43 protein-coding genes, 3 pseudogenes and 1 riboswitch are annotated in these 56450 nt (G+C 48.7%); of the genes and pseudogenes, 32 read left to right on the plus strand and 14 right to left on the minus strand.

From position 1 onward, the window contains the following. The first annotated feature begins 57 nt into the window (after window positions 1–57). Entirely contained in the window at window positions 58–1527 is a 1470-nt protein-coding gene (locus Tanf_RS01310) for an aminoacyl-histidine dipeptidase (RefSeq protein ID WP_046824612.1), read from the plus strand. Between the two features lie 69 nt (window positions 1528–1596). After that, window positions 1597–4413 carry an excinuclease ABC subunit UvrA gene (gene uvrA, locus Tanf_RS01315; RefSeq protein WP_080948518.1) on the plus strand — a complete coding sequence of 939 codons (2817 nt, stop codon included), beginning with the start codon at window positions 1597–1599 and terminating at the stop codon, window positions 4411–4413. Window positions 4414–4444: 31 nt separating this feature from the next. On the opposite strand, the gene Tanf_RS01320 is transcribed toward uvrA, so the two are convergent. After that, window positions 4445–5371, minus strand: coding sequence for a carbohydrate kinase family protein (locus tag Tanf_RS01320; RefSeq protein ID WP_046824613.1), 927 nt, complete (start codon window positions 5369–5371; stop codon window positions 4445–4447). Beyond that, the gene (locus tag Tanf_RS01325) at window positions 5359–5991 is read right to left on the minus strand and encodes an SIS domain-containing protein (RefSeq protein WP_041590674.1); all 633 of its coding nucleotides are present in this window, start codon (window positions 5989–5991) and stop codon (window positions 5359–5361) included. The genes Tanf_RS01320 and Tanf_RS01325 overlap by 13 nt, the downstream gene beginning before the upstream one ends. Window positions 5992–6085: 94 nt before the next feature. On the opposite strand from Tanf_RS01325, the gene Tanf_RS01330 reads away from it, so the two are divergent. The 10 genes from Tanf_RS01330 to Tanf_RS01375 all read left to right on the plus strand — a co-directional run bounded on the left by Tanf_RS01330 (window position 6086) and on the right by Tanf_RS01375 (window position 21040). Continuing rightward, window positions 6086–7246 (plus strand): TlpA disulfide reductase family protein, encoded by a 1161-nt coding sequence (locus tag Tanf_RS01330; protein WP_046824650.1) that lies wholly within the window; start codon window positions 6086–6088, stop codon window positions 7244–7246. A 191-nt stretch (window positions 7247–7437) separates the two neighbouring features. Beyond that, window positions 7438–7908 carry a transcription elongation factor GreA gene (gene greA / locus Tanf_RS01335; RefSeq protein ID WP_041590673.1) on the plus strand — a complete coding sequence of 157 codons (471 nt, stop codon included), beginning with the start codon at window positions 7438–7440 and terminating at the stop codon, window positions 7906–7908. A 13-nt stretch (window positions 7909–7921) separates the two neighbouring features. After that, complete coding sequence (locus Tanf_RS01340; protein WP_014224448.1) at window positions 7922–8323, plus strand: HIT family protein; 402 nt, start codon at window positions 7922–7924, stop codon at window positions 8321–8323. A gap of 147 nt (window positions 8324–8470) precedes the next feature. Further along, a riboswitch (cobalamin riboswitch) is annotated at window positions 8471–8676 on the plus strand. Between the two features lie 75 nt (window positions 8677–8751). Continuing rightward, a complete protein-coding gene (gene nrdD / locus Tanf_RS01345; protein WP_046824614.1) occupies window positions 8752–10887 on the plus strand; it encodes an anaerobic ribonucleoside-triphosphate reductase in 2136 nt (711 codons plus the stop codon). After that, complete coding sequence (gene nrdG / locus Tanf_RS01350) at window positions 10881–11339, plus strand: anaerobic ribonucleoside-triphosphate reductase activating protein (protein WP_046824615.1); 459 nt, start codon at window positions 10881–10883, stop codon at window positions 11337–11339. Before nrdD ends, nrdG begins: the two co-directional genes overlap by 7 nt. Before the next feature lie 528 nt (window positions 11340–11867). Next, entirely contained in the window at window positions 11868–12977 is a 1110-nt protein-coding gene (locus Tanf_RS01355; protein WP_046824616.1) for a DUF4434 domain-containing protein, read from the plus strand. A gap of 3 nt (window positions 12978–12980) precedes the next feature. Continuing rightward, window positions 12981–14384, plus strand: coding sequence for a sugar porter family MFS transporter (locus Tanf_RS01360; protein ID WP_046824617.1), 1404 nt, complete (start codon window positions 12981–12983; stop codon window positions 14382–14384). A 13-nt stretch (window positions 14385–14397) separates the two neighbouring features. Beyond that, entirely contained in the window at window positions 14398–16116 is a 1719-nt protein-coding gene (locus tag Tanf_RS01365; RefSeq protein ID WP_046824618.1) for an FAD-dependent oxidoreductase, read from the plus strand. 137 nt (window positions 16117–16253) lie between these two features. Next, on the plus strand, window positions 16254–19376 hold the full coding sequence (locus tag Tanf_RS01370) for a SusC/RagA family TonB-linked outer membrane protein (protein ID WP_046824619.1): 3123 nt from the start codon (window positions 16254–16256) through the stop codon (window positions 19374–19376). Between the two features lie 14 nt (window positions 19377–19390). Beyond that, complete coding sequence (locus tag Tanf_RS01375) at window positions 19391–21040, plus strand: SusD/RagB family nutrient-binding outer membrane lipoprotein (RefSeq protein ID WP_046824651.1); 1650 nt, start codon at window positions 19391–19393, stop codon at window positions 21038–21040. A gap of 295 nt (window positions 21041–21335) precedes the next feature. On the opposite strand, the pseudogene Tanf_RS16610 reads toward Tanf_RS01375, so the two are convergent. Next, window positions 21336–21416: pseudogene (locus Tanf_RS16610) on the minus strand (YjbQ family protein); the annotation flags it as partial. A gap of 183 nt (window positions 21417–21599) precedes the next feature. Between Tanf_RS16610 and Tanf_RS14030 the strand changes: the two are divergent. The 5 genes from Tanf_RS14030 to Tanf_RS01395 all read left to right on the plus strand — a co-directional run bounded on the left by Tanf_RS14030 (window position 21600) and on the right by Tanf_RS01395 (window position 24988). Beyond that, on the plus strand, window positions 21600–21914 hold the full coding sequence (locus tag Tanf_RS14030; RefSeq protein ID WP_074449656.1) for an NVEALA domain-containing protein: 315 nt from the start codon (window positions 21600–21602) through the stop codon (window positions 21912–21914). A 113-nt stretch (window positions 21915–22027) separates the two neighbouring features. Further along, on the plus strand, window positions 22028–22984 hold the full coding sequence (locus Tanf_RS01380) for a DUF4934 domain-containing protein (RefSeq protein ID WP_236684355.1): 957 nt from the start codon (window positions 22028–22030) through the stop codon (window positions 22982–22984). A gap of 69 nt (window positions 22985–23053) precedes the next feature. After that, entirely contained in the window at window positions 23054–23305 is a 252-nt protein-coding gene (locus tag Tanf_RS01385; RefSeq protein WP_041590669.1) for a hypothetical protein, read from the plus strand. A gap of 242 nt (window positions 23306–23547) precedes the next feature. Further along, window positions 23548–23784, plus strand: coding sequence for an NVEALA domain-containing protein (locus tag Tanf_RS01390; protein WP_014224436.1), 237 nt, complete (start codon window positions 23548–23550; stop codon window positions 23782–23784). A gap of 85 nt (window positions 23785–23869) precedes the next feature. Next, window positions 23870–24988: a 6-bladed beta-propeller gene (locus tag Tanf_RS01395; RefSeq protein ID WP_014224435.1), complete on the plus strand. Its 1119-nt coding sequence runs from the start codon at window positions 23870–23872 to the stop codon at window positions 24986–24988. Window positions 24989–25741: 753 nt separating this feature from the next. On the opposite strand, the gene Tanf_RS01400 is transcribed toward Tanf_RS01395, so the two are convergent. The 6 genes from Tanf_RS01400 to Tanf_RS01425 all read right to left on the minus strand — a co-directional run bounded on the left by Tanf_RS01400 (window position 25742) and on the right by Tanf_RS01425 (window position 32381). After that, window positions 25742–26158, minus strand: coding sequence for a secondary thiamine-phosphate synthase enzyme YjbQ (locus Tanf_RS01400; RefSeq protein ID WP_046824621.1), 417 nt, complete (start codon window positions 26156–26158; stop codon window positions 25742–25744). Window positions 26159–26198: 40 nt separating this feature from the next. After that, window positions 26199–26981, minus strand: coding sequence for a radical SAM protein (locus tag Tanf_RS01405; RefSeq protein WP_046824622.1), 783 nt, complete (start codon window positions 26979–26981; stop codon window positions 26199–26201). 70 nt (window positions 26982–27051) lie between these two features. Then, complete coding sequence (locus Tanf_RS01410) at window positions 27052–29121, minus strand: helix-hairpin-helix domain-containing protein (RefSeq protein ID WP_046824623.1); 2070 nt, start codon at window positions 29119–29121, stop codon at window positions 27052–27054. A 12-nt stretch (window positions 29122–29133) separates the two neighbouring features. Next, the gene (locus Tanf_RS01415) at window positions 29134–29943 is read right to left on the minus strand and encodes a PorV/PorQ family protein (protein ID WP_046824624.1); all 810 of its coding nucleotides are present in this window, start codon (window positions 29941–29943) and stop codon (window positions 29134–29136) included. A gap of 204 nt (window positions 29944–30147) precedes the next feature. Further along, the gene (locus tag Tanf_RS01420) at window positions 30148–31302 is read right to left on the minus strand and encodes a dipeptide epimerase (protein WP_046824625.1); all 1155 of its coding nucleotides are present in this window, start codon (window positions 31300–31302) and stop codon (window positions 30148–30150) included. Further along, window positions 31299–32381, minus strand: coding sequence for a C40 family peptidase (locus tag Tanf_RS01425; protein WP_014224429.1), 1083 nt, complete (start codon window positions 32379–32381; stop codon window positions 31299–31301). The genes Tanf_RS01420 and Tanf_RS01425 overlap by 4 nt, the downstream gene beginning before the upstream one ends. A gap of 222 nt (window positions 32382–32603) precedes the next feature. On the opposite strand from Tanf_RS01425, the gene Tanf_RS01430 reads away from it, so the two are divergent. Next, window positions 32604–34124, plus strand: a complete 1521-nt coding sequence (locus tag Tanf_RS01430) for a DUF4301 family protein (protein WP_046824626.1) — start codon at window positions 32604–32606, stop codon at window positions 34122–34124. Window positions 34125–34398: 274 nt separating this feature from the next. Next, window positions 34399–34535, plus strand: a pseudogene (locus tag Tanf_RS14670) (IS1595 family transposase); the annotation flags it as partial. Window positions 34536–34732: 197 nt separating this feature from the next. Here Tanf_RS14670 and Tanf_RS01435 read toward each other — a convergent pair. After that, entirely contained in the window at window positions 34733–35647 is a 915-nt protein-coding gene (locus tag Tanf_RS01435) for a hypothetical protein (protein WP_140230618.1), read from the minus strand. A 198-nt stretch (window positions 35648–35845) separates the two neighbouring features. Here Tanf_RS01435 and Tanf_RS01440 point away from each other — a divergent pair, with 198 nt between their 5' ends. Genes Tanf_RS01440 through Tanf_RS01450 form a run of 3 tightly spaced genes read left to right on the plus strand, consistent with a single transcriptional unit; the run spans window position 35846 to window position 39863 of the window. Beyond that, the gene (locus tag Tanf_RS01440; protein ID WP_014224427.1) at window positions 35846–36313 is read left to right on the plus strand and encodes a hypothetical protein; all 468 of its coding nucleotides are present in this window, start codon (window positions 35846–35848) and stop codon (window positions 36311–36313) included. A gap of 4 nt (window positions 36314–36317) precedes the next feature. Then, entirely contained in the window at window positions 36318–37655 is a 1338-nt protein-coding gene (locus tag Tanf_RS01445; protein ID WP_046824628.1) for a THUMP domain-containing class I SAM-dependent RNA methyltransferase, read from the plus strand. A gap of 30 nt (window positions 37656–37685) precedes the next feature. Beyond that, complete coding sequence (locus Tanf_RS01450) at window positions 37686–39863, plus strand: S9 family peptidase (protein WP_046824629.1); 2178 nt, start codon at window positions 37686–37688, stop codon at window positions 39861–39863. Between the two features lie 130 nt (window positions 39864–39993). Here Tanf_RS01450 and Tanf_RS01455 read toward each other — a convergent pair whose 3' ends face one another. After that, window positions 39994–40608 (minus strand): polysaccharide deacetylase family protein, encoded by a 615-nt coding sequence (locus tag Tanf_RS01455; protein ID WP_014224424.1) that lies wholly within the window; start codon window positions 40606–40608, stop codon window positions 39994–39996. Window positions 40609–40614: 6 nt separating this feature from the next. Further along, the gene (locus Tanf_RS01460; protein WP_014224423.1) at window positions 40615–43878 is read right to left on the minus strand and encodes a protein O-mannosyl-transferase family; all 3264 of its coding nucleotides are present in this window, start codon (window positions 43876–43878) and stop codon (window positions 40615–40617) included. A 249-nt stretch (window positions 43879–44127) separates the two neighbouring features. Here Tanf_RS01460 and Tanf_RS01465 point away from each other — a divergent pair, with 249 nt between their 5' ends. Continuing rightward, complete coding sequence (locus tag Tanf_RS01465; RefSeq protein ID WP_046824630.1) at window positions 44128–44613, plus strand: VanZ family protein; 486 nt, start codon at window positions 44128–44130, stop codon at window positions 44611–44613. Window positions 44614–44687: 74 nt separating this feature from the next. On the opposite strand, the gene Tanf_RS01470 is transcribed toward Tanf_RS01465, so the two are convergent. After that, a complete protein-coding gene (locus tag Tanf_RS01470) occupies window positions 44688–45662 on the minus strand; it encodes a polyprenyl synthetase family protein (protein ID WP_041591119.1) in 975 nt (324 codons plus the stop codon). An 89-nt stretch (window positions 45663–45751) separates the two neighbouring features. Here Tanf_RS01470 and polA point away from each other — a divergent pair, with 89 nt between their 5' ends. From polA to meaB, 8 genes are all read left to right on the plus strand, one after another. Beyond that, window positions 45752–48556, plus strand: a complete 2805-nt coding sequence (gene polA / locus Tanf_RS01475; RefSeq protein WP_046824631.1) for a DNA polymerase I — start codon at window positions 45752–45754, stop codon at window positions 48554–48556. Between the two features lie 81 nt (window positions 48557–48637). Continuing rightward, the gene (gene upp / locus Tanf_RS01480) at window positions 48638–49267 is read left to right on the plus strand and encodes a uracil phosphoribosyltransferase (protein WP_014224419.1); all 630 of its coding nucleotides are present in this window, start codon (window positions 48638–48640) and stop codon (window positions 49265–49267) included. Window positions 49268–49292: 25 nt separating this feature from the next. Next, window positions 49293–50579 (plus strand): uracil permease, encoded by a 1287-nt coding sequence (uraA, locus tag Tanf_RS01485; RefSeq protein WP_046824632.1) that lies wholly within the window; start codon window positions 49293–49295, stop codon window positions 50577–50579. 112 nt (window positions 50580–50691) lie between these two features. Continuing rightward, entirely contained in the window at window positions 50692–51486 is a 795-nt protein-coding gene (locus Tanf_RS01490) for a thymidylate synthase (protein WP_014224416.1), read from the plus strand. A 21-nt stretch (window positions 51487–51507) separates the two neighbouring features. After that, window positions 51508–51999, plus strand: coding sequence for a dihydrofolate reductase (locus Tanf_RS01495; protein ID WP_046824633.1), 492 nt, complete (start codon window positions 51508–51510; stop codon window positions 51997–51999). A 73-nt stretch (window positions 52000–52072) separates the two neighbouring features. Next, a complete protein-coding gene (locus tag Tanf_RS01500) occupies window positions 52073–52474 on the plus strand; it encodes a DUF1573 domain-containing protein (RefSeq protein WP_041591118.1) in 402 nt (133 codons plus the stop codon). A 4-nt stretch (window positions 52475–52478) separates the two neighbouring features. Further along, window positions 52479–53927 carry a DUF1573 domain-containing protein gene (locus Tanf_RS01505; protein WP_161794927.1) on the plus strand — a complete coding sequence of 483 codons (1449 nt, stop codon included), beginning with the start codon at window positions 52479–52481 and terminating at the stop codon, window positions 53925–53927. 73 nt (window positions 53928–54000) lie between these two features. Beyond that, the gene (meaB, locus tag Tanf_RS01510; RefSeq protein ID WP_046824634.1) at window positions 54001–55089 is read left to right on the plus strand and encodes a methylmalonyl Co-A mutase-associated GTPase MeaB; all 1089 of its coding nucleotides are present in this window, start codon (window positions 54001–54003) and stop codon (window positions 55087–55089) included. 156 nt (window positions 55090–55245) lie between these two features. Here the strand turns inward: meaB and Tanf_RS01515 are convergent, their stop codons facing one another. Beyond that, entirely contained in the window at window positions 55246–56220 is a 975-nt protein-coding gene (locus tag Tanf_RS01515) for an ROK family protein (protein WP_046824635.1), read from the minus strand. Between the two features lie 134 nt (window positions 56221–56354). Here Tanf_RS01515 and Tanf_RS14675 point away from each other — a divergent pair. After that, window positions 56355–56450 (plus strand): annotated as a pseudogene (locus tag Tanf_RS14675) (IS1595 family transposase); the annotation flags it as partial.

Below are 56450 nucleotides of genomic sequence, written 5' to 3' on the forward strand. Positions count from 1 at the left end.
ATATCTCAGATTTTTTGTCTACGTTTGCAGAGAAATACATCATTCATATCTAAAATCATGGCAAAAGAAATCAAATTACTTTCACCGCAAGCCGTTTGGGGATATTTTTATGACCTGACGCAAATCCCGCGTCCGACGGGACATACCCAACAAGTGACGGAATATCTGAAAACGTTCGGCAAAGAACAGGGTCTGGAAACGCTTCAGGATGCGACAGGCAATGTGTTGATACGCAAGCCGGCTACGGCGGGATATGAAGACCGTGAAACCGTCATCATGCAATCCCATGTCGATATGGTGCCGCAGAAGAATGCGTCGGTAGTGCATGATTTTCTGACGGACCCGATCGATGCGTATGTCGATGGCGAATGGGTGACGGCTCGTGAGACGACGCTCGGCGCCGACAACGGCATGGGGATGGCATTAGCCATGGCGGTATTGTCGGACAAAACGTTGAAGCACGGCCCGCTCGAAGCTCTGTTCACGATCGATGAAGAAGTAGGGATGGATGGCGCCTCCGGCTTGAAACCCGGTTTTCTGAAAGGACGCATTCTGCTCAATGGCGACTCGGAAGAGGAGGGGAGGTTATATGTGGGCTGTGCCGGCGGTATAGACTTGAATATTTCTTTCCGTTATCAGGATGGAGCGCCACCCATCGAAGGGGATGTGGCCGTAAAAATTCTGCTTACGGGACTGAAAGGCGGCCATTCGGGTGTTGATATTCACCTTGGTCGCGCAAATGCCAATAAGCTGATGTTCCGCTTGCTGAAAGTGGCTGTGTGTGACTATGGCGCACGGTTAGCTACAATCGACGGCGGCTCGCTGCGCAATGCGATCCCTCGCGAAGCAACGGCCGTGATCACCCTTCCCGCCGACAATATCGAAGCTCTGTGGGAATTTATTGCCGACTATCAGGATTTATACCGCTCCGAATATAAGGGAATCGAGGAAAGCCTCTGTCTTACGGCCGAGATGACCGAAGCGCCGTCATCGCTAATCCCTGAAGAGATTCAGGACGATCTGATCAATGCCGTAGAAGGTTGCCAGAATGGGGTCATCAGTATGTTAAACGATTTTCCGGGGACGGTAGAATCCTCATCGAATCTGGCTGTCGTGAAGGCGGAAAACGGGGCGATCGATGTGAAGATTCTTGTACGAAGCTCATCGGAGAGCCGTAGGGAGTCTGTTTGCTCGTCGCTCGAAAGTGTCTTCTCGATGGCCGGCGCCAAAGTAGAATACGACAACGTCTACGGTGGCTGGCAACCGAACATCGATTCACCGATTCTGCGGACGATGGAAACGACGTACGAAAAACTTTTCGGGCAAAAGCCGGTCGTATCGGTGATGCATGCGGGTCTCGAATGCGGAATCATTCAGGAGGCATATCCTGATATGGATATGATTTCGTTCGGGCCGGACATCCGGTTCCCGCATTCTCCCGACGAAGCCGTTCGTATCGATTCGGTCGAAAAGGTATGGAAGCTGCTGACGGCTACTCTTGAAGATGCACCGCGTGCGTCGTCGTAAGAGGCCTGAAAGGCGCGCCCCTGTTTCTTGAAAAATCGTTACCTTTGCCGGTTCAATTTGAATGATTGCATGATGGCAAAGAAGACGGTGAAAGAAAAAGAAGAAGACGGGTACATCCTGATCAAGGGGGCGCGTGTCAACAATTTGAAAAATATCGATGTCAAGATTCCGCGCGATAAGTTCGTAGTGATTACCGGACTGTCAGGCAGCGGCAAGTCGTCGTTAGCATTCGATACGTTGTATGCCGAAGGCCAGCGACGCTATGTGGAGAGCCTCTCGGCTTACGCCCGTCAGTTTCTGGGACGCATGAGCAAGCCTGAATGCGATTACATCAAAGGTATTCCGCCGGCAATTGCCATCGAGCAGAAGGTCAGTGTCCGTAACCCGCGCTCGACAGTCGGTACATCGACCGAGATTTACGAATATCTCCGCTTGCTGTATGCCCGGCTGGGACAAACGATTTCGCCCGTTTCGGGGCAGAAAGTGAAGAAGCATCAAGTCTCCGATGTGGTGAAAAAGGCGTTGTCCTACCCTACCGGTATACGTTTTGCCGTTTATGCTCGGGTCGTTCTGCCTGAAGGGCGGACGCTCAAAGAACAGCTTGAAATCCTCCGGAAAGAGGGCTATACACGACTTGAAATCGATGGGAAAATCTATCGCATACAGGAAGTACTCGATGATGCCGGACTGACGGACACGAAGGATGCCGAGATTTTGATCGACCGGTTAGAGGTCTCGGACGACAAACTGCTGAAAAACCGTTTAGCCGACTCCGTTGAGACTGCTTTTTACGAAGGGCAGGGCACTTGTCGGCTGAAAGTCTATCGGACGGAATCGCCCGAAGTGTTCGAGTTCTCAAAACGTTTCGAGGCTGACGGGATAGTTTTCGAGGAGCCGACCGAGATGATGTTCAACTTTAACAATCCGCTGGGCGCCTGTCCCACATGTGAAGGATTCGGGAAGGTGCTGGGCATCGATGAAGATCTGGTGGTACCGGATAAAAGTCTGTCGATCTACGAGGGCGCTGTCGTCTGCTGGAAAGGCGAAGTGATGGGCGAGTGGTTGCGCGATTTTATCCATGCTGCGGTTAAACACGATTTCCCGATACACCGGCCTTACTTCGAGCTGACAGCGAAGGAGAAGGAACTGCTGTGGCACGGCGCACGAGGTGTCCATGGCATTGACGACTTTTTCAAGTTTGTCGAAAGCAATCAGTACAAGATACAGTACCGTGTCATGTTGGCGCGATATCGAGGCAAAACGACATGTCCGGCCTGCAAGGGCAGCCGGCTGAAACCTTCGGCGCTTCATGTACAGGTCGGCGGGAAGAATATGGCCGAACTGGTCACGATGCCGGTAAATGAAGTAAAGACATTCTTCGACTGGCTGGAACTGAGCGAAGCCGATACAATCATTGCCAAACGTCTGCTGACGGAGATTAATAACCGGCTGCAATTCCTGCTCGATGTCGGGCTGGGCTATCTGACGCTCGACCGTTTGTCGGCCACCCTTTCGGGAGGTGAGAGCCAGCGCATCAGCTTAGCTACTTCGTTGGGGAGCAGTCTTGTCGGGTCGCTCTATATCCTCGACGAGCCGAGTATCGGACTGCACTCGCGTGATACCGATATGCTAATCAAGGTGCTTCGCCAATTACAGGCGCTAGGCAATACGGTCGTCGTCGTAGAGCATGACGAGGAGATCATCCGTGCGGCAGACTATATCATCGATATCGGTCCGGCGGCGGGAAGGTTAGGGGGCGAGGTCGTCTACCAGGGTGCCGTAAACGGATTACGGCAACAGACCGACAGCCATACTGTACGTTATCTGACGGGGGAGGAGCAGATCGAAACGCCTCCTTATACACGTCCGTGGAATGAATATATTGAGATTAAAGGGGCGCGTAAGAATAATCTGAAACAGGTAGATGTAAAGTTTCCGCTGCATGTGATGACTGTTGTTACGGGTGTCAGCGGGTCGGGTAAGAGCTCGCTTGTACGCGACATTCTTTACGAAGGTGTGAAGCGTTTACTTGACGATGCGCCGGCATCGGTCGAATGTGCGTCGATCACAGGAGATATCCGCCGGATCGAAGCCATCGAATTTGTAGATCAGAATTCGATCGGTAAGAGCTCACGTTCCAATCCGGTGACTTACATCGGAGCCTACGACGAGATACGCAAGCTGTTTGCCGAACAGCCTTTAGCCCGTCAGATGGGCTATCAGGCGGCACATTTCTCTTTCAATAAAGAGGGCGGTCGCTGCGAAGAGTGCAAGGGGGAAGGACGGATCACGGTCGAGATGCAGTTTATGGCCGATATCATGCTTGAATGCGAGGCCTGCCACGGTAAACGGTTCAATGTCGATACTTTGGAGGTCGAATACCACGGAGCGAATATCTACGATGTGCTTGAGATGACGGTAAGTCAGGCAATTGAATTTTTCGGAGCGCAAAAAGATGCGCAGGCCAAGAAAGTGGTGAAGAAGTTAAAACCTCTGCAAGAGGTAGGGCTCGGATATATCAAGTTGGGACAGACCTCTTCGACTCTTTCGGGAGGCGAGAACCAGCGTGTCAAGCTCGCGTATTACCTGAGTCAGGAAAAGCAGGCGCCTACCATGTTCGTGTTTGACGAACCGACGACGGGGCTTCATTTTCACGATATCAAGACGTTGCTCAAAGCGTTTAACGCCCTGATCGACCGGGGGCACACGGCCGTAATCATCGAGCATCACCCCGACGTCATCAAATGTGCCGATTATATCATCGATTTAGGCCCCGAAGGAGGGAAAGCGGGCGGGCAAGTAGTCTGTGCAGGTACGCCTCACGATATTGCCGCCTGCGAACAGTCATATACAGGGAAATACCTGAAAGAAAAGCTGAAAAAATAATGTCGAGAAAGGCTTGATCAGCAAAAACATTTTAATCAAGCCTCCTCTCCTTCGCAAATTCGGGCGAGACATAATTGGAAAAGCTCCCGCACACATCGGCCGCGAACTCCATACCGCAACGAATGATCTTGCTCCATACCATCTCGCTCAGTCGTGATAAATCGTGATATCCGATGCCGTATTTGATGAGGCCATAGACGATGCCGGCATTGAAATTATCGCCGGCACCGATCGTACTGACCGGTGTCAGAGGTTGCACGTCATAATGTATTTTTCCCTCTTCCGTATATAGATTCACGCCGTCCTTTCCATGTGTCGTAATCAGTCGTTTACAGTAGAATTTTACTTCGTTCCGGTAAATATCGTCCGTGTCCGATTTCCGGTATAAATTCATAAAATCTTCGTCCGATCCTCTGACGATATCCGCAAATTCATAATTGTCCATTACCGTCGGGCGGAGTTGAATCGCTTCATGCGCATGTGCCTTACGGAAGTTCAGATCATAATAGATGATGGCCCGCTGTGCTTTGGCGTATTCGACAATTTCCGTTACCCGCTCACGCATAACAGGATTCAGCGCATAGTAAGAGCCGAAGATCAGAATGTCATCCGGATGAATCATCGGGAGATGGCCGTTCAGACGTTTGGAGGGATGTTGCGTATAAAAGAGATATTCGGCATCTTTGTCCTCGGACAGGAAAGCTAAAGAGACCGGACTCTTCATATCCGGAGAGCAATCCATGAAGTCAGTGGTCATCCCGTTCGACTTCATAAAATCGCAAATCATTTTCCCGACCCGGTCTTCGCCTAATTCGCTCGTGAACGAGACGGGAATCCCGATCCGACTCAATGAGACCATCGAATTAAATGTTGAGCCGCCCGGCACCGCAACATGCGGCCGGTTGTCCTGAAAAATTATATCCAGAATCGTTTCGCCGATACCGATCACCTGCCGCATGACTCCTCCTGTTCCATTCTGCTTTGCCGACGGCTCTTCGACCCCAGATACCCCCCATGATGCCGTTTGGCATAATCGGTATTCGTGAATCCGATACGTTTCATGGTTCCGACAACTAATACATCACCGATCACCGTCATGACGGTGGTTGATGTTGTGGGTGTCAATCCCAGTGCACACACCTCTTTCGGCGCTCCGGTCGGGAGGCATACGGCAGCCTCTTGGGCTAACCGGCTTTCCGGATCGGACGTGATTACAATAAACGGTATATCTTCTACCAGTCCCCGTGTTAGCTGTACCAGCTCCAACAGCTCGCGTGTCTTTCCCGAATTTGAGACCAGCAGCATCACGTCGTTCGGGCAGACAATGCCCAGATCGCCATGCTGTGCTTCGCTGGGATGCAAGAAGAATGCCGGCGTCCCTGTTGAACTGAACGTTGTTGCGATATTCATCGCAATCTGTCCCGCTTTGCCCATACCGCTTGTGATCAGCTTGCCTCCTTGGTCGTGAACATGCTTTACAATCAAATCTACCGCTTCCGTATAGTGTTCTGTTACAGGAATACGGCGAACAGCATCCGCCTCCTGCTCAATAATCGATCGTATCTCTTTTATCATCATAGTTGCAAAAGTAAGCGAATAATTTTTTTCGGCAACTATAAAATAACGTATATTTGCATCCGTTGAATAAAAAATGAATAAAAAATACGCTTGTATGAAAATGAATAAAATATGCTATTGGGTTGTTATATACGGTTTTATGTTTGCTTTGGAAGCTTGTCGAGAAAGCACGCCTGAATTTACGGTCACTGGAATCGTCGCCGGAGCTGACGGACAAACCATGTACATGGAAAATATCGGCTTGTCGGATATCCGGCTGATCGACTCCGTCAAACTCAACTCGTCCGGTAAATTCACATTCAAAACCGAACGGCCCCGATACCCTGATTTCTATCGATTGAGACTAAAGAAGCAATGGATTAATTTTGCTATCGACTCTACCGAGACCGTCACCTTTACAGCCGATGCTAAAACGTTCGCCACCTCCTATACGGTGGAAGGATCCGAAAACAGTGCGGCTATCAAAGAGATTACGCTCGCTCAGTTGGATGCTGATCAGGAGATGAGTCGCATACGCAGTGAATATCGCTCCGGCGTCCTTTCCGACACGGCGTATCGGCGGCGAACCCTTGCCATGGCTGAAGCTTATAAACAGGTGGCGCGCAAATATATTTATGCCAGACCCATGTCTACCGCGGCATACTATGCCTTGTTCCAACAAGTCGACGGTCTGCTGTTTTTCGATCCTTACGATAAGGCAGACTCTCGCTCGTTCGGCGCTGTGGCGACCAGCTATAATCATCTCTATCCCGAAAGTCCGCGTGCCAAACATCTTTATAACCTGGCATTGCAGTCGCTCAAAGTGATTCGTAGCCAACAGGCCCTCGACTTAAATCAGATAGAAAAGCGGGAAATCGACATGTTGGATATTGAACTGCCCGATCTTCGCGGTATTGGCGTAAAACTCTCGGAGATGGCAAAAGACAAAGTGACGATTCTTAATTTCACGGCTTATGAGACGGAATGGGCACCCTCGCTTAACCTGACGCTGGGTTCACTCTATGAAAAGTATCATAGCCGAGGTTTGGAAATCTATCAGGTTTCCTTAGATGCGGATATTCACCTTTGGAAGAATGTGGCATCCAACATGGCCTGGACATGTGTGCATGACCCCCAATCCGTCTACTCGCAGGCTGCTGCACTCTATAATGTCAAACAACTTCCGGCCGTCTTTTTGCTCAACCGGCGAGGCATTCTGGTTAAACGCGTCGATGATCCGAATGTTCTTGAGAAAGACATCGAAGCCCTCCTGTAAAGAAAAGAAATAGGGTATGATGTTATAAAGCAGTATTTCGGAATTTGGATATATGTAAAATATCTCCTATTTTTGCATCCGAATATAATAAGTGGTAAACAACTGGATTCCGGTCGAAACATTCTTTCTTGACCGGGATTCTTTTTTTATTTTTAAATTAAACGACTTAAACGACGAGGGAGGACATACAAATGGGTGTTACGTATATGACAGAAGAAGGTTACAACAAGATTCTGTCCGAAATCAATTATCTCGAAAGCGTCAAACGTCCTGAGATATCGGCACAGATCGCAGAAGCGCGCGACAAAGGCGACTTGTCCGAGAATGCGGAATACGATGCTGCGAAAGAAGCGCAAGGGATTCTGGAAGGAAAGATTGCACAATTGAAAGGGCTAATCTCCAACGCGCGACTCATTGATGAAGCACAGATCAAGACGGATGTTGTGCAGATTATGAATAAGGTGAAGATCAAGAATCTGCAAAATAAAGCGGTCATGACTTATACGCTCGTGTCTGACTCGGAAGCCAATTTGAAAGAGAACAAAATCGCAGTCAGCACTCCGATCGCACAGGGACTGATGGGGAAAAGAGTAGGCGATATCGCTGAAATCCAAGTTCCTTCAGGCATAATGAAGTTTGAAATCATGGAAATATCCATCTAATCAAAGATCGACTATGGCTACTATTTTCAGTAAAATCGTCAACGGCGAAATCCCATGTCATAAAATTGCGGAGAACCGTGAATTTTTTGCTTTTCTTGATATCCATCCTTTGGTCGAAGGGCATACACTCGTCATTCCCAAAGAAGAAATCGATTATATTTTTGATATCGACGATGACCGGCTGGGACGGATGATGGCCTTTGCCAAAAAGATTGCATGTGCACAGAAACAGGCGATCCCCTGCAAACGCATCGGAATGACGGTCATCGGGCTGGAAGTGCCGCATGCACACATTCATCTGGTGCCTATGCAGAAGGAATCCGACATGCACTTCGGGAAGGAGAAGCTCGAACCGACATCCGAGCAGTTAGCAGAAGTGGCTACACGAATCCGCTCGAAGCTGAACGGAGCATAACACCTCTTCCCAAAATTTCCTTGCGCCCGCCTGCGAGGCGCGAGGAAAATCTTAAAATCGTTAAAGACTGCATCAATACATTGATTGCGGGTTTGTTGAAAACTTTTTCGGCAGCTACCGGACAGGAGCTATTGATAATTTCCTACCTTTGTACACGTAAACGGTTTCCGCGTTGCCCGACGCAACAAGGAATGAAAATGGGAATCCGGTGCAAGTCCGGAACTATCCCCGTAGCTGTAAGTTCCGCCATATGTGGACGGCGCTATCTATGGCCACTGCTCCCGTCAGCGACGGAGCGGGAAGGCGCGACGTCTGGAACAAGTCAGAAGACCTGCCGTGATACACGAAATAAGAATTTGTAAGTTCTCGGGTGGAAGAATATACAAAGAAGAGCAGATTTTGCATACACTATCATAATACAGGAACAGATGGATACATTTATCACGAAACGTGATGGAAAAAAAGAACTTTTTTCTATCGACAAGATCAAGAATGCTGTGACCAAGGCCTTCCTCTCGGTCGGCTGTTTCCCGTCGGATGAAGACTTGACATCCATCCTCGGGCATGTACAGATCAAAGATGGCATGTCGGTTGAAGAGATTCAAAATCAGGTCGAAACGGCGCTTATGTGTGAACGCTACTACAAAGTAGCCAAATCGTATATCCTTTATCGACAGAAGCATCTTGAAGACCGCGAAGTGCGTGACAAGTTGGCTTTCCTGATGAACTACTGCGATGCGAAGAACGCCGCCACGGGAAGCAAGTTCGACGCCAACGCCAATGTGGAGCACAAGAACATTGCCACGCTGATCGGGGAACTGCCCAAACAGAACTTCATCCGTCTGAATCGCCGCCTGCTGACCGACCGCCTCAAGGAGATGTACGGCAAAGAACTGTCCGATAAATACCTCTCGTTGCTCAACCGTCATTTCATCTACAAGAACGACGAAACGAGTCTTGCCAACTACTGCGCGAGCATCACGATGTACCCGTGGCTGATCGGCGGTACAAAATCGATCGACGGAAATTCAACGGCGCCAAGCAACCTGAAATCGTTCTGCGGAGGCTTCGTGAATATGGTTTTCATCGTTTCAAGCATGCTCTCCGGAGCGTGTGCCACACCCGAGTTCCTGATGTATATGAACTATTTCATCCAAAAGGAATATGGCGAAGATTATTACCTGCACCCCGACCGCGATGCCGATTTGTCGCTCAAACGGCGTAGCATCGACAAAGTGATCACCGATTGCTTCGAACAGGTTGTCTATTCGATCAATCAACCGACAGGAGCGCGTAACTTTCAGGCGGTCTTCTGGAACGTGGCTTACTACGACCGTTACTATTTCGAGAGCCTCTTCGGTGAGTTCGTCTTTCCCGATGGAAGTCGACCGCATTGGGAATCGCTCAGCTGGTTACAGAAACGCTTCATGAAATGGTTCAATAAAGAACGTACCAAGACCGTGTTGACCTTCCCGGTTGAAACGATGGCGTTACTTACCGAAGACGGCGATGTAAAAGATAAGGAATACGGTGATTTCACGGCTGAGATGTATGCCGAAGGACATTCGTTCTTTACGTATATCAGCGACAATGCCGATTCGCTTTCGAGCTGCTGCCGGCTGCGTAACGAGATACAGGACAACGGGTTCAGCTATACGCTCGGAGCGGGAGGTGTCTCAACCGGCTCGAAAAGCGTGTTGACCATTAACCTCAACCGTTGCATACAGTATGCACACCAACGGAGCATCCCTTACATGATGTACCTCGAAGACATCGTCGACCTGGTACACAAGGTGCAGCTTGGCTACAACGAGAACCTCAAGATGTTACACTCCAAAGGCATGTTGCCTCTCTTCGATGCCGGCTACATCAATATGAACCGGCAATACCTGACCATCGGCGTGAACGGACTCGTCGAAGCGGCCGAATACCTTGGCATCGAGATCAGCGACAATCCGCAATACACGGCTTTTGTGCAGGAAGTACTCGGGCTTATCGAACGTTACAATAAGAAGTACCGTACGAACGAAGTGATGTTCAACTGCGAGATGATCCCAGCCGAGAATGTAGGTGTCAAGCATGCCAAGTGGGACAAAGAAGACGGCTTCATCGTTCCGCGCGACTGTTATAACAGCTATTTCTATATTGTCGAAGACGAGTCGCTGAACCTGATCGATAAATTTCGTCTGCACGGACGTAAATATATCGAGCACCTGACCGGTGGCTCGGCACTCCATGCCAATCTGGACGAACATCTCTCACAAACGCAATATCGCCAGCTCCTGCGTGTTGCCGCAGCCGAAGGATGTAATTATTTCACGTTTAACATTCCGAACACGCTATGCAAAGAATGCGGCCATATCGACAAGCGTTATCTTAAGGCTTGCCCGGTATGTCATAGCCGGCAGGTGGATTATCTGACACGTGTCATCGGCTATATGAAACGTGTGAGCAACTTCTCACTTGCACGGCAGAAAGAAGCGGCGAAGCGATATTACGAAAAGGCCCATGTGGCGAAACCGTCGACGGAAAAGAAGGCGGTTGTCCATGAGATGTCATGTTGAAATACGTCAGCTACGATATCGTTTTTCGTGAAATACCCGATGAGACGACGCTCGCCCTGAATCTTTCCAACTGCCCGAACGGCTGTCCGGGTTGCCATAGTCTGTGGCTGCAGGAAGATCAGGGTGAACCGCTGACGGAAGAAGTATTGGCCGGGCTGCTCGGCTGTTACGGAAACGCAGTGACCTGCCTGTGCTTTATGGGAGGGGATGCAGATCCGTACGAAGTAGTACGGCTGGCCGCATTTGTGAAACAAACAGCAACAATCAAAGTCGGATGGTATTCGGGACGACCCGCACTGCCGTCCGACTTTCCCGTTCACCACTTTCAATACATTAAGTTAGGCCCATACATTGAGCGCTTGGGGCCTCTTTCTTCACCTACGACCAATCAAAAACTTTATCGAATTACCGACGACGGAGAAATGATTCCTATGGCATATCCGTCACTGTAGAGCTTCACCAAGACACTTCTCTTAACCGCTTACCATAAATATAATTCAGGCTTACAGCCCTCTATCGAGGGGCTTGCTTTTTCCACAACACTTCGCATTGGGCTGAATGATCTCGCCCCCTATTTATTAATGGTTAATTGTCATGCAGGGTACATGTTATAGAGACGCAATGAATTGCGTCTCTACGGTGCGTACCATATTTTTTTAACTCAATAAAAATTTCATTCGCGTTCATTTGCATTCGTAATTGTTCATTAGCGGCAGCCAACAAATCAACATGTCAACGAATCAACAACTCACCGCCTCTGCGGGGTTTATAAGGGCTGAAAACCTGACATAATATAAATCGTAAATGGCTACTCTCAACTATTTTGCTACTTTAATTCCATTGTGTCATGTACGTTCAAAAGAATGAAGATCATTCTTAATAAAGTAGTTTATTTTTCGTCCTAAAAACAGGAATCCTGTTTATTATTTCGGCCGGAGTTAATAAAAAGATATTTATATTTGCGGTAAAAATGAAAAACAATGAAGGTAAATAATCGCAGAGAATTTTTAAAGCAGGCCGCAGTAGCGGGTGTTTCGGCGATGACTGTTCCGGCTTTGTCGGGATGTACGAAACAGTCGCAAAGTGAATCATCCCATGAACATCATGAAGAACAGACGTTGACGCTTGAGAGCCGTCTGATTGTTCCGAAAGCACAGGGATTGAAAATTACCGGTACTTTTTTGGACGAAATTTCGCATGACATCCCGCACCAAAACTGGGGAGAAAAAGAATGGGACAGAGATTTCCGCCACATGAAGGAGATAGGAATCGATACGGTTATTCAAATACGTTCCGGTTATCGTAAATTTATTACTTATCCGTCAAAATACTTGTTGGGCAAAGGTTGTTATATGCCTTCGGTCGATCTGGTGGACATGTTTCTGCGCCTCGCGGACAAGTACGGCATGAAGTACTATTTCGGATTGTATGACTCCGGGCGGTACTGGGATACGGGCGACCTGAGCTGGGAAATCGAAGACAATAAATATGTGATTGACGAGGTCTGGCAGAACTACGGAAAATATAAAAGTTTCGGCGGCTGGTATATCAGCGGCGAAATCAGTCGTCAGACGAAAGGGGCAATCGACGCGTTTCATGCCATGGGTAAGCAGTGTAAGGATGTTTCCGGTGGGCTGCCGACTTTTATTTCGCCGTGGATCGACGGAAAGAAGGCCGTAATGGCTAGTGGCGGCAACCTGACCAAGGCGGACGCCGTTTCAGTACAGGAGCACGAAAAAGAGTGGAGCGAGATTTTCTCCGGCATCTGCGATGTGGTAGACGCATGTGCTTTTCAGGACGGGCATATCGATTACGACGAGCTGGACGCATTTTTTGAGGTCAATAAAAAGATGGCCGACAAATACGGCATGAAGTGCTGGACGAACGCCGAATCATTCGACCGTGACATGCCGATCCGCTTCTTGCCGATCAAATTCGATAAGTTACGGATGAAGCTTGAAGCGGCAGCGCGTGCCGGATACGACAAAGCCATCACATTTGAGTTTTCTCATTTCATGAGTCCGCAGTCGGCCTATCCGCAAGCCGGCCACCTGTATGACCGTTACAAGGAATATTTTGAAATCGGATAAGCCATGAGATCGAACGTTCATCTCGGGTATTTGATCTTTTTGTCGGTGGTGGCGGCGCTCGGCGGATTTCTGTTCGGATATGACACGGCCGTGATTTCCGGTACCGTTTCGCAGGTAAGCCTCCAATTTGAACTCGACACCATTCAACAAGGTTGGTATGTAGGCTGCGCACTGATCGGCTCGATTACGGGCGTCGCATTCGCCGGAGTATTGGGTGATGCGATCGGCCGGAAAAAGACGATGTTGCTCGCCGCCGTACTGTTTACGGTCTCGGCCATCGGCTGTGCCGTGTGTATCGACTTCAATCTATTGGTGATCTACCGGATGATCGGGGGAGTTGGTATTGGTGTGGTGTCGATTATTTCGCCGTTGTATATTTCCGAGCTGGCCGTTGCCGAATACCGCGGGAGGCTCGTTTCGCTCTATCAGCTGGCCATCACGGTCGGTTTTTTGGCTGCTTATTTAGTTAACTTCCAACTTCTCGGATATGCGGAAAGTCACTTGCAGGCTGCCTCATCCGCGACATTCTTTGATAAAGTCTTCATCGACGAAGTATGGCGTGGGATGTTGGGGATGGAAACCTTTCCCGCCGCACTTTTCCTTCTGATCGTTTTCTTAATCCCCGAGAGTCCTCGCTGGCTCATTCTGAGAGGGAATGATGAATGCGCGAATCGCATCTTCCGGAAAGTGTACGTTTCGGAAGAAGAGGTGCGGATGCAGGCCGGCGAAACGAAACAATCCGTCGCTTCCGAAGGAAAGTCCGAATGGTCGGTGCTGTTTGCGCCGGGGATCTTTAGAGCGGTCATGATCGGTGTCGGCATTGCGATTCTGGGACAGTTTATGGGGGTCAATGCCGTGTTATATTACGGTCCGACCATCTTTGAAAATGCCGGATTGTCCGGAGGCGACTCGTTGTTCTACCAGGTGCTGGTTGGCCTGGTGAATATGTTGACGACGGTGCTGGCTTTAGTGATTATCGACCGGGTAGGACGCAAGAAGCTCGTTTATTATGGTGTATCGGGAATGATCGGTTCATTATTGCTTATCGGACTGTATTTTATGTACGGTGAAGCGCTCGGTGTTTCGAGCCTTTTCCTGCTGACGTTCTTCCTGCTGTATATTTTCTGCTGTGCCGTTTCGATTTGTGCTGTCGTATGGGTTTTGCTCTCCGAGATGTATCCGACGAAAGTGCGCGGACTGGCTATGTCGATCGCAGGATTTGCTTTGTGGATCGGTACGTATCTGATCGGGCAGTTGACACCTTGGATGTTACAGAATCTGACACCGGCGGGGACATTCTTCCTCTTCGCCATCATGTGTGTACCTTACATTTTAATTATATGGAAACTGGTTCCGGAAACGACCGGAAAGACACTGGAAGAAATTGAAAAATATTGGAAAAGATAATCGAAGAGATTTCATGAAACGCAGACAATTTTTGACTTATGCCGCATTGATCGGAAGCGGTAGCTTATGGTCTTTATCGAATACTAAATCATTGAATTTTATTAATAAAGTCTATTTTTCGGCTAACGAAGGAGAAGCAGATGAGTTGCAGACGGATGTCGTCATTATCGGTGGCGGCTTTGGAGGGTGTGCCGCGGCGCTGGCCGCATGTCGCAACGGTTTGAATGTGGTTATGACGGAAGAGACCGACTGGATCGGTGGGCAGGTATCGCAGCAAGGCGTTCCTCCCGATGAACATCCGTGGATCGAGACACACGGCGCATCGGCTTCGTATCGTACTTTCCGAAATAAGGTCCGTGAATATTACCGGCGTAATTATCCGTTGACCGACGAAGCGAGAGCTTGTGAATTCCTCAACCCGGGCGACGGACTCGTATCCCGCCTCTGTCATGAACCGATCGTCTCAGAGGCCGTATTGACAGAGATGCTCTTGCCTTATCTGAGCACCGGCAAGCTTAAACTCCTATTAGGATATAAGGCTCGCTATGCCGAGATGAAAGGCGATTCAATACGTGCCGTCGAAGTGTATTGTAAGGAGACGGGACACTCCATGGCGCTGTCCGCCCCCTATTTTGTCGATGCCACCGAATGCGGCGATTTGCTGCCGTTGACCCAAACGGAATATGTGACCGGGGCAGAGGCGAAGTCGGAAACGAACGAACTGCATGCCGCAGCCGAAGCAATGCCGATGAACAACCAGGCATTTACCGTATGTTTCGCGATGGATTATGTGCCGAGGGCCAATCTGACGATTGACAAACCCGCAGACTATGCTTTCTGGCACGATTATATCCCTTCATTGAAACCTGCCTGGTCGGGGCGTCTGATCGACCTGAGTTATCCCGATCCGATTACGCTGAAAACACGACAGACCGGTTTCCATCCCGAAGGGAAGGAGCTCCGCGTGTTCAATCTCTGGAATTACCGGAGGATCATTTCCCGTAAAAACTTTACACCGGGATTGTACAGCGGCGATATAACGATTGTCAATTGGCCTCAGAACGACTATCTGCTCGGTAACTTGCTCGATGTGCCTGAGGTGGAATTTGAAAAACACATTGCTCAGGCCAAGCAGCTGAACTTGTCGCTATTCTATTGGTTGCAGACAGAAGCTCCACGTCCTGACGGAGGTATGGGCTGGCCCGGGTTACGTCTGCGTGGCGACGTGCTCGGCACCGACGACGGGATGGCTAAATATCCGTACATACGCGAGGCGCGACGCATCAAAGCCCTGTTTACGGTTACGGAAGAGCATGTCGGGAAGGAAAATCGCAAGCTCGCTACGGGAGAGACCAGAGCCGCCGAATTCTACGACAGTATCGGCATTGGCTACTATCGTATCGATCTTCATCCGTCGTTCGGCGGAGATAATTACATTGATATAGATTCGCTGCCGTTTCAGATACCTTTGGGCGCCTTGATCCCGCAGCGGGTTGATAACTTGTTGCCGGCCTGCAAAAATATCGGGACGACCCATATCACAAACGGTTGTTACCGTCTGCATCCGGTTGAATGGAGTGTCGGTGAGGCGGTCGGAATGCTCCTTGCCTATGCCAAGGAGAAGAAAGTGCTTCCGCGCACCGTGCGTGAGAACAGAACGCTTCTCTCCGACTTTCAGCAACGGATACAAGCGCAGGGCGCGGAAATCGGATGGAAGAATAGTAGCGTGTAAGCAGGATAAACCAAAGATTTTCAGATATGGCCGAAGAACGATTTGTTTTTCGGCTAATATTTTGTCGGTCAAAAAAGCTGATTAATAGTCTGGCTAACATAAAAGAAGCTAAATCACTAATAACAAAATAATTGAAAATGAATGTGAATGTAAAAAAGCGATTATCGAGCGTATTACTCCTATCGTGTTTGATGGGAGTTCCTGTTTCGATATTGCATGCGGAGAAGTTTGCTGGAGTAACGGTCATAACTCAGCAAAAAGAGATCAAAGGGACGGTAAAAGACCGTTCGGGTGAGCCGATTATCGGTGCGAATGTGTATGTAAAAGGCACGACGAATGGTGTCGTAACGGGTGTGGATGGCGATTTTTCCATTCAAGTATCCTCGAGCGACATACTGGTTATCTCTTTTATCGGTTTTAAGAATGTTGAAGTTCCTGTAAAAGATCAACTTGTTATACATGTATCGTTAGCTGAAGATTCGGAGTTACTCGATGAGGTCGTTGTGACAGCACTGGGTATTAAGCGCGAAAAGAAAGCATTAGGTTATGCGATGCAGGAGATTAAGACGGAAGGGCTCACGGAGAACCGTTCCGTGAGTGTCGCCAACATGTTGCAAGGCAAAGTGGCGGGAGTGCAAATTAATCAGTCGGCTACAGGGGTTGGCGGTTCTACCCGTGTAGTTCTTCGCGGTACGACATCGTTGAGTGGAAACAACCAGCCGTTGTGGGTGGTAGACGGGATTCCCATCAGCGATGATGTAAACCAGAAAGCCGATCAGTGGGGAGGTCGTGATGCCGAAGGGGGTGCTTCCGAAATTAATCCGGAAGACATTGAGTCGATCTCGGTCCTCAAAGGAGCAAACGCCGCTGCTATGTACGGTTCGCGTGCCCAGAACGGTGCGATCATCGTAACGACGAAGAAAGGACAATCCGGCGATCTGAGAATCGAATACAACGGTAACTTGACCTTCTCTGCTGCTTATGACGCGTTCAAGTACCAGAACACATACGGACAAGGTTCGGCCGGAAAATATGATCCGGCAGCGGTAGGAGGCTCATGGGGGCCAAAGATGGAAGGCCAGATGGTGCAGAATTGGCGAAAAACACTTTATGGACAAGTAGATGCGCCGGACTACGCACTCGAATCGCAAGGCAACTACATCGACAAGTTCTATCGTACGGGGGTGAATTATACGAACTCAATCATTGCATCCGGAGGTACGGAAAAAATGCAGTCCCGCTTTTCTTTTACCGACTCACGTAATGAAGGCATCACGCCGAATCATTCGCTAAACCGCCAGTATTACGACCTGAGCTCGCAATGGAGCAGCAAGTATATTGACCTGAGCGCCAAAGTAAATTTTATGCGCCAGAAAGCGTTGAACAGGCCGCGTCTGGGCGAATACGGAGTCATGCAACAGTTTGTATTTATGCCACGCAATGTCCGGTTACAGGATCTGGAAGATTGCATCATAAATAACAATGTGGCGAACTGGTCGGGTACGAGTACGACGATTTTCAATCCTTACGCATTGGTGAAGCCGGAGAATGGGGCAAAAGAACAGCGTAACCGTCTACTCGGAAAGGTACAGGCCGTAGCAAAAATTACGGATTACCTGAGACTGACCGGCCGTGTGGGATTAGACTGGTATAACGACGAATCAACCAGTCAGACATCCTATAATTACACGATTACAGAGACTGGGTATCATAAAGGTATGATCAACTATGAAGAGTTTAATGCAGACCTGATCCTCAATTTCGACAAACATTTCGGCGATTTCAGTGTATTGGCGAACTTCGGTGCGGCAACGACAAGCCGTAAACTCAGTTCGCTGAACGGTTCGTCCGGATATTACACGTTGCCCGGGCTGGCTGCTTTGGCCAACGGTAATAATCAGACTACATCGGAGAATTACTCTAAAAAGCGCGTAAACTCCGTGTTAGGAAATGCTACCATAGGATACAAAAGCATGGCCTATCTCGATGTGACGGCGCGTAACGACTGGTCTTCGACCCTTCCGGCTGATAATCGTTCATACTTCTATCCGTCGGTCAGCCTGTCGGGTATCTTGTCTGAGATGTTCCATCTGCCCGAACCCGTTTCGTATTGGAAGGTGCGCGGATCATGGGCACAGGTAGGTAACGATACCGAACCATACAAATTAGTAAACACGTATGAGCTGAATAAGACGAACGGCAACATCATCAACGCCAATTCTTCTTCTACCTTCCCGTTGTTCGACCTGAAACCCGAAAATACAACATCGTGGGAATTGGGTACGGAGCTACGCGTGTTCAACAACCGGTTGGGACTCGATTTGACGTACTATTCGTCGAACACAACCAACCAAATACTTTCCGTTACCATGCCCGGATCGTCGGGGTATACGACGAAACTGATCAATGCTGGTAAGATGACCAGTAAAGGTTGGGAAATTATGTTGACCGGTACACCCGTGCTAACGAAAGACTTCTCATGGGATGTTACGCTGAACTGGGGACAGAATCGTACCGAGTGTGTTGAACTGGCCGATGGACTGACCCAGTTCGTGATTGGTGAAACACGTATGGGTAAGGTAGTAGCCCGTGAAGGCAGTCGCTACGGCGATATTGTTTCGACTGCGTATAAACGCGATGCAAATGGCAATATCATCGTGAACGAAAAGAGCGGATTGCCGCAGAAAGAATCGAATCAGGTACTCGGCAATATGACTCCGGACTGGACGGGATCATTCGCTTCGTTACTGACCTGGAAGGGATTCTCACTGAATGCCTTGATCGATGTCAATTACGGAGGCAGCTTCCTTTCGGCTACCAGCTCCTATGCCGATTTCTATGGAAATTCCGAACGTGCAGGACAACGTGATAATGCCTCGGCCGATTTCCCGACAGGACATATCATCGTAGATGGAGTCAACGAGAACGGGAAAAAGAACACGACGAAGATCGGATTGGAAGAGTACTATCAGGGACTCGGTGGCTCTTACGGGCTGGGTGAAGCGCATCTTTACAGCAAAACCTACGTAAAGTTACGTGAGGTGGCCATCGGTTATACGCTGCCCAAAGCATGGCTTTCGGGATTGCCGGTATCGAGTGTGAAAATCTCGGCCGTAGGACGCGATTTGTTCTATCTTTACAAAAAAGCTCCGATGAATCCGGAGTTTGCATTCTCTCGTGCCGATTATGCACAAGCATTCGAATATGCTGCGATGCCTCCGACGCGCACTTTAGGCTTCTCTCTTAATGTTAAATTTTAATGGTATTTACGATTATGAAACGAATAAAGAATATAACTTTCATTTGCATACTGGCCGGAATGATCGCAGGTTGTACCGGAAACTTCGACAGTATGAACAAAAATCCCTTGGCCGCTACCGAAGTAACGCCTTCCTTGCTGCTGACTAAGATGGAAGAATACGGTTTCAATTGCCGCTCATGGGAGTATCAGGTGGGGAATAACCTATACACCAACGATTATGCGCAATACGTATCGAATACAGCGACTTATTTTGCCACCGCAAATTACGAATGGAAAGATAACTGGGCGAACGACGGCTTCTGGAAATCGTATTATACGTATTTGGCTAAACCTTTAAACGAGACGAAAGCCATGCTGGATCGACATCCCGAATACAGTAATATTTATCAAATGATGCGTATCATTTCGGCAATGGGGGCCGCGCGTACGACCGATATGTTCGGAGATGTGCCTTATTTCAACGCAGCAACAGGCGAAATCACCCCGAGATATGATTCGCAAAAGGACATCTATTACGATATATTTAAGGAACTGACTGAAGCATCCGGTTTGTTGGCAAGCAATACGAACCAACTGGACCCGGGTGCGAACGACATCATCTATAAAGGTGACGTAAAAAAATGGATCAAGTTGGCCAATGCTTGCCGCCTGCGTTTTGCGATGCGCCTGCGTTACATCGACCCGGAGAAGTCGAAAGCCGAGGCCGAAGCGGCACTAAAAGCGCCCCTGTTTGAAGGGAATCAGGACAATGCCGGAGTAGCACAGGCAAAAACAAACAGTGGACATTCGTTGTACACGATTGCTTTTTGGAATGAGTTTCGTGTCAGCAAAACAATGATCGACATGATGCTTTATGAAAGTTCCGTAACCGATCCCCGTATCTTACTGTGGTTCGGTAAGACACAGGCTTGGCTCTATGGGACTAAATTTCAGGATTCGGAAAATAAAATACCTGTGGCCGAGTGGCAGGGTATTCCCAACGGACGTAACACGTTCGTGAATCAGTATCACTACCTGAATAACTCGTGCGTATGGGGTTCGCGCGGATATCCCGGATGGAACAAATCGGAGGCGGGAACGGTGAAGAGCGGAAGCACGGCTGCCGACTTCAACGGAAAATCGCCGACAGTAGTCATCCCCATGATCATCTTTAACTATGCCGAAGTATGTTTCCTCAAAGCCGAAGCTGCCTTGTTCGGCTACAACGGCGCAGGCGATGCGAAAGCGAATTACGAAGCCGGAATCCGCGCCTCGTTTGCCGAGGCACGCAGCGGTGTTGATGCCGCTTTCTACTCGAAAGATAACGACGACGCATACATTGCCGGAGGAGAGGTGAAATGGGGAACGGATAAGGAAGATAATTTCCGTAAGATCATTACACAGAAATGGATCGGTATCTATCCCAACTCTATTGAAGCTTGGACAGAGTTCCGTCGTACAGGCTATCCGTTGTATGATGGAAAACGTCAGGGAATCCGTCCGATCGAGGTGAATAACAGCACGACCATCCCGCAGGGACAGTTCGTAAAGCGATTACGCTACCTCGACGACGAAATCAAACTGAACCCTCATGCGTCCGAGGCTGCACTCAATAACAAACAGAACTCCGACCCAAAGAGCATGAATGTTCGTGTTTGGTGGGACACGGGACGATATAAATAATACGACGAAGCACGGATAAAATACCCGGCAGGTTATTTATATTTGCTGGGTATTTTTTTTGCGCTGTAATACGTCAGAAACCATATTCCGATAGATTCGGGATGGTATTTAGGGTGGTTCGGAACGTATTCAAAGTATTTCGGATATCCATTATGATACGTTCCGAACCTGATTTTACCCACTTCGGAAATACCTTTATCACGTTCGGAACGTGATTTGGCTACGTTCGGAACGTATTATTGCTGCTCGTAAATGTCCCGAGTAGGCAGAACGACAAACGAAGCAGGAGGAGGAATCAGTCTCCGATAATTTTTACCAGTACCCGCTTGCGCCGCTTGCCGTCGAACTCACCGTAGAAAATCTGCTCCCACGGCCCGAAGTCGAGCTTTCTTACATTTTATTGCCGCCTTGTGTATATTTTATAAATAATCATAAAAAAAGAATAGCTTGTTTGCACGTATAAAATAAACACATTTTCTTTGAAATAATTTTAGTACGTTATTTATAAGAGAAGCATGATAAAGAGTTTAATTTACTCATAAATCGAAAATTAATTAATATGAAAAAGAAAATTTTATCTACAATTTTCGTGATTGTAATTGCTGCTGTTGCAGTAACAAATATCGTTAAAAATAATAACAGTCACCATACAGAGGAGGTAATGAAAGATTTGGCATTGGAGAATGTGGAAGCATTGGCACAAATAAGTGAAGGAGAGGGTGGCGGTGACAATTGTTGCTGTGTGATGCATCTGCCTTGTTTTGACAACAATGGAAATACGACAGGACGATATTCTGCCTGCAGCTACCAAGGTCCCGGTTGTAATAAATCATGGCATTCGCATTCTTGTTCAAGTTGTAGCAGTCTGTTGTGATGAAATGGATTTCAATATTTGTTTCATGTTGCATGTTCATTTCATGCTCTGATTCAGGTGAAAACAACCTTATTGCAAAATATACTATGCGAACGGATTTTCGTAATCACAACATGAAACTTGAATCACTTGTGTCAAACATAAGAGTCTTTCCTTTACAACCTCAAAACGAGGAGATTATTGGAAGCGTGAACGATCTATGTTTCATAGGAGACACTGTTTATATTTTAGATGAGAACGCATCTTCTATCCATAGCTTTGATATAATAAGTGGTAAACACATAAAAACATTGCATGGACGGGGAGGAGGAAATCGAGAATATGTTCATCCCATCGCTATAGCATCCAATGAGAAGCATATTTTCTTGTTAGACCAGATGACACAGAGAATTTTGTGCTATGATAAAAGCCTTAACTATATAAATACAACAGGCATAGGCTTTGCAGGTGGAGACTTGGTGTGTCATAACGACAATCTTATTGTTTACAATTTGGCAAAATCGCCGAACTATGATTATAAATTTATTTGTTTGGACTTAAATGGGGCTGTGCTGGATAAAATCATGCCATTTAAAGAGGATAAATATCATCGTGATATGTTTAATTGGGGAACAAAAAACCATTTCACAATGAACGAAAACGGGATTTTGTATTTCTATGACTCATTTACAAATGTATTATATCGAAAGACGAGCATGAAAGACGAGTCTTATTATGAAGTAGATTTCGGCCAATACACTATTCCTCAAGATAAACCTGTAAACAGTTTTAATATCTATGAATCTTCTTATGCGATCCCGACTGATTATTTTTTGATAAAAAACAGGATCATAGTCAGTTTGCTGCTTGATGGAAAAAGATATTATAGTTTTATCAATACGGAAACCGGCCAATCCGAAACCGGTACGGTGAAATATTTGGATGGGAAATTACCGTTTTTCCCTCAATGGTCTCACAAGAATACCCTCGTTGGCTGCTGTTTATATGAAGATGTAAAAGAAAACTCTATGTTGGAAGAATATCTAATTGATGATGAAGAAACGTATGTCTTGTTGTTTTATGATATTTAACCGGGTTGAGATCGTATGGAAGAAAGACTATCTCATAATGAGTTCTCTTTTTAGGATCAAAAACCAATCGTGACTGTAATTGTTGCTGTTGCAGCTTGGAATGTGAATAAACCGGATGCCCATGAAAGAAAGATCATGTATCTTACGACAATCGTATTGGTAATAGTGTCTCTCTCTTGTTGTAAGAACAACCTTAGGCAGATTGATGCAGATAATATTTTCAAAAAAGAGTCTGCTGCTGAAACTATTTCAATTGAGTTCCAGGAGAATGCGGTTTTTAATTATTCTGATGTTTTTGATAATATAAAACTAAATTGTTGAATTTTCAGTGATTGAGGTTGTTGAAAATTTAAATGCGTTAACCCTGCTAAATAGAAAGAAAAAGCAGATGAGTACGGCAAAATCTTTACATTTGCAGAAACAATTTCAAAAGAAAAACAAAATCGCTTAGATGACAAAACAATAAACCCAAATAGTTAAAAAAAGAATAAAAACAAAAAAATATTTGGATACACCAAAAAGATGCCATATGTTTGCAAAACAAATTTTAAAAACAAAATACGATGAAGACAAAAATTTTAGGAGGGATCTTTGCCCTCGCAGTAATGGTAGCTACAGGCTACGGAGTGAACCGGAGCATGGAAAAGGAGGCCGATCTTCCGGAGATGGCATTGAAAAATGTGGAAGCTTTGGCAGATAATGAGATCGGGAATGGAAGATGGATTGTGACGGTTTATTCTCCGAGCCATTGGAGATGTGATCCTGATGGCGGTGCCAGCTGTCCTGGAACCCCATGGTAATCCATAAATAGAGGGGACGTTTAATCATTCTGTTTTGAGGATGATTATAAAAACGGATTGATTTACTCGTATTTTATAATGCTGAATGGAAAGAGAATTAAAGTATATATTCTCTTTCCATCTGATGAGTTTGGAACAAAAACATATTTATATAAAACGTAGCATGAGATTATTAAAAGTCAGTGTGGCTGGTATGATGATGTCACTGATGATATTATCCTGCACAAAAAGAGGTTCAGACATGAAATCTGGTATGATGAGTGTAAATCTTGATGATGCCCTGCCATTGAAGGAGGCGGCATTATCTATTGATGTACTTATGTTAAATGATTCCATGTCAAGTCATTTTCCCGGGAATATAACCAAACTTGAATGGATGGGAGATTCGATACTGATTCTGGACTCATGGAAGGACCCCGGTCTTTATTTGTATGATTCAGGAGGTGCGCTTGTGAATTCATATACTAAAAGAGGGAATGGCCCGAATGAGTTTATTAGTATTGTAGATTTCAATGTCATACCTTCAGGAGTAGTGCTTCTTGATACCTATTCCACCTCTCAGCGAATATATTTGGATCAGGATTTCACATTCCTATATAAAGACGATGCCGAGGCTCAAGCGAATCATTTCTTCTGTGAGAGTGGCAACTCTGGCGGTGTGTGGTATGACCGTGGTAATGTGGCGTATGGTTCGAATAAGGATAAGCTGATATATGTGGATGGAGACTCCAGAAAATCAGTTTTGCCAGTGCCTCCCGAAGTAGAGAATGTGACATTTGCAAGCTATAATGTGTTTGCAAGAGTTTCGAATGATACCATTCTGTACTTGCCGGCTGTTGAACCGAGAATTTATAAATGTTATGGTGGACAAGCCGAAGTGCTTTGTGAACTAGATTTTCATTATTTATGGCCTGATTTTTCGGATGTGAAAAAAGATAACCCGCTGGATTTAATGCGCAGTATTGCAGAAGATGGAAAGATTTATTCCACAAATATGCTTTCGGAGGGTAACGATGTGGCTGTTTCTTTTTTCTGTAAAGATGATTTTTATGTGATGAAATTTAGATATAATGACCTGTCAGCTCATAAATTGTTTAAAGTCGATAAGAATACGTTGGAATCTTTAGGCTCTTTGGTTTCCATGAAAGACGGCTGTCTCTTTTTTGGTGAGCCTGGAAAACTTCTGAAGATAAGGGTGGATTAAAGTAAAATTAAAATTTACCGGTATGACACTTAACTTCGATTCCGATGTTTTGCGTCCGACTGACATGGTTGCTATTGATTCCATTTTAATGATTGTCGAACTATCAGAAGAGTTATGGAGAATTTCTCCCTAATGGAAAACATATTCAAACAAAGGCGGAAGCTTATGCGGTGTGAGGTTATAATAGCAGAATAAGGCATTATTTAGCAAGGTTCAAATGAAAAGGGATGTTATAGCAAGGCAATACATATGATAGAGAAATCCCTAAAACTTCTTTTTCTAATTCTAAAACTGAACAATGAGATAGCTATTGTATTTATCCCGGATTCCACAATAGAAGAAATAAGAATGAATTTAATTCAGGCCTTCAGCCCTCCGAACAAGGTCTGGATATCGGTATCCCACCCTTGCGCGGGATGGGGCTGAAATAACTAGGGCTTTTCAGCCCTTTCGGACAATAGTCAATGGTTAATTGTTATGCGTGGAACACGCCGAACCATGTATTTGGAAAATAACCATTAACCATTGAAAAACAGCCCTGAAAGGGCGAGATCATTCAGCCCAATGCGAAGCGTTGGGGAAAAAGGCATCGCATCTCGGCGGAGGGCTGTAAGCCTGACGTAACCATTGTCGTACATTCGTACGTCCATTATTAATGGTAAACGCCGAACAGGGTATCGCGTAATCCGGGTTTAATGATATCGTATCAAATGACCACCCCAAAGAACGATCAACGAAGAGTGAGGGAGGAAATCAGTCTCCGATAATTTTTACCAGGACGCGCTTGCGCCGCTTGCCGTCGAACTCACCGTAGAAGATCTGCTCCCACGGCCCGAAGTCGAGCTTTCCGTCGGTCACGGCCACGACCACCTCCCGGCCCATCACCGAACGTTTCAGGTGAGCGTCGGCATTATCCTCGTATCCGTTATGCCGATATTGGCTATACGGTTTTTCGGGGGCAAGTTTCTCAAGCCACAGCTCCATATCATGATGCAGTCCGCTCTCGTCATCATTGATAAACACACTGGCCGTGATATGCATCGCATTGCAGAGCAGCAGTCCTTCGCGTATGCCGCTTTCGGCCAGACATTGCTCGATCTCGGATGTGATATTCACGAATGCCCGGCGCGTCGGTGTCTCAAACCATAATTCTTTTCTGTACGATTTCATATTCTTTCTAACCGTTTGTTCGGTGATATAAAGTTAAATATCAATAGGAAACGGAAACTTCTATTCCCGTTTCTTTATGTATGCGGTCGGCAATCGCATCAAGTTCGACCTTCGGAATCTTTTCGAGGGTACGTACCGGAGTCTCCCTGTCGATCGTATAAATCATCACTTTGTAGGGACGGATTTGTTTCAGCGCATCGATCCATGCCGCCACCTCCTCATCGCTCGTATTGTCGATCGCCACGCCATCGCGATGGCCGCGCAGGAACATCGTTTGAACGACGAGCCGTCCGTCGAAGCGACATAATTGGCGGACGAGTTTTTCGCAGGTGAAGTCGCGCCGGTCGGGATCGTCGATCTGCCGCATCCGTTCATCGTTCACGGAATCGAGTTTCATGATACACTCGTCGATCTTCAGCAGAGCGTTCATCACTTCCTCTTTATGCAACATGGTCGAGTTCGAAAGCACCGCCACTTTAGCCAGAGGACAGAGCGCATCGCGGACGGCAAGCGTGTCGTCGATAATCCCCGCGAACTCCGGGTGCATCGTCGGCTCTCCGTTACCGGAGAACGTGATCACATCGGGTCGCACACCTTTTTTCGCCATCTCCTGCAACTTGACTGTGAGGGCATTCCGTATGTCTTCGCGTTTGGGGGCCGGTCTTTTCGCCGGGAAGTTCTCGTTCAGTCCGCATTCGCAGTAGATGCAATTGAATGAGCAGCGTTTTCCGTCGAGAGGCGATACATTGATGCCCAACGACACGCCCAGGCGACGGCTGTGTACCGGGCCATATACGATCTGTTGAAATAATATCGTCGACAAATTTCTTTCTTTTACGGGTTGTACATTGCGCAAATTTCAGGAATAGGAGCCATATATGCAAGTTTTTTCATCAGAATTTCCAGCGGATCATGGCATGAACATCGGTGCGGTTTCGGCCGTCGATCGTTTCAAGTCCCGAGCCGATATGCTCACCTTCAAAATAATGGGCCCACCCGATTTTAGCGGCTATAACAAAGCGATATCCGACCGAATAACGCAAGACAGTCGACAGGCGCATCCCTTTCCCGTAAAACGAAGTGCTATTGAAAGCGTAAAGCAGATTCTTTTCGTACGAATAGATACGGCTTTGATAATCATCTGTACGGAAGCAAGCGATAAACAAATCCGTTTGGAGAGGAAACCTTTGAGGCTTCCACCCGACGGTATTCGAAACCATCCATCCGTGACTTGTCGCTTTTGCTTCGGGAGTAAGAAGCGAGGCATCGATGGCGGCCTTCCACGACCATTCGGGAGTCGGATGGTATAACATTTGGGCACGCAGGCGATGATGACGCGTCGGGAGGATTTTTGTTTCGGGATGCCCCTTTACCGTATGATTTGACTCGCGTCGCCGGTAGCGATAACGTACATAAAAGTCCAGATGCTCCAGCTTCGAATAATCGACCTGCAACAGACAGTCGGTACCCGACGAAGGTGCATCGACCCCGAACTTCATCCACGGGAAACGATAAAAATCCGCATAGCCGGTTATTTTCCAAAAGCCAACGGGTGGCGTAAGCTCCCAGCCGATATATACGCCCTCCTCATTCCGTATATCGTTGCTTTGCGAAAACGCATGAGCGAAATAGGCTTGATAATCGGCAGCGTAGCGACGGTAGAGAATGATTCCTTTGACGGAGGAGGAAGGTGTCCATTGCAGTGCGTTCAGGGTCGCCCAGGCGCCATTGCGCGACAAAGCCGTTTCTCCGTACCCTTTCAGTGTATTTATGCGGAACATGTAGTCGACACTCGCATTCACGTTTCGGTTCCCGTGAAAAAGATAACGATTGTAAGGCTTCGCCGGAGGCTCGACCGTATGAGGTCCGAAGTTGTACGTAATGGCCGTCAGTCCGATATGAGAGCCGGACGCGGCATAACGTATGTTTGTTCCGATGGTTTGCGTTGTTACCGCATGCCGTTTGCTACGTTCGCTCTCCGTGCGGTGCAGGCCATCGGTCTTGAACGAGGTGATGATGGTGCTGTCGGTCGAAGCATCTGCTTTACGGCGCGAATAAAACACGTTGGCTGTCCAGTTTTTCCATACGAAGGTAACTGCCACGCCACGAAAAAAATCGTGTTCGTTCGTCGAGTAATGGCGCCGGAAGCCGTTGCTGCGATAGCCGGAAGAGGATAATACGGTGGTGCGTATGGGAATGAAATCATGGCTTAGCACCAATCCCTGGCCGAAAGAAGCTTTATAGTCGCCCGCCGCAAACGTCCTGAGCCATTTCTTCATATCGTTCAACAGCAGATGAGCCGAATAGTAATCATATCCTTTGTGACGGGCATTCCCAAACGGCTCGCCGGCATCTTTCTCCGCCACGAACCCGGCCTGAATACGTTCGTCGAACGTATAAGAGTAACGCAGTGAATGGTAAAACGGCTCGCCGAGGTATATCCGGTTAGGGTAACGCTGCAATATACTGTCGGGCTGCGGACGGTAGCCCTGCTTCTGCTCCAGCGTGCGACGATATTCGGCGATGCATTGATGAAAACCATGCTTTCGGAGGTTAGAGGCATTGATTGTATGTTGTTTCCGGCCGGCCTCGCCGACATACACGAAAGGCTCTATCTCTTCGATGGTCGGATGGTCTAACGCCGCGATATTTTTCAGTTCGTAGACGGTCAGCAGTGCACCGTATTTCTGACGGTAAGAAAGGATCGCCTCCACCTGTGCATCGGAAAGAAAGGGTAGCCGTCGCAGAGATTCGGCTGTAGCCGTGTTCAAATCAATCGGATGCTCGGCAAGATACGAGAGCTCGGAGTACAGCGATTCGAGTCGCTCGCTGTTTTCCTCGTCTTCGGCCAACTGCTGGATATATTCTTTCCATCGCTCGTTCGTTCGCTCATCCTGACCGTTTGCGCAGAAGCAAAGAATCAGGAAAAAGATCAGCCCAAAGATAAACCCTCGTTGTTCCATACTCCATCATATTCAGAATGAGAAAGAAAGTCCGAAACCGGAACCCGCACCCAGTACGGGATGATACCAGAAGGCCACATCGGCTGTCAGACCGACGAGCGTATAACTCACACCGGCCGACGGAAGGAACGGATGAGTGCTTATTCCGCTGCGGATCCGAAAATCAGAGAATGCTTCATATTCCATTCCTGCGGAAAAAGAAAACGGCGTCTCTTCGCAAGTCTCTACCCCGACGGTCAGCAGAACCTTTTCCGCCACCCAATAATTCATACCCAACAAAACGCTTCGCATCACGAAATCCTTGCTGTCCGTCTCACGGTCTTCGAGCGAGACAGACGGGAAATTCATGACCGACACGGCAATCAGCCAATCGTCGGACGGATGGAAGTCCGCCCCTACATCGACGGCTATCCGGGCCATATCACGCTCGAATAACTCCGACTGCAAGAGGATATATTGCAGGCTGACACCGAGTGACCAAAGACGACTCAGCCGCCTCGCAACCGAAAAGCGGAACATGCTCTCGCGGTATTCGTCATAACCGAACGAAGCCAGATGAGCGCCGAAAGGCAACAGGGCATTCGGATAGCACAGTCCCCCGCTGAGCGTACCCAGCTCTTTGATGCCGTAACGGTTGAAATAATCGGCACGTATTTCGCGCTTCGGCATCAAGGCCAGCAACGACGGGTTCAACAAAGCCGAGAGGGTAACGCCTTGTCCTCCCATACCTGCGGTACGGGTATCGGACGGACGAAGCCGGTCGGTCGCTTCCGCAAAGCAGCAAACAGACCCCAAAACAATGATCAGCACCCCCTTTTTCATGATAAAATCCGTTTGATAACAACTCTATACAGCCTTTTTATAAAAACAATCAAGAGACGTAAATAGTTTAATTATTCAGGTGTTTTTTGTTGTGGCTGCGGTTCGTTTTCAACATTCAGCCGTCTGATTCTCCTGTCCTGAAAAAGGGCGGCCGTTCTTTTATTGTGATCTCATTGCCGTCTTGTAAAAGTGGATGAATGGTTTTTACTTCTTGCGAACGTCGATACCGATGCCCGGTTTATCGGTAGGTTTCATGATGCCATCCTGCAATGTTGCACCGCGGCACCAATCCGATTCTGGCTGGATGAGCAGGTTACCGTCGAGGTCGCAGAAATCGACAGCCGGAGCGAGCTGGGTCGCCGCTGAGATGGCACATGAACTTTCGGTCATGCAACCGATCATCACTCGCATATTGAGCGAGCGGGTGAGGTTGACCATCTTCCAGGCTTCGCGCAGTCCGGTGCACTTCATCAGCTTGATGTTAATGCCGCTGTATGCATCTTTCAATCGCGGGATGTCCGTCAGTCGTTGCACGGCCTCATCGGCAAAGACAGGCAGCGGGCTATGTTCCGTGATCCATGCATGATCGTCGAGCTTCTTCTTCGACATGGGTTGTTCTACCATCACAATACCTTTTTCTTTCAACCACAGAATCATATCGAGCGCCTGATGCTTGTCTGTCCATCCCTGATTGGCATCGACGGCCAGCGGAATATCGGTCACTTCACGGATCGTCTCGATCATCGTTTTATCATGTTCCGTCCCGAGCTTGACTTTCAGGATACGGAATTTGTCAAGATACTCTTTCGTCTTTTTACGAACAACCTCAGGTTGATCGATGCCGATCGTGTATGTCGTCGGAGGGATATGATCGGGATTCAATCCCCAGATTTTGTACCACGGCTGCCCCATGAGTTTTCCGACGAGATCGTGCAAGGCTATGTCGACGGCTGCTTTTGCGGCCGTATTGTTTTCGCCAAGGCGATCGACATACGTCAGAATATCCTCCATCTCGAACGGACTGCGGAAGCGGTCTAACTCCACCCGTTTCAAAAAAGCGCATACCGAAGCCTGCGACTCACCCAGATATTGGGGCATAGAGGCTTCGCCGTATCCCGTCATGCCGTCGTATTCGATTTTTGTGCGGACGGTCGGCGTCATGGTGCGTGAATAAGTAGATACGGTGAACGTATATCTCAGCTGTAAATCGACCGGCTCGAATGTCAGTTTCATTTTGCCGTCGAGAGCTGCTGACCGCATCAGGGTGAACGGTGCGGCATGCGATGAGTCGAGAGACAGACTGCCTGCCGCTGCTGCGAACGCAGCCGTTTTCAGAAAATTCCTGCGATTCTGTTTCATTGTTTTTGTTTGTTCCATGGGTTTTGGTAATACGGATTATTTTTAATCGTGCTGATTCCGGACCATTCGCGAGCGCCGATGATACGGCAGGCACGTACAAACTCCGACGCGTTCAGGACATCGTAGTTCGGAGCAGACGGGGTGAGGCTGCCGACCTTTACCTGGGTAGCCTCATGGATGAATTCGCCGTTGCCCAGATAAATCCCGACATGACGGATACGGTCTCGGCTCTTTCCGAAGAAAAGCAAATCGCCCGGACGGAGATTCCCGTATCCGTTCGTGATATCGATCTGCTCGCCGGTGACGCATTGCTGTGACGCATCCCGTTGCAGGATGAGTCCGTGAAGGAAGAAAACTGTCTTTACGAAACCGCTGCAATCCATCGCTTTCGACGATGTGCCGCCCCAAAGGTAAGGTACGCCCATAAACGATTGTGCCGTAGCAAGAACACGTTCAGCCGTCAGATGGATATGCTTCAGCCATTCATCCATTGGCTGTGCTTCGGCTTTCAGGACAAAAGCCGTTCGTCCGTCGGGATATGAGACGCGATAGAAGGCTCCCTTTTTACCTTCGAGGCGGAGCATATTGCCCGCCACCAAGTCTGAGACAGGAGGCGACTTACGGTCGGCGCGTGAATAGGCGAAGCCGTGATGAGCCAGAAAAATGATTTTCGGGGCGTCTGTCCATGCTGCAAAAGCGTCGGCACTCATCTCAGTCACGTTGCCGGATTTCGTATATCCCGTATAATTGTCGGGTGTTTGAATGCGCAACCATCCGTCGTGCCGTTCCAAGATACGGACGGGAGTGCCCAGCAGCGCCTGAGTCGCCATCTCGGCAGGATACCTGCCTTGTGTGCGAATGCTGGCGACCGAAAGCGTCACCACGCCATACGTCCGTTCATCCATCGCGGCGGAAGGCTCAAGAGGGGCAGGCAGCGATTGAAGGGTCAGCCGGCGTATGGGAACGGTGTCTTGAGGCGTTTGCCGTACCGTATCTTTTGTTGCGAAGAGGCTTCCCTCTGCTGTTGTCAGCGAGGCGAAGCACAGGAACGCGAGAATAAAATATAGAAACCGTTTCATGATCTATCCGCAAAAAAACGGCTTTAAAGATAAGGCATATTTTACGAATACAAAAAATCCGAGATAAAATAAGCTAACAGGAAAAATTCCGGTCGTCAAGAAAGGAGAAAAGTGAATAGGCTGAAAAAAGACACAGTCTGAAAAGAAAAATCCCTGCACAAACATCCGAAACCGGATTTTCTATGTAAATTTGTGAGCGAATCATAGAGTAAGAAGGAAAATATGTTAACATCTAATGATCTTCAGTTACTGGCTGAAAAGAAGATTACGGAAACTGGTTTACAGGAGCAGCTGGATCGTTTTGTGCAGGGATTTCCATTTCTGGAGATCAAAGCGTCGGCGTCGGTCGCGAAAGGGATCCGCTCGATCTCGGACGAGGCACGTCAACAGTACATCGACCGCTGGAAAGCGTATCTGGCGGAGAACAAGAAAATACTCAAATTTGTACCGGCTTCGGGGGCAGCCAGCCGCATGTTTAAAGACTTGTTTAGCTTCCTGTCCGCCTCGTACGAGGTTCCCACAACTCCCTTTGAGAAGAAATTTTTCGACGAAATCGGGCGATTTGCCTTTTATCAATTACTCGATGCCTGTTGCCAGCAAAACGAGAGGCAGGATATTCCATCGCTGCTGGCTGCGGGTCAATACAAGGCGATCGTCAGTAATCTGCTCGAAGAAAAAGGACTGAATTACGGAGCACTGCCGAAAGGCTTGCTGCAATTTCATGCGTATGCGGATGGTGTGCGGACGGCGCTTGAGGAACATCTCGTCGAAGGAGCATTATATGCGAAGAACCGGACAGGCGAGGTACATATCCATCTGACTGTTTCGCCCGAACATCAGCCGTTGTTTGAGCAATTAGTCAAGGAAACGACGCCGGCCTACGAGAAAGCGTTCGGGGTGCATTATTCGGTGTCGTTCAGCACGCAGCAGCCCAGCACCGACACGGTAGCCGTGGATATGAAGAATGAACCGTTTCGCGATGCCGACGGACAGCTTGTATTCCGTCCGGGAGGGCACGGGGCACTCATTGGCAATCTGAATGCGATGGATGCCGATGTCGTATTTATCAAGAACATCGACAACGTGGTGCCCGACCATTTCAAAGACGCTACGGTTACGTACAAACAGCTTCTGGCCGGAATACTCGTCGATCTGCAATCCCGGATTGCCGACTACCTGAAACTGATTGAAAGCGGCTGCTATACGCCGGAGCAGGTGGCCGAGATGATCCGCTTTGTCGAAGATGAATTGTGCATCGAAAATCCTGAGTTGGAGTACCTCGAAGATGTAGAAGTGATCCTTTACATCAAAAGAAAGTTACTGCGCCCGCTGCGCGTGTGCGGTATGGTGAAGAACGTGGGCGAACCGGGTGGAGGGCCTTTCTTTGCCGTCAATCCTGATAAGACTATTTCGTTGCAGATTCTCGAAAGCTCACAGATTGATATGGAGAAACCCGAAGCCCGTCAATTCTTCGAGCAGGGAACGCACTTTAATCCGGTCGATCTTGTTTGCGCCCTGAAAAGTCCCGACGGGACGAAATATAACCTGCCGGATTTCGTCGACAAGAATACGGGATTTATCTCGCAGAAAAGCAAAGACGGACGCGAGCTGAAAGCACTCGAGCTGCCGGGTTTATGGAACGGCGCCATGAGCGACTGGAATACGGTGTTTGTCGAAGTGCCGATCGAAACGTTCAACCCCGTTAAGACTGTTAACGATCTGCTTCGTCCGCAACATCAATAAAGAACAAGAAGATAGCCCTTAAACAACGTAAATTCGACCTAATCCGGCATCAATCTTGGTATATGAAGTTGTCAGGAATTCGATGACGCGTGTGTTTTTAGGTGACAGATGTTTTATGAACCCTTTGGACTCGAAGTTGATGTCATCGGACAAGGAAAGAACTTGTTCATCGATTTTTCAAGGCCGATATGGAACCATGCAACATGTTTTCTTCCATCATGCAAAGCTCGATATTATTAACCTAAAATAATGATTATCGTTCCATTGATTTTCTATTGAGCCCGAATTTCTGCAAAATTATCTCGATGAATTCTGTTATAAGTTTAATCGAAGATATTGGGAGAAGCACTCTTTGGAAGAGTGCTAGCAAATTGCGTAACTTATAAAAATGAGTCTGATAAATACGGATAATCATATTATACAAAAAAACACAGAAGGAGCAGATTGTCAACAAGATAAAATGATTAAGATCAATAGATATCCCCACCAGAAGTAAGAATTAAGTTGCTCTTGCCTCTGGTAGGTAATTAATTGTCTATATAATAGATAATTGTTCTGCCTGTTTTTAAGGCTGATCCTAAGGTCAAATTATTTCATCATTGTAATATTTATGGAGTACAGCCTCTACCATAATTACCATTGTTGCGGCCACCATGATTTCTATCAGGCTTATTCTCAGAATCATCTTTTCTTCGATGTTGTCCATGCGTATCACCACGAGAAGATTCGTTATCAGGATTATTTGAGGATTCTCTATGCTCCCCCTTATCGGGTTTATAACCATAATCGAAGAAATCAACAGTAATCAAACAGTTTGTTATTCCAACATCAAAGCGCCAAAAATAATAGCCTCTTTTATCCTTTTCTCCTGTATAAACCCATTTATCCGATATCATCTTAAGATTCTCGATTCGTGGAGCAGCGGCCGCATAAACAAAGCTAGAAGTGTTTGTCCATAGAGAAAAGCCTGTTTCGCATCTGATAATAGCCTTCATATATAATTCTCCTCGAGGCACTATTGACGCGTTAACATAGACAGTGGGACCAGCATGGAAGTCGGTGGAAGTCCAAAATGTACTGCTTGCACTATAGAAGATTGTTGAGAGCTTACGAAGTTGAGAACTTCTAAGTATAATCCCTGTGTTCTTATTTTGCTCTATAATAGAGGGACTTTCTGTATAATCAGATATTTGCCTTATATACTGTTCATCTCCTGCAACCCAAACGATTCGATCCACTTTATTAATATACGCATCATTAAGCACCTCCAGACTTTTATCCCTTAATTCTATTTTAAACTTTTCAACAGAATGCGAAGATATATTCGAAGGTATTTGAGATTCTTTTAAGCTGAATCCATCTTCCCCAACAGTAACATAACTAGCCAACAAATGCTTTTCTGCGTTATATTGATCTTCAGATTTTGTTGATTGATCAATATCTTCCATGTCAGACGAACAATTCATTAGACAGAGAGAAACCGGCAATAACGCCAATAAACTGAATAATCTTTTTTTACTCATGGTTCAATGTATTTTTTGCAAAGATAGAGATAAAATTAGAAACAAACAATGTTTTTTTTAAAACCTAGAGCCTGTTTAAATTTGAAACAAAAAGTTGCATTCACTAGTTGAAACTACACCACATTTTTTTTGGGGGCAGCCGTATGGCTTTCAAACTTTTTATGTATGTTTGCAACACGAATTTTAAAATAAAGAACAATGAAAAAGATTGGGTTATTGATCTGTGTACTGGCCATGGCACTTACCTCGTGCGAAGGTCCGATGGGCCCTCCCGGACCTCCGGGAGCATCGGGAGAAAAGCTGAACTGGGAAATACTTTATTATACAGTTCATGCTGACGATTGGAAGTTGGTAGGAAACAAAGATGGACTAAATTCGCATTACATCTTTGATTTTAAAGAAAGTAAGCTGACAAAATTCATCTACGAAAAAGGTCTTGTCAAAGGTTTTAGGATATTAAAATTGGATAATGGAGATAATGTACAAACTCCGTTACCTTATGTTGTGCCGATAGGCGAAATGAATGGGAATAATGAGAAACTATGGAGTGAATATTATACCTATGACTTTATGCCCGGTTCGATTGCTTTTTATGCATACTATACAGATTTTTATACAGCAAACAAACCGCCGACATGCACGTTCCGCATCGTCATGAACTGGTAAGACGATGACGGACGGCTCATTCGAGATGATCGCCAAGACGCTCTACGGGTTAGAAGATATCTTGGCTGAAGAATTAACGGTGCTCGGCGCCGGAAACGTAAAGACGGGGCGACGCATGGTATCGTTCACGGGCGATAAAGCCATGCTCTACAAGGCAAACTTTCATTGCCGTACGGCGTTGCGTATTCTGATGCCGATCGCCCGGTTTCGTGCGAACAATGCCGATATGGTATATCAGGAAGTGAAACGGATCGAATGGGAGAAATATCTCTCTCCCGAGAAAACATTTTCGGTCGATGCCGTAATCTATTCCGAAGACTTCCACCACTCCAAATTTGTTGCCTACCGCACCAAAGACGCGATTGCCGACTACTTCAGCGAGCGTGTGGGCGATCGCCCGTCGGTGCGTTTGAGCAACCCCGACCTGTATATCAACATTCATATCTCACACAAAGACTGCACGCTGTCTATCGACAGTTCGGGCGAGAGCCTTCACAAGCGCGGTTATCGAACGGCACAGGGTGAGGCTCCTCTCAATGAAGTGCTTGCCGCCGGCATGATCCTGAAAACAGGATGGCGGGGCGAATCGCATTTCGTCGATCCCATGTGCGGATCGGGCACCCTGCTGATCGAAGCAGCCATGATTGCCCTGAACATCGCCCCGGGCGTCTACCGCAAGGGCTTTGCTTTTGAACGATGGCCCGACTTCGACCGCGACCTGTTCGACGAGATATACAACGACGACTCCTCCGAACGCGAGTTTTCGTTCAAATGTTACGGGTCGGACATCTCGCCGTTAACCGTCAAGAAAGCCGAAAAGAATATCCGAAGCGCAGGCCTGACGAAATACATCGAATTGCAAACGCTGCCTTTTCAGCAATTCACCGAAGCGCCGCGACCGGGTATCCTCATTACGAATCCGCCTTATGGCGAACGCATCACGCCCAATAACATCAGCGAATTGTACAGTATGATCGGCGAACGGCTGAAGCACGTATTCACCGGATACAGCGCATGGATACTCAGCTACAAAGACGAGTGTTTCGATCGCATCGGATTACGTCCGAAGCATAAAATCAAGCTTAGGAACGGCGACCTCGAATGCGAGTACCGATGCTACGAGCTGTTTGCCGGAACGAATAAAGCCTACAAGAAAGCTGAGGGCGAAAGAAAAAAAGCAGCCCCTCGGGTAATCGCCGAAAAGCAAAACCGAAAGGAAATGGCTTCGAGCAATTACCGGAAAGGAAAAACAGACCGGAAACGGCCTTCGGGCAGTTACCCGAAAAGCTACCGAAATGTATCGATCGTAAAAACCGAAAAGAGACATCAGCCAAAAACCTGAGGACAATACTTAACCATAAAAAACAAACCGATGAAAAAGATTTACGTATTGCTTTGTCTTGTATTATTCGCAACGCAAATGAGTGCACAGGAAAAGACATTGACATTTCAAGACCTGATACCGGGCGGTAGAAATAACCATCGATTCGTGCCGAAAAACATCCGGCAGCTTCAGTGGTGCGGTGATTTTTATACGTATGTAAAGGGGGACAGTCTGCTGATGGCCAAACCGACAGACGGCTCGGAACAAGTTGCTTTCACACGTGCCGGGCTAAGCGATCGGCTCATTGCAGCCGGTTTGCCCGAAATTTCGTCCATGCCGGCGTTCTTCGTGCCGGATGTTTCCGTGCCTGTGATCGCTTTCCGGTACAAGGGGAATCGGGTGCATTACGACCTGCGGAACGGACACGTCGCGGCAAAGTATACACCGGATCCGGCAGGCAGTCGTTGGGAATACGACAAGGTAAACGGACGCATCGCATTCACACGCGAAAACAATGTCTGTATTCTTTCGCCCGACGGCACGACCGAAACGGTGACGAATGAGACGGATAAAGGCATCGTTTGCGGCACAGCCGTACACCAAAACGAGTTCGGTATTCACAAAGGGCTCTTCTGGTCGCCCGACGGTGCGGCGTTGGCTTTCTATCGCATGGACGAAACGATGGTTGCGGATTACCCGATCGTGCATGTCGATGCACGCATCGCCCGAGCCGAGCCGTTCAAATATCCGATGGCCGGGATGAAAAGTCACGAGGTAACGGTCGGCATCTATCATCTCTCTACGAAACAGATCGTCTGGCTGAAAACCGGTTTGCCGAAAGAGAAATACCTGACGAATATCGCCTGGAGCCCCGACGCGAAAAGCATTTATCTGGCCGAACTGAACCGCGGACAGGATACCTGCCGGCTGGTACGATACGACGCCCGTACCGGACAACGTGAGGCGGAGCTTTTTGTCGAAACGAACGCACGTTACGTCGAGCCGCAAGCGTCGGTGCTGTTTCGTCCCGGTAACCCGCGTCAGTTCGTCTGGCAAAGTCAGCGGGACGGATTTAATCACCTTTATCTTTACGATACCGATGGTAAGTTGGTTAGGCAATTGACTTCCGGGCGGTGGCTCATAAAAGAAGTCCTCGGTTTCGATGCCAAAGGCGAAAATCTGTTCTTTACCGCTACGGCACCGCATGACGCTCATTCACCGAAAGACGGCAGTGCACTTGAAACCTATGCATGGCGATTACAGATGAAAACCGGCAGACGCTATTGCCTGACCGAGAAAAGAGGCGTGCACGATATTTCGGCCAACGCAACGTATACTTATTTGATCGACCGGGTTTCGTCGCCGCAGATACCGCGCGACATCGACCTTGTGCGCATCAATGACGGTCGGACGGTGAAATCCCTCCTGTCAGCCCAAAATCCGTTCGCAAGTTACGATATGCCGACCATCCGTATCGGTACGCTCACGGCGGCCGACGGTAAGACTCCACTGCATTACCGCCTCGTGACGCCTCCGGGTCTGGACGAGACGAAAAAGCACCCGGCCATTATCTACGTCTACGGAGGCCCTCACGCGCAGCTCGTCACCGGCGGATGGATGAACGGCGTCGGCGGTTGGGATCTTTATATGGCGCGTAAAGGATATGTGATGCTCACGATCGACGGACGCGGATCGGCTAATCGCGGCTTCGAGTTCGAGAGCGTCATTCACCGGAACCTCGGCGAGGCGGAGATGGCCGACCAGATGAAAGGCGTCGAACTGCTCAAATCGTTACCCTATGTAGACAGCGAGCGTCTCGGTGTACACGGCTGGAGTTACGGTGGATTCATGACGACCAACCTGATGCTGACGCATCCCGACGTGTTCAAAGCAGGCGTGGCCGGAGGTCCGGTGATCGACTGGCACCGCTACGAAATCATGTATGGTGAGCGATATATGGATCATCCGAAAGAGAATCCCGAAGGATATAAAAAAGCCAATCTGTTACTCAAGGCCGGCCACTTAAAAGGACATCTGCTGCTTATTCACGGTACGATAGACCCGGTAGTTGTTTGGCAGCATAGCCAACTCTTCCTGAAAGCCTGTATCGATGCCGGTACATTCCCTGACTACTTCGTCTACCCCGGTCATCCGCACAACGTCATCGGCAAAGACCGCCCGCATCTCTACGAGAAGATAACACGGTATTTCGAAGATCATCTTTAAGAATGAATTACGAATGTCGAATTACGAATTGCGATGTTCGATTCGAACGCGAGTAACGCGAGTGACGCAAATAAACGCATATTTCACTTTTCGTTCTTCGTTTCTCACTCTCCTCATTCACGAACGATGGCTACGGTTCGAAGAGTTCGAACCGGTAGCCTTGTTCTTTGAGCCATTCGATAGACCAGGGAAGAGCAGCTTTCATACGGTCGCCGGCTTTGAGTGAATCGTGAAAGACGATGATGGATCCGTTGCGCGTATATCGTTTTACGACGTTAAAAACTCCCTGTGAGGTCATGTGAGGACTGTAATCGCGAGTGACGACATCCCACATGATCACCTTGTATTTTTTGCGCAGTCTTGCCAGTTGCGGAAGGCGCATATGTCCGTGCGGAGGACGAAAGAGGCGACTGCCGATCAGCTCTGCCGCCTTCTCTACATTGTCCATGTAACGAGACGTTCGCGAACGGACTCCCTGAATATGATTGAACGTATGGTTGCCCACTCCGTGACCGCGTTCAAGTACCATGCGGTAAATATTCGGATGCTTACGCACATTGTCGCCGACGCAAAAGAACGTGGCTTTAATCTCGTAACGGTCGAGCAGGTCAAGCACCCATGGCGTAATCTCGGGAATCGGACCGTCGTCAAATGTCAGGTAGACACATTTCTCCTTCCGGGGTAGTCGCCAAACGCCTCCGCGGAAAATCGCTCGGTAAAGCCAGGGCGGTTGTTCGATAAACATCGTCGGTTACCGGTTGCGGCCTCCGTCTTGCGTTCCCTGAAAAGCCATGTGATATTTCTGGAACTCTTCGCGGTACTTGGCTCCGTATGTACGGTCATATTGCATACCCATTCCCAACGCGTTCTGCACGATGGCCAGATCACGCTGCCAATCCTCCCGAATACCGGCCCTATCGCGTGCGTTCAGACGCATATACCAGCGGATGTTCCGTAACGAGTTTTCGATGATACCGTCGAGAATCGAAGCTCCCTTCTCTTTTTGGCCGATCGCCATATACGTATCGCCAATCATCAGTGCACTGTAATCCAGCGGTACATTTTCGACGGGGAGAACTTCCATGCATCGATCCAGAACAGCCTGTGCTTTGTCGGATTTACCTTCTTCCAGCAATGCTTGAGCCAACTCACCGAAGATATACATCCGGTAGCTTTTGCACATACGCATCGTGTTCTCGTCGATGTATATTCCGGGCTTATCGGCACCGCCCCACCGGAACTTGTTCATCACGTTATCGTACATCTTTTCCGTATCGATGGCGCGAGCATTCGCTCCTTTCGTCATATAAGGCACGATGCGATAGGCCATCCCCGTTTTTTGGAAATACGGATCGAGGCGTACGAACTGGTTCGGGTCTACCGTGATGGCAAAATAGATCGGACGTTCCCAGTTGTTTGTGTGAAGCATGTCGAGGATCGTTACGGCTTCTTTGCCCAGCACTTCCTTGCCCGAGAGGTTAATGGTCATTTCCTTGACCATCTGCGATGCGTCCTGCGGGCTGATGGCACCGTGTTTCATCACCGTGGCCGAATCGACTTCCAACGTCAGCACATCCGATGGGATATGCGGAATATCACGTCGGTAACCCGGAATTTTTTTCGTGCGTGGATCATCGCTGCGCAGGAACTCCAAAGCTTTTCCCAAATCGACTTTGTCCATACGTTGGATGACGTATGTCATATCCCGTTTTCCCTGAATATACTGGCTGTGATCCCATGTGATCGGCAGTGGCGCGGATTCGTAGGCTTGACGTTTCATCTGATCGATGTACCAGTCGGTTTGCAAATAGCTTGTATTGCATACGCGCACATCGGTACGGATACCTTCCACCTCCTGCGCATACCAGAGCGGGAACGTATCGTTGTCGCCATTCGTAAAAATGACGGCATTCGGTTCGCACGATTCGAGATAGTTGGAACCGAAGTCGCGGCACATGTAACGTCCCGAACGGTCGTGGTCGTCCCAGTTTTGTCCGGCCATCTGGATCGGAACGAGTACGCATGCAAGCGTCGCGACCGTACCGGCCACAAGTCCCGGCAACTTACCGAACTTCTCCAGCGCTCGCGCTACGGCCCCGACACCCAATCCGATCCAAATACAATATGCATAGAATGACCCGGCATACGCATAATCCCGTTCGCGAGGCTGGAAAGGGGGCTGATTCAGATAAAGCACGATCGCAATTCCCGTCATAAAGAACAGGAAGAACGTCACCCAAAAAGACTGCATCCCTTTTTTTCCGCTGAACAGCTGGTAGAAGATCCCCAGCAGTCCGAGTAGGAGAGGCAGCATATAATACACATTATGCCCCTTGTTGTTGGCAATATCGAACGGCATATCATCCTGCGGCCCGACGAGGAACGTATCGATTGGTTTGATTCCGGTGATCCAGTTCCCGTTCATAATCTCACCATGCCCTTGAATATCGTTTTGACGACCGGAAAAGTTCCACATAAAATATCGCCAGTACATAAAGTTCAGCTGATAACGAACGAAAAATTTGATATTTTCGGCAAAGGTCGGTTTCATGACACTTTTTGTCTCGCCCATATCGATGACTTTTACCGGTGTTCCTTTTACCTTCGCCCACGATTTGTACCCTGCTACGTGACGCGCTTCGGGGCTGTGCATACGCGGGAAAAGCATCATCGTTTCGCTGACGTATTTGTACTCACGTACCGTATCCGAAATAAAATAGTGATCTTTTTCGTTTTTATCTTTTTTTATCACACGACTCCATATCTTGGGTCCTTTACTCGAAACAGGTGTTCCGTCGCTCTTGCGCTCCGGCACCGACACGTAGGTCTTGCCGTAGATAAGAGGCGTGTCGCCATACTGTTCACGCGCCAGATAACTGCGCAGGGTGAAGATATCCTTCGGGGCATTCTGGTTCATCGGCGTATCGGCTGTCGAACGGATAAGGATCAGTGCGTAAGATGAGTATCCCACCACGATCACCATCAGCGAAACCAAAATCGTATTCAGTGCACGGACATTGATATTTTTGAAGCGGAACAGGACGGCTGTTAAGGCAATCAACAACAAGATACCGAGTACATAGCCGTTTCCCAGGAAGGGAATACCGAGCAGAGCGATGGTCAGGACGAAAGAAATTCTGACGCGCATCGGAGAGATGTCTTTGCGCATCGTTTCCCAGATTGACCAGCCCAACATGCCCGCAATGATCACCACATAGGCATAAACGCCCGAATTATACGGCATACCGAAAACGTTCACAAACAGCAGTTCGAACCAGCCGCAAGTTTCGACCAGACCTTGCACGACACCATACATGATCAATCCGATGATTGCAAATGATACGAATAGAGCGATCAACGTCCCTTTGAACGTCGGGCTCGGGAATTTCCGGTAGTAATAAACGAGTACAATGGCAGGAATACAAAGCAGGTTTAGCAGATGGACACCGATGCTTAGCCCCATGAAGTAGGCGATCAACACAATCCATCGATCGGCATGCGGCCGATCGGCTGCTTCTTCCCATTTCAGAATTAACCAAAATACGAGGGCCGTAAACAGCGATGAGCTGGCGTAGACTTCACCTTCAACGGCACTGAACCAAAACGTATCGCTGAAGGTATAAACCAACGCTCCGACGAGTCCGCAACCCATCACCATGATGGTGTGTGTCAAAGTAAGTTCGCGTTTCCCTTCTTTCAGGATGATGCGCCGAGCCATGTGCGTGATACTCCAGAAGAGAAACAAAATCGTAAGTGCACTGAACAGGGCAGACATACAATTGACCATCTTCGCCACTTCCGCCGTATCGGATGTGAGTTGCGTAAACAGATTGCCCATCAGCATGAAAAAAGGTGCTCCGGGCGGATGCCCCACTTCCAGTTTATAGGCAGATGCAATAAATTCGCCGCAGTCCCAGAAACTTCCGGTCGGCTCGATGGTCGATAGATACGTATACGACGCAATCAGGAAGACGATCCATCCCAAAACGTTGTTGATTAGCTTATATTGCTTCATAATCGAGGATATGGTAAGCGTTTATTTTTGATATATTCGGCCGCAAAGATATAAAAATCTGCTGACAACATAACGCTATCTCATTACATATATTGTTTGTGTTACGAAAAAATCGTAAGAAAAAGTGCATTTCTTTTCATTGTTTCGCTGCCGGCACGTTTTCTTCATCGCATTTTACGACTTCTTAAAGAAAATCATTTCACCCGGTCGTTTTTATTTCTTTTCTTTGCGGCTGTTTTTTATTGAGTGATGAATAAGAATAGTAAGCATAGACAGTTGTTTCGCTGGGTATATACGTTATTGACGGTCGGAGTAACGGTTTTTATCTTTACGAACTCGCTACAGGGTGGCGAAGCATCCGGACTGCGCAGCGTTATGGTTACCGAGTGGCTGAACCAGCTGATCGGCTATCTGGGGATTGATTATCGGTTCACGGTGTATGCCGTACGGAAACTTGCGCACTTGACCGAATTTATGCTGCTCGGGCTTTTCCTTACTTTGACATTGCGTGTGTACACCCGGAGTCTGATGCCGCATATCTCGTGGCCGTTATTTGCAGGACTGTTCACGGCTGTCTGCGACGAGACCATCCAACTCTTCGGTCGCGGTCGCGGACCTTCGTTGCACGATGTCTGGATCGATTTTGCCGGATTTGTCATCGGACTCTGTATCGCTCTTTTTCTTATGCGTCCGGTACGCCGTCTCCCCAAGCCGGTGCGCAAGCATCGGAGGTAGAAACGGTTCAGAACGGGTCATACATATCCGATGAAGATTATTCGTGAAAAAGGAGGGGGCCTTTTCGCGAGGAATTATTTCTTGCGTTCAATCACATAGTCGGCGAGGAGTAACAGGCTGTCACGCGCTTCGTTGTGGGGCAATGAACAGATGATATTCGTCGCTTTTTCTTTATAGTAAACCATACGTGACATGGCATATTCGACCCCTCCGTGCTCTTTCGCGAAGCCGATCAGTGTCGCGATATTTTCGGGCGAAAAGTCTCGCTTGCGGAGCATGTCCAGGTAAGGTACTTTCGTCGATTCGTCCGTCGATTCGAGGGCGTAAAGCAGGGGCAGGGTCACTTTCCCTTCGCGGATGTCGTTGCCGCTGGGCTTGCCGACGGTGGGGTCATCGAAGTAGTCGAAAATGTCGTCGCGTATCTGGAAACAATAGCCGAGCAGCCGCCCGAATTCCCGGCATCGGCATTGTATCTCCGAGGTTGCTTTCGCCGTGATCGCACCGATCTCGGTACATGCCGAGAGTAACATGGAGGTTTTCTTTTCAATCGCGATCAGGTAGTCATTCTCTTTCAATATCTGCTCTTTCGCATTCTCGAGTTGCTTAATTTCGCCTTCGGCCATTTGACGGCTGAGCGATGCAATGATCGAAACGATCTGCATCTGTTCCGTCTGTGCCGCCCGCACGAGCGCTTCGGAGAGAATAAAATCACCCACCAGGACAGCCACCCGATTGTCGAAGAGGGCATTGATTGAGGGAAGTCCCCGCCGCTGACGGGTGTCATCCACCACATCATCGTGAAGAAGTGACGCCGTATGTAATAATTCGAGAAACACGGCTGCATGGATCGAGTCCGGTGTGACATCCCCGCAGGCCCTGGCTGTCAGCAACACCAGAAGTGGGCGGATGTGCTTGCCGTTCGAGTGATATACCGTTTCGATGGCTTTGCGTATGGTCGTGACATCGCTGTGAAGCGCTTCCGTAAATCTCTCGCGGAAGATTCCGAACTCCTCCGCGACAGGTTTTTCTATGTCTCTTTTATCTATCATAAATCCTGCTTTCCGAATGCAAAAGTAAGAAAAAGTGCCGACTGAAAAAGTTTTTTCGTACATTTACCCCCAAAAACGGCATACTTCTTATGAAATTGCTTTTAATCGACGCTTACGCGCTCATTTACCGTTCTTATTACGCTTTCATCAAAACCCCCCGAATGAACTCGAAAGGGATGAACACGTCGGCAATCTTCGGTTTCATCAATACGCTCGAAGATGTCCTTCGGCGCGAGACCCCGACGCATATCGCTTTCGGTTTCGATCCGCCCGGTCCGACGTTTCGTCACGAGGCTTATGAAGCCTACAAAGCGCAGCGGGAAGAAACGCCTGAAGATATCCGCATTGCCATCCCTTACATTCGCGAAATCATCGCGGCATACCGTATTCCGGTGTTGGAGATGCCGCATTACGAGGCGGACGATGTCATCGGTACAATTGCCAAGCAGGCCGAACAGGAAGGGTTCAAGGTGTTGATGATGACGTCCGACAAGGATTACGGGCAGCTTGTCTCGGAGCATATCTTCCAGTATCGCCCGAAATTCGGAGGCGATTATGAAACATTAGGAGTGTCCGAAGTGCTGGCGAAGTACGGTCTGACATCCGTCGGGCAAATGATTGATCTGCTCGGGCTGATGGGTGACAGTTCCGATAACATTCCCGGCTGTCCGGGTGTAGGCGAAAAGACCGCGCAAAAATTACTCGCCGAGTTCGGGTCCGTCGAGGCGTTACTGGCAGGCACTGACCGGCTGAAAGGTGCCTTGAAAACGAAAATAGAACAAAATGCGGAACAAATCCGTTTCTCGAAGTTCCTGGCCACGATCGTCACTGACGTTCCGATCTCTTTCGATGCAGCGACCTGCATACGTAAAGAGGTCGACAGGGAGCATCTTCGCGAACTTTACATCGAACTGGAGTTTCGTTCTTTTCTAAAGAAACTGAACGATGTCTCTGCAGCAGAACACACCGAGAAAGGTGCTCCTGCCATGCAACAGCTCTCCCTCTTCGGTAACGATGCAGGGCAAAGATCGCCGATAGGCATGTCGCCGGGATCGGAAGAAGCAAGGGCCTCCGATCTGGCCGATCTGACGACTACGCCCCACGCATACTTCACGGCCGATACGGAGGAACAACGAAACAATCTGGCACAACTGCTCCTCTCTCAACCGTCGTTCGCATTCGACACGGAAACGGACGGTATCAATCCGTTGACGGCACACCTTGTCGGGATGTCGTTCGCCGTCCGCGAATACGAAGCATGGTACGTGCCTTTGCCTGCCGATATGGAGGAAACGAAGCGGATCATCGCTCCGTTTGCCGAGGCCTTGCAGCATCCCGCTATCGAGAAGGTGGGGCAAAATATCAAGTTCGACCTGTTGATGCTCAGGCGTTACGGCATACAGGTAGCAGGCCCCCTGTTCGATACGATGATCGCCCATTACTTGCTCAATCCCGAGTTGCGGCACAACATGGACTATCTGGCCGAGACGTATCTGCGTTATCGTCCGATTCCGATCGAGCACCTGATCGGCGCACGCGGCAAAGGACAGTTGTCGATGCGCGACGTACCGGTGGAGAAGGTCAGCGAATATGCTGCCGAGGACGCCGATGTCACGCTGCGCCTGAAGAACCTCTTCGCTCCGCAACTCTCGGACGGCGGGTTCGATGCGCTGTTCCGCGATATCGAGATGCCGCTGATCTATGTACTGGCCGATATGGAGCTGAGCGGTGTCACTCTCGACACGAAAGCCTTGAAGCAATCGTCCGAGGAACTTACCGAAGCGCTCGGTCGATTGGAAAAGGAAATCCATGAACTGGCCGGAACGGCGTTTAATATCAATTCGGCCAAGCAGGTCGGAGAGATTTTATTCGACCGCCTCCATATTGAAGAGAAAGCGAAAAAGACAAAGACCGGCAGTTACAGTACGAACGAAAGTATTCTGGAGAAACTGCGCAACCGTCATCCGATCGTCGGGAAACTCCTTGACTACCGCGGCCTGAAAAAGCTGCTGAGCACGTATATCGACGCCTTGCCCGAGCTGATCAATCCCGAGACGGGCAAAATCCATACTTCGTTCAATCAGACGGTCGCCTCGACCGGTCGGCTTAGCTCGTCGAACCCGAACCTGCAAAACATCCCCATCCGCGAAGCGCTGGGGCGCGACATTCGCAAAGCTTTTATTGCCGATCAGGCTGACGGACTGTTCTTCTCGGCCGATTATTCGCAGATCGAGTTGCGTATCATGGCCCATCTGAGCGGTGACAAGCACATGATCGAAGCGTTCTGCAGCGGCGCCGACATTCATTCGGCCACTGCCGCAAAAATCTATGGCGTAGCGGACGAGGAGGTGACCTCCGAGATGCGTCGCAAGGCCAAAACAGCCAACTTCGGCATCATCTACGGCATCTCGGTGTTTGGACTGGCCGAACGGCTGAACATCGGGCGCGCCGAAGCGAAAGAGCTCATCGAAGGCTATTTCAAAACGTATCCCGATGTGCGCGCCTACATGGACGAGAGCGTCCGCTTGGCTAAGGAACGTGGCTACGTCACCACGATATGCGGAAGGAAACGTTTCCTCCCCGACATCCATTCACACAATGCCGTGGTGCGCGGGTACGCTGAACGCAACGCGATCAATGCGCCGATACAGGGCAGTGCTGCCGACATCATCAAAATGGCCATGGTACGGATTTTTCACCGGTTTGAGGAGGAAGGGCTACGGAGCAAGATGATCCTTCAGGTACATGACGAATTGAACTTCAACGTGTGTCACGATGAACTTGATCGTGTACGCGAAATCGTGCTGCGAGAGATGGAGGGTGTTATGCAACTGCGTGTGCCGCTCGTTGCCGATTGCGGCACCGGAAAAAACTGGCTCGAAGCACACGGATAGGACACGATTCCATACGTAACGCACGATGGGGAATGAAAAAAAATCGTACCTTTGCCTCAGTTTTCAAAAAACGATACAAACATGAGCAAGCTGCATATTATCGATCATCCCATGATTCAGCATAAGTTGACGAGAATACGGGATATCAACACGGGTGCAAAAGATTTTCGCGATCTGCTCAAAGAGATCGCCATGTTGATGGGCTATGAGGTGACTCGCGATCTTCCGCTGACCGAAATAGAAATCGAGACACCTATGATGCGCACAAAGGCGTATGAAATATCGGGCAAAAAACTGGCCATCGTGCCGATCCTGCGCGCCGGGTTGGGCTTGGTCGACGGGTTGTTGAACCTTCTTCCGGTGGCCAAGGTCGGACATATCGGTCTCTACCGCGATCACGAAACGCACAACCCCGTTTTCTACTACTGCAAACTGCCCGAAGACATCGACCACCGCATGGTCATCATCACCGATCCGATGCTGGCTACGGGAGGAAGCGCGTCCGACGCGATCAAGATGCTGAAAGAGAAAGGTTGTACGAACATCCGCCTGATGTGCCTCGTGGCTGCCCCCGAAGGAATACGGCGTGTGCAGACCGATCATCCCGACGTGGATATCTATACGGCTTCGCTCGATGAGCGCCTGAACGACAACGCTTATATTCTGCCGGGCCTCGGCGACGCCGGCGACCGTATTTTCGGAACCAAATAATTCCACCGCAACATAAGATGCCTTTATGGCTGGAAGAATCATTCAGGTAGAGGAGCGAGTGCCTTTACTCAAAGGTATCCCGCTAAGTATTCAACATACGTTTGCCATGTTCAGCGCCTCGGTATTAGTGCCGTGGCTCTTTGGTATCAACGCAGCCATTGTGCTGTTGATGAACGGAATCGGTACGCTGATCTTTATTGTCATAACGAAAGGGAAATCGCCTGCTTACCTTGGTTCGAGTTTTGCTTTTATTTCTCCCACTCTGCTACTTATCAGTAATCCCGACTTCGGCTATCCTTATGCTTTAGGCGGGTTCGTCGTCACCGGACTGATCTTCTGTGCCGTGGCGATCCTGATCAAATTTGCGGGTACGAAATGGATCGATACCGTGTTGCCACCCGCCGCCATGGGGCCTGTGGTGGCGCTTATCGGGCTCGAACTGGCCGGAACGGCCGCACAAAACGGCGGACTTGTACCGAGCGAGACGTACACCGGAATCAACCCCCTGTTTGTCGTCGTTTTTGTGGTGACAATTGCCGTTGCCGTGCTGGGACAAGTGCTGTTCCGTGGCTTCGCCGCCGCCATATCGATTCTGATCGCCATCGTTTCGGGCTACCTTGTCGCGTTCTTCGCCGGGCTGGTCGACTTTTCGGGAGTAATGCAGGCCGGGCTGTTTGCATGGCCAAATTTCGTGTTCCCCCGATTCAGTCCGGAAGCGATCTTTATCATTATTCCGGCTTCTTTGGTGGTGATCTCCGAACATATCGGACATCAGGTCGTGACAAGTGAGATCGTTGGACGTGACCTGCTGAAGGACCCGGGATTGCATCGCACGCTTTTCTCCGATGGGGTTTCGACAGTCCTCTCAGGATGCTTTGGTTCTGTGCCGACGACAACATACGGCGAAAATATCGGCGTGATGGCCATCACGAAAGTATTCAGTGTCAGGGTGATCGGCGGAGCGGCTGTCTTTTCCATCCTGCTGGCGTTCTTCGCCCCGGCATCGGCGCTCATCAATTCTATCCCCGCCCCGGTGATGGGCGGTATCAGCTTCCTGCTCTACGGGATGATCGGTGCCTCGGGCATCCGCTTGATGGTAGACCGCAAGGTGAATTATGCCAAAGGACGTAACCTTGCAATGACGGCACTCGTCTTCGTCGTCGGACTGTCGGGCGTCTATATCCGGATCGGCAATGTGAAGCTGACGGGCATGTGTCTGGCTACACTCACGGGCATATTCCTCGGCGGACTCTTCTATGTGATTGACCGTCTGGGCATCGCCAATGATACGGATGAGCCGGATCATGGTTAATTCCTTATTATGATGATGTCCGGAAGGTCTGCATGTTTTTCGAAGCGGAGAGGTGCATAAAGTCGACTTTTTTGCTTACTTTTGCGAGGTTTAAAAGGTAAAAAACCTGTTTATGAAGCAATATGTAGATTTGCTAAGGCATGTGCTCCGTTCCGGTACGGCAAGGGAAGACCGTACAGGGACGGGAACGACGAGCGTATTCGGGTATCAGATGCGATTCGACCTGAGGGAAGGATTCCCGCTGCTTACAACCAAGAAACTGCATCTCAAATCAATCTTATACGAGTTGTTATGGTTTTTGAAAGGCGACACGAATGTACGTTACCTGCAAGAACATGGCGTACGTATCTGGAACGAATGGGCGGATGCGGAAGGTAATCTGGGGCCTGTCTACGGCCATCAGTGGCGCTCGTGGGCTGACTATGAAGGTGGGACGATCGATCAGATCAGTGAGGCGATCGACATGATCCGCCACCATCCGGATTCGCGCCGCATCATCGTCAGCGCATGGAATGTCGGGGATTTGCGAAACATGAGCCTGCCACCCTGCCATGCTTTTTTTCAGTTCTACGTTGCCCAGGGGCGGCTCAGCCTCCAACTCTACCAACGAAGTGCAGACATATTCCTTGGGGTACCGTTCAACATCGCCTCTTATGCGCTGTTGCTCCAGATGGTTGCACATGTTACCGGTCTCAAAACCGGTGAGTTCATCCATACCCTTGGCGATGCGCATATCTATCACAATCATCTCGAGCAGGTGAAACTGCAGTTGACGCGCGATCCTCGTCCCCTCCCGCAAATGAAACTCAATCCGGAAGTACGTAATATCTTCGACTTCCGCTATGAAGACTTCGAACTGCTCGGATATGATCCTCACCCGCATATTCCGGGAACGGTTTCCGTATAACTTTTTAACGCCAAAACCCCAATGATATCGATTATAGTAGCCACAGACCAACGCGGAGCGATAGGCAAAGACAACAGCTTGCTCTGGCGTCTCCCGAACGATATGAGACATTTTCGTGAACTGACTACCGGACATACCGTCGTCATGGGGCGGCGAACGTTCGAGTCTTTGCCCCATGGCGCCTTGCCCAATCGCCGGAATATGGTTCTTACAACCGAATGGGGCGCTCATTTTAATAATTGTTTGGTGTATAATACATTATGGGGTGCGCTTATGGATACCGAAGAGGAGGAGGAAGTTTTTGTCATCGGCGGAGGAAATGTTTACAAACAGGCGTTGGAGGTAGCCGATAAACTCTATCTTACGCTTGTGCATCATACCTTTCCGGAGGCTGACACGTTTTTTCCACCCGTCGATCCGAAAGTGTGGGAAGAAGTATCCCGAACAGATGTGCCGACAGACGAAAAAAATCCTTACCCGCACAGTTTTTTAACGTACGTTCGAAAAAAATAACCCCATGCCGCATCTTGTTCCTGATAAATATATTACCTTTGCTGCGTTATTAACTTATAAAAGCATAGTGAAAATGAAACGTATCTTATTTGTCTTAGCAGCCATCTTGATGATGACGGCAGGTGTAGTTCGCGCACAGGAAAAAAGTGCTTCGATTACGGTAACCGGCAGTGCAACGTATGATTTTGGAGATATCGTTGAGACGTCAGGTCCTGCAAGTCACGTTTTCACGGTGATGAATAACGGAGAAATGCCGTTGGTCATCTCTCGCGTTGTGGCTTCTTGCGGATGTACGACGCCTGACTGGACGAAAGAACCGATTGCTCCGGGAAAAACGGGCGAAATCAAGGTCACATATAATCCGGCCGGCCGCCCGGGTAAATTTGTTAAAACGATTTCCGTGTACAGCAACGGCAAGGCTGATGGGAATTATGTCCTGACGATCCGCGGAAATGTCGTACAGAAGAACTCATGAATCGATGAGCGGAAGAATCTGCGTAGTCGGTATATTCCTATTTTTCTGCCTCTTTTCGGTGCCATGTTTGTTTGCCCGGGAAGAGGCTAAAATTGTTATACCCGAAACCGTTCATGACTTCGGCCGGATTGAAAGCGCAAATGGGTCGGTGAAGCATGTCTTTGCGATCAAGAACGAAGGCGTGGCGACCTTGGAACTGATTCGTATTTCTTCTTCGTGTCGTTGTATCGTTGTCGAATGGTCGGAGAAAACGGTGGAGCCGGGTCGGACGGCACAACTTGAAGTGACGTATAACCCTGTGGGGCAATCCGGAACTTTCAAACATGAGGTACAGGTTTTCAGTAACGGTTCGGAAGATCCGCTTGTCCTTACGGTCAAGGGAGATGTGCACGCTGTGCCGGGGACTGCTGTGGCCGGAGAGCCCGAGTTTACGCCCGACACGTGGACATACGATTTTGGCAAGATTGATGAGGAGCAGAATTACTATACCCATATCTTTCAGATTACGAATACCGGCAAGGCACCGTTGATCATCTCGCATGTGCAGTCTTCCTGCGGATGTGCCGAGCCGGAATGGACGGCCGATCCGATCGCTCCGGGTGAAGTAGGCGATGTGGTGATCACCTATTCGGCGAAGAACCGTCCGGGTCCGTTTAAAAAGCATATCACTGTCTACACGAATGCGAAAGGAGGGAGGAAGCGTCTCTCCATTACGGGCGAAGTAATACCCAAACCGAGTGAATTGTCGGTCGTATATCAGGATACGATCGGAACGGTGCAGTTAGAGAGTAAAACATTTATGTTCCATACCATCCGTCCGAAAGAGATTGCGACGCAGGAGATATGGATTCGTAACTTTTCCGATGCCAATCAAACACTTTCGTTCGTTCAGATGCCGGCATATGTTCAAGTAGAAGCTCCTGCCGAATTGGCACCCGGTAAGGCCGAACGGTTGAAAGTAACCGTTGACGGTACGAAAGTTACGACGAAAGGACGGATGCTTGGCGGGTTTACATGGATGGCGCGTAGCGCCGCCTCCGGAGAAACGGTCTCGCATGAAATCCCTGTTTCCGTCAACTTTATCGATGATTTCAGCACGCTTTCGCCCATGCAGAAAACGTATGGTGCAGGTATCAAGCTCTCGACAACCCTTTTGGAGTTCGGGCGAATGAAGCGAGGTGGACTCTTCGGTATCGGTAGCAAGCGAGCCTCGAAGCAGGTGACCCTTACGAACGAAGGCAAAGAGCTGCTCGAACTGCATAGCGTATCGTGCGACGACCGGCGGGTACACGTTACCGGATTCAACCGCAAGATGCTTGGCCCCGGTGAGTCAGTCACCTTGACACTCCTTATTCGGCCTAAAGAAGTGATGGCGCCGATGGAGACCATGCTTTATGTGGTCTGCAACGATCCTCGAGGACCGGTTCGTCAAGTGAAAATCACAGCAGAATAAAAAAGAATTGAATGATGGTGCAAGAGGGAGATGAAACGATTTCCCTCTTGCTTTTTAAACGATAGATAAAGCAATGGATCATCCCGAAAACGACGAAAAATATAAAGGACTGAAAGTGACAAGAGGGGTGGCGGTTGCACCGACTGTCAGCCCTTATCTGCAGCAAATGCGTAAACGAACGCGCTCGTTCACGACGCATGAGTTTGTCGAAGGCATCTTGCGCGGAGATACCTCGGTGCTTAGTCAGGCGGTGACGCTGGTCGAGAGCTCCCGGCACGAACACCAGCAACAGGCGCAGGAGATTATCGAGAAATGCTTGCCTCATACAGGGCAGTCTGTCCGCGTCGGGATTACGGGGGTGCCCGGTGCCGGAAAAAGTACGTCGATCGATGCATTCGGGATGTACATGGTACGCAGGGGACATAAGCTGGCGGTGCTGGCGATTGACCCCAGTAGCGAGCGCTCGAAAGGGAGTATCCTCGGCGATAAGACGCGCATGGAGCTGCTCTCGCGTGAGCGTAACGCGTTTATTCGTCCTTCTCCTACAGCCGGCTCGTTGGGAGGAGTAGCCCGTAAAACACGCGAAACGATTATCCTCTGCGAAGCGGCCGGATTTGATACCGTCTTCGTCGAGACGGTCGGTGTCGGACAGAGCGAAACGGCCGTACATTCGATGGTCGACTTTTTTCTGCTTATTCAGTTGGCCGGTACGGGCGATGAGCTTCAAGGGATCAAGCGAGGCATTATGGAGATGGCGGACGGAATCGTAATCAATAAAGCCGACGGGGATAATATCGAACGCGCCAAGATGGCGGCCGGACACTTCCGCAACGCACTTCATCTTTTTCCGCCTGCCGCTTCGGGATGGTTCCCTAAGGTGTTGACATATTCGGGATATTACAATCTGGGCATAGAGGAAGTCTGGAATATGATCGAGGAATATATGGCGTTTACGAAGGCGAATGGCTATTTTGATCGGAAACGTAACGAGCAAGCCAAATATTGGATGTACGAAAGCATCCACGACATGCTGAACGATGCGTTCTATCATCATCCGCGCATAGAGGAGCGGCTGCCCGTCATCGAAAAACAGGTGCTGAACAACGAGGTCAGCTCGTTTGTCGCAGCCCGTGAAATGATGGACTTGTTCCTGAAGAAATAAGCGAAAGCAGATCACAAAAGATTCTTTTTGGTCCGGGCACTTCAAGAGTGTGGCAATGATATCCGAGAGTATTTTCATAGGCTAAAAAAGAAAAAGGAGGGTGTACCCAACATTGCGTTTTGGCACCCCCTCTTTGGGATAAATATAAAGGTACTTCTATAGCTCTTCTTTCACTTCCCAGCCGAGTGCGCTGGCGCCTAATACGGCGGCATCGCTTTCTTTCAGCTGTGAGAACAGCAGACGGGTCTTGTTTTGGAATACCTTCAGCATATGAGCTTCCATAGAGCGTTTCACCGGCTCCATAAGAAGCTGTCCCGCTTTCGTCAGGCCGCCGAAAAGAATGATTGCTTCCGGGCTTGAGAAAGCCACGAAGTCGGCAAAGGCTTCCCCTAAAATTGCTCCGGTTGTTTCGAAGATTTCTTGGGAGAGTTTGTCGCCTTTAACAGCCGCATCATACACATCTTTTGAGGTGATTTTGTCCGGTTCCAACTCACGTAACAGGCTCTCTTCGGTACGTGTCATCAGCAGTTCGCAAGCCGTACGGGCTACACCTGTGGCCGAAGCATAGGCCTCTAAACACCCGTGACGGCCGCATCCGCACAGACGCCCGTTCTCGCGGCGCACGATCACGTGTCCCAACTCACCGGCAAACCCGTCGTGACCGTATACCAGATTGCCGCCGATGACGATTCCGCTGCCCACGCCTGTACCCAGTGTGATGACGATAAAATCTTTCAAACCGCGAGCCGCACCATACGTCATCTCACCGATAGCCGCCGCATTGGCGTCGTTTGTCAAAGTGACCGGAATGCCTCCCGTCTGATCGCTGATCATCTGTGCCAAAGGAATTTTTCCTTTCCACGGCAAGTTGGGTGCAAATTCAATGCAACCGTTGAAATAGTTGCCGTTAGGCGCTCCTACCCCGATGCCTTTGATCTTGTCTTTGCCTCCGGCCGAGTTGATCACATTCTGTAACCCGTCGCCAAGGGCTTTTACATAGTCGTTAATGTCATCATAATGCCCTGTCTTAATCGAACCGCTATACAAAATGGTTCCTCGGGCATCTACTACGCCGAATACGGTATTCGTACCCCCTATATCAATTCCAACACTTACATAAGGCTTCTCCATGAGTTCTGTGTTTTTTTATTAAATGATTATTTTTTGTATCAGTGAGCAAATATATAGGCTTTCGTGAAAGAAAACAATTATGAATATCCGTATATTTGCCCAGAAATAATTATCTTTGCAAAAAAAATAAGGCAATGACACTGATCGATTTTTTATCTCACTTTCCAGACGAAGAAAGCTGCAAGCAAAAGTTTAAGGCATATCGCGACCAAGTAGGAGTTGTTTGTTCC

Origin of the sequence: Tannerella forsythia, from assembly GCF_001006485.1 — a bacterium.
In the GTDB taxonomy this organism is placed as follows: domain Bacteria; phylum Bacteroidota; class Bacteroidia; order Bacteroidales; family Tannerellaceae; genus Tannerella; species Tannerella forsythia.

Excerpts from the sequence above, each read along its gene's own strand:
- Tanf_RS01460 (WP_014224423.1), bottom strand. The coding sequence starts at position 43,878 with ATGAAGCAATATAAGCTAATCAACAACGTTTTGGGATGGATCGTCTTC.
- Tanf_RS01455 (WP_014224424.1), bottom strand. The coding sequence starts at position 40,608 with ATGTTTATCGAACAACCGCCCTGGCTTTACCGAGCGATTTTCCGCGGA.
- Tanf_RS01425 (WP_014224429.1), bottom strand. The coding sequence starts at position 32,381 with ATGAAACGGTTTCTATATTTTATTCTCGCGTTCCTGTGCTTCGCCTCG.
- Tanf_RS01495 (WP_046824633.1), top strand. The coding sequence starts at position 51,508 with ATGATATCGATTATAGTAGCCACAGACCAACGCGGAGCGATAGGCAAA.
- meaB (WP_046824634.1), top strand. The coding sequence starts at position 54,001 with ATGGATCATCCCGAAAACGACGAAAAATATAAAGGACTGAAAGTGACA.
- Tanf_RS01430 (WP_046824626.1), top strand. The coding sequence starts at position 32,604 with ATGTTAACATCTAATGATCTTCAGTTACTGGCTGAAAAGAAGATTACG.
- Tanf_RS14030 (WP_074449656.1), top strand. The coding sequence starts at position 21,600 with ATGAAAAAGAAAATTTTATCTACAATTTTCGTGATTGTAATTGCTGCT.
- Tanf_RS01420 (WP_046824625.1), bottom strand. The coding sequence starts at position 31,302 with ATGAAACAGAATCGCAGGAATTTTCTGAAAACGGCTGCGTTCGCAGCA.
- Tanf_RS01325 (WP_041590674.1), bottom strand. The coding sequence starts at position 5,991 with ATGATGATAAAAGAGATACGATCGATTATTGAGCAGGAGGCGGATGCT.
- Tanf_RS01395 (WP_014224435.1), top strand. The coding sequence starts at position 23,870 with ATGGAAAGAGAATTAAAGTATATATTCTCTTTCCATCTGATGAGTTTG.
- Tanf_RS01505 (WP_161794927.1), top strand. The coding sequence starts at position 52,479 with ATGAGCGGAAGAATCTGCGTAGTCGGTATATTCCTATTTTTCTGCCTC.
- Tanf_RS01390 (WP_014224436.1), top strand. The coding sequence starts at position 23,548 with ATGAAGACAAAAATTTTAGGAGGGATCTTTGCCCTCGCAGTAATGGTA.
- Tanf_RS01355 (WP_046824616.1), top strand. The coding sequence starts at position 11,868 with ATGAAGGTAAATAATCGCAGAGAATTTTTAAAGCAGGCCGCAGTAGCG.
- Tanf_RS01365 (WP_046824618.1), top strand. The coding sequence starts at position 14,398 with ATGAAACGCAGACAATTTTTGACTTATGCCGCATTGATCGGAAGCGGT.
- Tanf_RS01445 (WP_046824628.1), top strand. The coding sequence starts at position 36,318 with ATGACGGACGGCTCATTCGAGATGATCGCCAAGACGCTCTACGGGTTA.
- polA (WP_046824631.1), top strand. The coding sequence starts at position 45,752 with ATGAAATTGCTTTTAATCGACGCTTACGCGCTCATTTACCGTTCTTAT.
- nrdD (WP_046824614.1), top strand. The coding sequence starts at position 8,752 with ATGGATACATTTATCACGAAACGTGATGGAAAAAAAGAACTTTTTTCT.
- Tanf_RS01370 (WP_046824619.1), top strand. The coding sequence starts at position 16,254 with ATGAATGTGAATGTAAAAAAGCGATTATCGAGCGTATTACTCCTATCG.
- Tanf_RS01470 (WP_041591119.1), bottom strand. The coding sequence starts at position 45,662 with ATGATAGATAAAAGAGACATAGAAAAACCTGTCGCGGAGGAGTTCGGA.
- Tanf_RS01320 (WP_046824613.1), bottom strand. The coding sequence starts at position 5,371 with ATGCGGCAGGTGATCGGTATCGGCGAAACGATTCTGGATATAATTTTT.
- Tanf_RS01490 (WP_014224416.1), top strand. The coding sequence starts at position 50,692 with ATGAAGCAATATGTAGATTTGCTAAGGCATGTGCTCCGTTCCGGTACG.
- Tanf_RS01375 (WP_046824651.1), top strand. The coding sequence starts at position 19,391 with ATGAAACGAATAAAGAATATAACTTTCATTTGCATACTGGCCGGAATG.
- Tanf_RS01380 (WP_236684355.1), top strand. The coding sequence starts at position 22,028 with ATGAAACTTGAATCACTTGTGTCAAACATAAGAGTCTTTCCTTTACAA.
- Tanf_RS01410 (WP_046824623.1), bottom strand. The coding sequence starts at position 29,121 with ATGGAACAACGAGGGTTTATCTTTGGGCTGATCTTTTTCCTGATTCTT.
- Tanf_RS01340 (WP_014224448.1), top strand. The coding sequence starts at position 7,922 with ATGGCTACTATTTTCAGTAAAATCGTCAACGGCGAAATCCCATGTCAT.
- uraA (WP_046824632.1), top strand. The coding sequence starts at position 49,293 with ATGGCTGGAAGAATCATTCAGGTAGAGGAGCGAGTGCCTTTACTCAAA.
- greA (WP_041590673.1), top strand. The coding sequence starts at position 7,438 with ATGGGTGTTACGTATATGACAGAAGAAGGTTACAACAAGATTCTGTCC.
- upp (WP_014224419.1), top strand. The coding sequence starts at position 48,638 with ATGAGCAAGCTGCATATTATCGATCATCCCATGATTCAGCATAAGTTG.
- Tanf_RS01310 (WP_046824612.1), top strand. The coding sequence starts at position 58 with ATGGCAAAAGAAATCAAATTACTTTCACCGCAAGCCGTTTGGGGATAT.
- Tanf_RS01400 (WP_046824621.1), bottom strand. The coding sequence starts at position 26,158 with ATGAAATCGTACAGAAAAGAATTATGGTTTGAGACACCGACGCGCCGG.
- Tanf_RS01435 (WP_140230618.1), bottom strand. The coding sequence starts at position 35,647 with ATGAGTAAAAAAAGATTATTCAGTTTATTGGCGTTATTGCCGGTTTCT.
- Tanf_RS01465 (WP_046824630.1), top strand. The coding sequence starts at position 44,128 with ATGAATAAGAATAGTAAGCATAGACAGTTGTTTCGCTGGGTATATACG.
- uvrA (WP_080948518.1), top strand. The coding sequence starts at position 1,597 with ATGATGGCAAAGAAGACGGTGAAAGAAAAAGAAGAAGACGGGTACATC.
- Tanf_RS01360 (WP_046824617.1), top strand. The coding sequence starts at position 12,981 with ATGAGATCGAACGTTCATCTCGGGTATTTGATCTTTTTGTCGGTGGTG.
- Tanf_RS01415 (WP_046824624.1), bottom strand. The coding sequence starts at position 29,943 with ATGAAAAAGGGGGTGCTGATCATTGTTTTGGGGTCTGTTTGCTGCTTT.
- Tanf_RS01515 (WP_046824635.1), bottom strand. The coding sequence starts at position 56,220 with ATGGAGAAGCCTTATGTAAGTGTTGGAATTGATATAGGGGGTACGAAT.
- Tanf_RS01450 (WP_046824629.1), top strand. The coding sequence starts at position 37,686 with ATGAAAAAGATTTACGTATTGCTTTGTCTTGTATTATTCGCAACGCAA.
- Tanf_RS01500 (WP_041591118.1), top strand. The coding sequence starts at position 52,073 with ATGAAACGTATCTTATTTGTCTTAGCAGCCATCTTGATGATGACGGCA.
- Tanf_RS01440 (WP_014224427.1), top strand. The coding sequence starts at position 35,846 with ATGAAAAAGATTGGGTTATTGATCTGTGTACTGGCCATGGCACTTACC.
- nrdG (WP_046824615.1), top strand. The coding sequence starts at position 10,881 with ATGTTGAAATACGTCAGCTACGATATCGTTTTTCGTGAAATACCCGAT.
- Tanf_RS01330 (WP_046824650.1), top strand. The coding sequence starts at position 6,086 with ATGAAAATGAATAAAATATGCTATTGGGTTGTTATATACGGTTTTATG.